Source organism: Streptomyces sp. E-08 (assembly GCF_049913095.1).
Taxonomy (GTDB): Bacteria; Actinomycetota; Actinomycetes; order Streptomycetales; family Streptomycetaceae; genus Streptomyces.
In genome coordinates this window covers 3677605-3734173 of the sequence record NZ_CP183971.1, presented here as the reverse complement: position 1 = coordinate 3734173, position 56569 = coordinate 3677605, and the positions used below count along the sequence as shown (strand labels likewise).

General features: G+C 72.2%; 52 protein-coding genes, 1 tRNA gene and 1 pseudogene (2 of these 54 running past the window's edge). 24 read left to right on the top strand and 30 right to left on the bottom strand.

Annotated features, from left to right (window positions below):
• Positions 1-141, bottom strand: the 5' end (the start) of a protein-coding gene (locus ACN9MM_RS16975; RefSeq protein WP_426364416.1) for an FAD-dependent monooxygenase. Its footprint begins 1119 nt before the window's first position; 141 of the gene's 1260 nt are visible here — the first part of the coding sequence; the start codon lies at positions 139-141; its stop codon lies off the left edge, out of view.
• Between the two features lie 144 nt (positions 142-285).
• Positions 286-1449 (bottom strand): thiolase C-terminal domain-containing protein, encoded by a 1164-nt coding sequence (locus ACN9MM_RS16970; RefSeq protein WP_382863934.1) that lies wholly within the window; start codon positions 1447-1449, stop codon positions 286-288.
• Positions 1450-1555: 106 nt separating this feature from the next.
• Here ACN9MM_RS16970 and ACN9MM_RS16965 point away from each other — a divergent pair, with 106 nt between their 5' ends.
• Positions 1556-2809: an acyl-CoA dehydrogenase family protein gene (locus tag ACN9MM_RS16965; RefSeq protein ID WP_426364415.1), complete on the top strand. Its 1254-nt coding sequence runs from the start codon at positions 1556-1558 to the stop codon at positions 2807-2809.
• Entirely contained in the window at positions 2810-3280 is a 471-nt protein-coding gene (locus ACN9MM_RS16960; protein ID WP_426364414.1) for a nitroreductase family deazaflavin-dependent oxidoreductase, read from the top strand.
• A gap of 94 nt (positions 3281-3374) precedes the next feature.
• Here the strand turns inward: ACN9MM_RS16960 and ACN9MM_RS16955 are convergent, their stop codons facing one another.
• Complete coding sequence (locus tag ACN9MM_RS16955; protein WP_041129739.1) at positions 3375-4022, bottom strand: TetR family transcriptional regulator; 648 nt, start codon at positions 4020-4022, stop codon at positions 3375-3377.
• Positions 4023-4330: 308 nt separating this feature from the next.
• Here ACN9MM_RS16955 and ACN9MM_RS16950 point away from each other — a divergent pair, with 308 nt between their 5' ends.
• Both ACN9MM_RS16950 and ACN9MM_RS16945 read left to right on the top strand, forming a co-directional pair.
• On the top strand, positions 4331-5122 hold the full coding sequence (locus tag ACN9MM_RS16950; RefSeq protein ID WP_426364413.1) for a VOC family protein: 792 nt from the start codon (positions 4331-4333) through the stop codon (positions 5120-5122).
• A gap of 163 nt (positions 5123-5285) precedes the next feature.
• Positions 5286-7721: a PQQ-binding-like beta-propeller repeat protein gene (locus ACN9MM_RS16945; RefSeq protein ID WP_426364412.1), complete on the top strand. Its 2436-nt coding sequence runs from the start codon at positions 5286-5288 to the stop codon at positions 7719-7721.
• A gap of 82 nt (positions 7722-7803) precedes the next feature.
• On the opposite strand, the gene ACN9MM_RS16940 is transcribed toward ACN9MM_RS16945, so the two are convergent.
• A complete protein-coding gene (locus tag ACN9MM_RS16940; RefSeq protein ID WP_426364411.1) occupies positions 7804-8445 on the bottom strand; it encodes a hypothetical protein in 642 nt (213 codons plus the stop codon).
• Positions 8446-8535: 90 nt separating this feature from the next.
• On the opposite strand from ACN9MM_RS16940, the gene ACN9MM_RS16935 reads away from it, so the two are divergent.
• Complete coding sequence (locus ACN9MM_RS16935) at positions 8536-9090, top strand: hypothetical protein (RefSeq protein ID WP_426364410.1); 555 nt, start codon at positions 8536-8538, stop codon at positions 9088-9090.
• Between the two features lie 182 nt (positions 9091-9272).
• On the opposite strand, the gene ACN9MM_RS16930 is transcribed toward ACN9MM_RS16935, so the two are convergent.
• Genes ACN9MM_RS16930 through ACN9MM_RS16920 form a run of 3 tightly spaced genes read right to left on the bottom strand, consistent with a single transcriptional unit; the run spans position 9273 to position 11627 of the window.
• The gene (locus tag ACN9MM_RS16930) at positions 9273-10049 is read right to left on the bottom strand and encodes an enoyl-CoA hydratase/isomerase family protein (RefSeq protein WP_426364409.1); all 777 of its coding nucleotides are present in this window, start codon (positions 10047-10049) and stop codon (positions 9273-9275) included.
• Positions 10046-10471, bottom strand: coding sequence for a Zn-ribbon domain-containing OB-fold protein (locus ACN9MM_RS16925; RefSeq protein WP_383796673.1), 426 nt, complete (start codon positions 10469-10471; stop codon positions 10046-10048). Before ACN9MM_RS16925 ends, ACN9MM_RS16930 begins: the two co-directional genes overlap by 4 nt.
• 13 nt (positions 10472-10484) lie before the next feature.
• On the bottom strand, positions 10485-11627 hold the full coding sequence (locus ACN9MM_RS16920; protein WP_426364408.1) for a lipid-transfer protein: 1143 nt from the start codon (positions 11625-11627) through the stop codon (positions 10485-10487).
• A 90-nt stretch (positions 11628-11717) separates the two neighbouring features.
• Between ACN9MM_RS16920 and ACN9MM_RS16915 the strand changes: the two genes are divergently transcribed.
• Positions 11718-13274: a FadD3 family acyl-CoA ligase gene (locus ACN9MM_RS16915; RefSeq protein ID WP_426368761.1), complete on the top strand. Its 1557-nt coding sequence runs from the start codon at positions 11718-11720 to the stop codon at positions 13272-13274.
• 160 nt (positions 13275-13434) lie between these two features.
• Here ACN9MM_RS16915 and ACN9MM_RS16910 read toward each other — a convergent pair whose 3' ends face one another.
• The 3 genes from ACN9MM_RS16910 to ACN9MM_RS16900 all read right to left on the bottom strand — a co-directional run bounded on the left by ACN9MM_RS16910 (position 13435) and on the right by ACN9MM_RS16900 (position 17407).
• Positions 13435-13563 (bottom strand): hypothetical protein, encoded by a 129-nt coding sequence (locus ACN9MM_RS16910; protein ID WP_426364407.1) that lies wholly within the window; start codon positions 13561-13563, stop codon positions 13435-13437.
• 316 nt (positions 13564-13879) lie between these two features.
• On the bottom strand, positions 13880-14116 hold the full coding sequence (locus ACN9MM_RS16905) for a hypothetical protein (protein ID WP_426364406.1): 237 nt from the start codon (positions 14114-14116) through the stop codon (positions 13880-13882).
• Positions 14117-14338: 222 nt separating this feature from the next.
• Complete coding sequence (locus ACN9MM_RS16900) at positions 14339-17407, bottom strand: AfsR/SARP family transcriptional regulator (protein ID WP_426364405.1); 3069 nt, start codon at positions 17405-17407, stop codon at positions 14339-14341.
• 156 nt (positions 17408-17563) lie between these two features.
• Here ACN9MM_RS16900 and ACN9MM_RS16895 point away from each other — a divergent pair, with 156 nt between their 5' ends.
• The gene (locus ACN9MM_RS16895; protein ID WP_426364404.1) at positions 17564-18781 is read left to right on the top strand and encodes an amidohydrolase family protein; all 1218 of its coding nucleotides are present in this window, start codon (positions 17564-17566) and stop codon (positions 18779-18781) included.
• A gap of 53 nt (positions 18782-18834) precedes the next feature.
• Here the strand turns inward: ACN9MM_RS16895 and ACN9MM_RS16890 are convergent, their stop codons facing one another.
• Positions 18835-19245: a PIN domain-containing protein gene (locus tag ACN9MM_RS16890; protein ID WP_426364403.1), complete on the bottom strand. Its 411-nt coding sequence runs from the start codon at positions 19243-19245 to the stop codon at positions 18835-18837.
• Positions 19242-19463 (bottom strand): type II toxin-antitoxin system VapB family antitoxin, encoded by a 222-nt coding sequence (locus tag ACN9MM_RS16885; protein ID WP_426364402.1) that lies wholly within the window; start codon positions 19461-19463, stop codon positions 19242-19244. The genes ACN9MM_RS16890 and ACN9MM_RS16885 overlap by 4 nt, the downstream gene beginning before the upstream one ends.
• Positions 19464-19634: 171 nt before the next feature.
• On the opposite strand from ACN9MM_RS16885, the gene ACN9MM_RS16880 reads away from it, so the two are divergent.
• From ACN9MM_RS16880 to ACN9MM_RS16855, 6 genes are all read left to right on the top strand, one after another.
• Positions 19635-20552: an LLM class F420-dependent oxidoreductase gene (locus tag ACN9MM_RS16880; RefSeq protein WP_426368760.1), complete on the top strand. Its 918-nt coding sequence runs from the start codon at positions 19635-19637 to the stop codon at positions 20550-20552.
• 19 nt (positions 20553-20571) lie between these two features.
• On the top strand, positions 20572-21333 hold the full coding sequence (locus ACN9MM_RS16875) for an SDR family NAD(P)-dependent oxidoreductase (RefSeq protein WP_426364401.1): 762 nt from the start codon (positions 20572-20574) through the stop codon (positions 21331-21333).
• A gap of 99 nt (positions 21334-21432) precedes the next feature.
• Positions 21433-22557, top strand: a complete 1125-nt coding sequence (locus ACN9MM_RS16870) for an LLM class flavin-dependent oxidoreductase (protein ID WP_426364400.1) — start codon at positions 21433-21435, stop codon at positions 22555-22557.
• 235 nt (positions 22558-22792) lie between these two features.
• On the top strand, positions 22793-24523 hold the full coding sequence (locus tag ACN9MM_RS16865) for an N-acyl-D-amino-acid deacylase family protein (protein ID WP_426364399.1): 1731 nt from the start codon (positions 22793-22795) through the stop codon (positions 24521-24523).
• On the top strand, positions 24520-25974 hold the full coding sequence (locus ACN9MM_RS16860) for an aldehyde dehydrogenase family protein (protein WP_426364398.1): 1455 nt from the start codon (positions 24520-24522) through the stop codon (positions 25972-25974). The genes ACN9MM_RS16865 and ACN9MM_RS16860 overlap by 4 nt, the downstream gene beginning before the upstream one ends.
• Positions 25975-26212: 238 nt before the next feature.
• Entirely contained in the window at positions 26213-27778 is a 1566-nt protein-coding gene (locus ACN9MM_RS16855) for an APC family permease (protein WP_426364397.1), read from the top strand.
• A 76-nt stretch (positions 27779-27854) separates the two neighbouring features.
• Here the strand turns inward: ACN9MM_RS16855 and ACN9MM_RS16850 are convergent, their stop codons facing one another.
• Both ACN9MM_RS16850 and ACN9MM_RS16845 read right to left on the bottom strand, forming a co-directional pair.
• On the bottom strand, positions 27855-28073 hold the full coding sequence (locus ACN9MM_RS16850; RefSeq protein ID WP_037676247.1) for a hypothetical protein: 219 nt from the start codon (positions 28071-28073) through the stop codon (positions 27855-27857).
• A 37-nt stretch (positions 28074-28110) separates the two neighbouring features.
• Positions 28111-28569 (bottom strand): carboxymuconolactone decarboxylase family protein, encoded by a 459-nt coding sequence (locus ACN9MM_RS16845; RefSeq protein ID WP_426364396.1) that lies wholly within the window; start codon positions 28567-28569, stop codon positions 28111-28113.
• Positions 28570-28592: 23 nt separating this feature from the next.
• Here ACN9MM_RS16845 and ACN9MM_RS16840 point away from each other — a divergent pair, with 23 nt between their 5' ends.
• Positions 28593-29066 (top strand): GNAT family N-acetyltransferase, encoded by a 474-nt coding sequence (locus tag ACN9MM_RS16840; RefSeq protein WP_426364395.1) that lies wholly within the window; start codon positions 28593-28595, stop codon positions 29064-29066.
• On the opposite strand, the gene ACN9MM_RS16835 is transcribed toward ACN9MM_RS16840, so the two are convergent.
• Both ACN9MM_RS16835 and ACN9MM_RS16830 read right to left on the bottom strand, forming a co-directional pair.
• Positions 29032-29499, bottom strand: a complete 468-nt coding sequence (locus tag ACN9MM_RS16835) for a carboxymuconolactone decarboxylase family protein (RefSeq protein ID WP_382863868.1) — start codon at positions 29497-29499, stop codon at positions 29032-29034. The genes ACN9MM_RS16840 and ACN9MM_RS16835 overlap by 35 nt on opposite strands.
• A gap of 102 nt (positions 29500-29601) precedes the next feature.
• Positions 29602-30342, bottom strand: a complete 741-nt coding sequence (locus tag ACN9MM_RS16830; protein WP_426364394.1) for a GNAT family N-acetyltransferase — start codon at positions 30340-30342, stop codon at positions 29602-29604.
• A gap of 110 nt (positions 30343-30452) precedes the next feature.
• On the opposite strand from ACN9MM_RS16830, the gene ACN9MM_RS16825 reads away from it, so the two are divergent.
• The 3 genes from ACN9MM_RS16825 (at position 30453) to ACN9MM_RS16815 (ending at position 35235) form a co-directional block, all read left to right on the top strand.
• Positions 30453-31283 carry an LLM class F420-dependent oxidoreductase gene (locus tag ACN9MM_RS16825; protein ID WP_426364393.1) on the top strand — a complete coding sequence of 277 codons (831 nt, stop codon included), beginning with the start codon at positions 30453-30455 and terminating at the stop codon, positions 31281-31283.
• Positions 31284-31353: 70 nt separating this feature from the next.
• A complete protein-coding gene (locus ACN9MM_RS16820) occupies positions 31354-33939 on the top strand; it encodes a bifunctional FO biosynthesis protein CofGH (protein WP_426364392.1) in 2586 nt (861 codons plus the stop codon).
• 177 nt (positions 33940-34116) lie between these two features.
• Complete coding sequence (locus ACN9MM_RS16815; RefSeq protein WP_426364391.1) at positions 34117-35235, top strand: ADP-ribosylglycohydrolase family protein; 1119 nt, start codon at positions 34117-34119, stop codon at positions 35233-35235.
• 95 nt (positions 35236-35330) lie between these two features.
• Here the strand turns inward: ACN9MM_RS16815 and ACN9MM_RS16810 are convergent, their stop codons facing one another.
• Together ACN9MM_RS16810 and ACN9MM_RS16805 are read right to left on the bottom strand one after the other, a co-directional pair.
• Entirely contained in the window at positions 35331-36860 is a 1530-nt protein-coding gene (locus tag ACN9MM_RS16810) for a sodium:solute symporter family protein (protein WP_426364390.1), read from the bottom strand.
• Between the two features lie 163 nt (positions 36861-37023).
• A complete protein-coding gene (locus ACN9MM_RS16805; RefSeq protein WP_426364389.1) occupies positions 37024-37806 on the bottom strand; it encodes an SDR family oxidoreductase in 783 nt (260 codons plus the stop codon).
• 82 nt (positions 37807-37888) lie between these two features.
• On the opposite strand from ACN9MM_RS16805, the gene ACN9MM_RS16800 reads away from it, so the two are divergent.
• The gene (locus ACN9MM_RS16800) at positions 37889-38722 is read left to right on the top strand and encodes a hypothetical protein (RefSeq protein ID WP_426364388.1); all 834 of its coding nucleotides are present in this window, start codon (positions 37889-37891) and stop codon (positions 38720-38722) included.
• A gap of 119 nt (positions 38723-38841) precedes the next feature.
• Here ACN9MM_RS16800 and ACN9MM_RS16795 read toward each other — a convergent pair whose 3' ends face one another.
• The 3 genes from ACN9MM_RS16795 to ACN9MM_RS16785 all read right to left on the bottom strand — a co-directional run bounded on the left by ACN9MM_RS16795 (position 38842) and on the right by ACN9MM_RS16785 (position 40983).
• Entirely contained in the window at positions 38842-39042 is a 201-nt protein-coding gene (locus ACN9MM_RS16795; protein ID WP_030693525.1) for a DUF397 domain-containing protein, read from the bottom strand.
• Positions 39043-39220: 178 nt separating this feature from the next.
• Positions 39221-40081 carry a helix-turn-helix domain-containing protein gene (locus tag ACN9MM_RS16790; RefSeq protein ID WP_426364387.1) on the bottom strand — a complete coding sequence of 287 codons (861 nt, stop codon included), beginning with the start codon at positions 40079-40081 and terminating at the stop codon, positions 39221-39223.
• A gap of 203 nt (positions 40082-40284) precedes the next feature.
• Positions 40285-40983, bottom strand: coding sequence for a GOLPH3/VPS74 family protein (locus tag ACN9MM_RS16785; RefSeq protein ID WP_116160457.1), 699 nt, complete (start codon positions 40981-40983; stop codon positions 40285-40287).
• A 183-nt stretch (positions 40984-41166) separates the two neighbouring features.
• Here ACN9MM_RS16785 and ACN9MM_RS16780 point away from each other — a divergent pair, with 183 nt between their 5' ends.
• Positions 41167-43494: a D-alanyl-D-alanine carboxypeptidase family protein gene (locus ACN9MM_RS16780; RefSeq protein ID WP_426364386.1), complete on the top strand. Its 2328-nt coding sequence runs from the start codon at positions 41167-41169 to the stop codon at positions 43492-43494.
• A gap of 149 nt (positions 43495-43643) precedes the next feature.
• Entirely contained in the window at positions 43644-45584 is a 1941-nt protein-coding gene (locus ACN9MM_RS16775) for an MFS transporter (RefSeq protein WP_426364385.1), read from the top strand.
• A 180-nt stretch (positions 45585-45764) separates the two neighbouring features.
• Here ACN9MM_RS16775 and ACN9MM_RS16770 read toward each other — a convergent pair whose 3' ends face one another.
• From ACN9MM_RS16770 to ACN9MM_RS16740, 7 genes and pseudogenes are all read right to left on the bottom strand, one after another.
• Positions 45765-46130 (bottom strand): hypothetical protein, encoded by a 366-nt coding sequence (locus ACN9MM_RS16770; RefSeq protein ID WP_426364384.1) that lies wholly within the window; start codon positions 46128-46130, stop codon positions 45765-45767.
• A 74-nt stretch (positions 46131-46204) separates the two neighbouring features.
• The gene (locus ACN9MM_RS16765; protein ID WP_426364383.1) at positions 46205-47137 is read right to left on the bottom strand and encodes a M56 family metallopeptidase; all 933 of its coding nucleotides are present in this window, start codon (positions 47135-47137) and stop codon (positions 46205-46207) included.
• Between the two features lie 4 nt (positions 47138-47141).
• On the bottom strand, positions 47142-47546 hold the full coding sequence (locus tag ACN9MM_RS16760; protein WP_426364382.1) for a BlaI/MecI/CopY family transcriptional regulator: 405 nt from the start codon (positions 47544-47546) through the stop codon (positions 47142-47144).
• A 178-nt stretch (positions 47547-47724) separates the two neighbouring features.
• Positions 47725-49371 carry a M64 family metallopeptidase gene (locus ACN9MM_RS16755; RefSeq protein ID WP_426364381.1) on the bottom strand — a complete coding sequence of 549 codons (1647 nt, stop codon included), beginning with the start codon at positions 49369-49371 and terminating at the stop codon, positions 47725-47727.
• 9 nt (positions 49372-49380) lie between these two features.
• Positions 49381-49809 carry a hypothetical protein gene (locus ACN9MM_RS16750; protein WP_426364380.1) on the bottom strand — a complete coding sequence of 143 codons (429 nt, stop codon included), beginning with the start codon at positions 49807-49809 and terminating at the stop codon, positions 49381-49383.
• 314 nt (positions 49810-50123) lie between these two features.
• On the bottom strand, positions 50124-50288 hold the full coding sequence (locus tag ACN9MM_RS16745; protein WP_426364379.1) for a hypothetical protein: 165 nt from the start codon (positions 50286-50288) through the stop codon (positions 50124-50126).
• A gap of 321 nt (positions 50289-50609) precedes the next feature.
• A pseudogene (locus ACN9MM_RS16740) lies at positions 50610-50732 on the bottom strand (cold shock domain-containing protein); the annotation flags it as partial.
• 143 nt (positions 50733-50875) lie between these two features.
• On the opposite strand from ACN9MM_RS16740, the gene ACN9MM_RS16735 reads away from it, so the two are divergent.
• Complete coding sequence (locus ACN9MM_RS16735; RefSeq protein WP_426364378.1) at positions 50876-51727, top strand: MBL fold metallo-hydrolase; 852 nt, start codon at positions 50876-50878, stop codon at positions 51725-51727.
• A gap of 324 nt (positions 51728-52051) precedes the next feature.
• Here the strand turns inward: ACN9MM_RS16735 and ACN9MM_RS16730 are convergent.
• Positions 52052-52124 (bottom strand) — tRNA-Arg (locus ACN9MM_RS16730).
• A 186-nt stretch (positions 52125-52310) separates the two neighbouring features.
• On the opposite strand from ACN9MM_RS16730, the gene ACN9MM_RS16725 reads away from it, so the two are divergent.
• Positions 52311-52811, top strand: a complete 501-nt coding sequence (locus ACN9MM_RS16725) for an AMIN-like domain-containing (lipo)protein (RefSeq protein WP_383691870.1) — start codon at positions 52311-52313, stop codon at positions 52809-52811.
• 89 nt (positions 52812-52900) lie between these two features.
• Positions 52901-54517: a class I adenylate-forming enzyme family protein gene (locus ACN9MM_RS16720; RefSeq protein ID WP_426364377.1), complete on the top strand. Its 1617-nt coding sequence runs from the start codon at positions 52901-52903 to the stop codon at positions 54515-54517.
• 82 nt (positions 54518-54599) lie between these two features.
• Here ACN9MM_RS16720 and ACN9MM_RS16715 read toward each other — a convergent pair whose 3' ends face one another.
• The gene (locus ACN9MM_RS16715) at positions 54600-55871 is read right to left on the bottom strand and encodes a M6 family metalloprotease domain-containing protein (RefSeq protein ID WP_426364376.1); all 1272 of its coding nucleotides are present in this window, start codon (positions 55869-55871) and stop codon (positions 54600-54602) included.
• A 308-nt stretch (positions 55872-56179) separates the two neighbouring features.
• On the opposite strand from ACN9MM_RS16715, the gene ACN9MM_RS16710 reads away from it, so the two are divergent.
• Positions 56180-56569, top strand: the 5' portion of a protein-coding gene (locus ACN9MM_RS16710; protein ID WP_426364375.1) for a TetR/AcrR family transcriptional regulator. The gene runs 276 nt beyond the window's last position; the window shows 390 of its 666 coding nt (coding positions 1-390); it begins with the start codon at positions 56180-56182; its stop codon lies beyond the right edge, outside the window.

The window sequence follows — 56569 nt, the reverse complement described above, 5'->3', positions numbered from 1 at the left end:
TTCGGGGGCACGCTCGACGACGGTGGGGACGAAGCCGTAGCGGTGCAGCCAGAGGGCGAGGGCGGGGCCCGCGATCGAGGCGCCGGAGATCAGGACGGTCTTGGCGGTCTTCGGGGTGCCGGTCGTGGCGTTGAGCGTCATGGCAGGACTCCTTGTCGGGTGTCTGCGGGCCGTTCCCCTGCCCGCGGACATGACTATACGGATGTCCTACACGCTTGTCTATGACGCTTGTATAGATTCCTCGGTCGAGAGTCGGACGGGGGCGGGGGCAGGGGCGGGGCAGGGTCACGACCGCCCCAGCACCACCGTCCCCGAGGAGCAGAACCAGCCCCCCGTCCCCGAGGCCACCGCCAGTTCCGGCAGCGAGCCGTCCGGCCGGCGCACCTGGAGCCCCGGCGCCTCCCCGCGCAGCTGCCGCACCGCCTCCACCAGCAGGAACAGGCCCCGCATCCCCGGATGGCAGGCCGACAGGCCCCCGCCGTCCGTGTTCACCGGCAGCCCGTCCTTCTCCTGGACGAACGCCCCGCCCTCGCCCTTCGCGCAGAAACCCAGGTCCTCCAGGGTCACCAGCGTCATGTAGGTGAAGGCGTCGTAGATCTCGGCCACGTCGATGTCGGCGGGCCGGACCCCCGCCCGCTCGAAGGCCAGCCGGCCGCTGACGGCCGCCGGGGAGACCGTGAAGTCCTCCCACTCGGACATCGTGGTGTGCGAGACGTGCTCACCCGTGCCGAGCACCCACACCGGGGCCGTACGGCAGTCCTGGACGTACTCCTCGGCCACCAGCAGCACCGCGCAGCCGCCGTCGCTGCGGATGCAGCAGTGCAGCTTGGTGAACGGGTCCGCGATCATCGGCCCGTCCAGGACGTCGTCGACCGTGATCGGCTCGCGGAACATCGCCTCCGGGTTGAGCGCCGCGTTCGCCCGCGCCCGGACGGCCACCTCCGCGAGCTGCTCCAGGGTCGTGCCGTACTCGTGCATGTGGCGGCGGGCGGCCATCGCGTACTTGGCGATCAGGGTGTGCCCGTACGGGACCTCGAACTGGAGCGGGCCGCGCGAGCCGAACGAGAGGTTCGCGGTGCGGCGCCGGGCCCGGATGTCGGCGCGGGCGGTGGAGCCGTACACGAGCAGGACCGCGTTCGCGTGCCCCGCGGCGATCGCGTCGGCGGCGTGCGCGGCCATGACCTCCCAGGTGGCGCCGCCGACGGCGGTCGAGTCCACCCAGCGCGGGCGAAGGCCCAGGTACTCGGCGACCTCGACCGGGGCGAGCGTGCCGAGGCCCGCCGAGGCCAGGCCGTCGATCAGCGAGCGGTCGAGGCCGCTGTCCGCGAGGGCGCGCCGGGCGGCCTGGGCGTGCAGGGCGTACGGGGTGGCCTCGTCGACCCGGCCGCAGTCGGAGAGGGAGACGCCGACGACGGCGACGCGGCGGGAGCTGCGTGTGGTGGTGGGCATGAATCTGACGGTACATCAGATTCCCTGAATCGGGACCGGCGCTTCTCTGGGCAACCGACCCCGCACCGCCCTAGCATGACGCACCGTCAGATACGGAGGGAGCTCCATGGACGCCGCCGACAACGCCGCGCTCACCGGGGGGCGGCGGGGCGCGCTCGCCGCCCCGCCAGCGGAACCGCCCGACGAACCGCCCGCCACCCCGCTCACCGAGGAGCAGCGGGAGATCCGCAGCACCCTGCGGGCCCTGCTCACCGAACGGGCCGGACCGCACGCCAACCGCGCGGCCACCGCCACCCCCGAGGGCTACGACACCGCACTCTGGGCCCGCATGGCCGACCCCCTCGGCCTCGCCGGACTCACCCTCCCCGCGGAGTACGGGGGCGCCGGCCGCGCCCCCACCGCCCTCGCCCTCGCCTGCGAGGAGACCGGCCGCGCCCTCGCCCCCTCCCCGCTCCTCGCCACCACCGTCCTCGCCGCCCCTCTCCTCGCCGCCCTCGGCACCCCCGCCCAGCGCGCCGGCCTCCTCCCGCGCGTCGCCGACGGCAGCCTCACCTGCGCCCTCGCCGCCCCCGCCGGCATCGCCCACGCCCTCGGCCTCACCGGCGACAACACCGCCGGGCACTGGTCCGGCGGAGGCCGCGCCGGCGGCATCCAGGCCGCGCGCGCGGAGGACGGCGGCTGGCGCCTCTACGGCGAGGCCGCCCGGGTCATCGACGGACACAGCGCCGGACTGCTCCTCGTCGCCGCCCACGCCGGCGGCTTCGCCCGCAGCCGGACGCTCCTCTTCCTCGTCCCCGCGGACGCCCCCGGGCTCGTACGGACCCGGGAACCCGCCCTCGACCTCACCCGGACCCAGGCCACCGTCCAGTTCCGGGACACCGCGGCCGAACTCCTCGGCGAGGAACCCGCCGACGTCCTCGGCGCACTCGCCGCCACCGGCCGCGCCGCCGCCGTGATGCTGGCCGCCGAGGCGGTCGGCGCCGCCGCGGCCGCCCTCGACCGGGCGGCCGGGCAACTCGGCGGGCGCGAACCGTCCGCCCCGTCCGCCGCCGGCCCCCTCCATGCCGCCCGCCACCGCATCGCCGAGCTGTTCGTCCAGGTCGAGGCGGCCCGCTCGCTCACCTACTGCGCGGCCCGCGAACCCGGCCCCGGCCCCGACGGCGGACCGCTCGCCCTCGCCCATGCCCTGGAGGCCCTGCGCGCCACCGCCGAGGAGGTCCTCCGGCTCCACGGCACCGACACGTGGGACGACCTCTCCTTCAAGCGGGCCGCCTCCGACGAGCTGCTCTTCGGCCCCGCCCGGCGGCTGCGCGCCCGGGCGGCGGAGCGGACCGGACTCTTCCGAGAGGAGGCGGCGTAGATGCCCGCCGGACGCAAGCTCGTGCAGAAGGTGTCGTCGACCCGGACCTTCGCCAGGGTCGCCCCGCACGTCATCCCCGCCATGGACCGGGCCGTGCACCGGCTGACCGGGGGAAAGGTGCTGCTCAGCGCGCGGATGCTGCCCGGGGTGATCCTCACCGCCAAAGGGGCGAGGAGCGGGCGGCCGCGGGTCACGCCGCTCGCCTGCATGCCGGAGGGGGAGGGTCGCTGGCTCCTCGTCGGCTCCAATTTCGGCCGGCCGGGGCACCCGGCCTGGACGGCGAACCTGCTCGCCCATCCGGACGTCGAGGTCAACTGGCGGGGCGAGGACGTACCCGTACGGGCGGAACTGCTCGCGGGGGAGCAGCGGGCGGAGGCCTGGCGGGCGGCGCTGGAGTTCTGGCCGCCGTACGCCACGTACCAGGCGCGGATCGAGCGCGAGATCCGGCTCTTCCGGCTCACCCGGAGGTGAGGGCCCGGTCCCGGACACGGCGGCGCCGACGGCGGTCCGTGGGGGCGGGCCGCCGCCGGCGTCGGCGACAGGACGGGTGAAGGGGTGGGTGGGGCTATCTGGTCGGCTTCTTGCCGGTGATGCCCAGATGCACCAACAGGGCGAGGTTCGGCTTGAGTTCGGCCTGCTTGACGCCCCAGGTCTGGAAGCCCTTCTGGTGGCCGGCGACCGAGGCCAGCATCGCCACCAGGGAGCCGGCCATCGCGGCGGGGCTGACGTCCTTGTCGACCTTGCCCTTGGCCTGGAGCTCCTTCACCGCGTCCGTGAGGGAGTTGGTGACCGAGTTCAGGATCTTCATCCGGATCTTGTAGAACCGCTTGTCGCCCTCGGCGGCGCCGAGGTCAACGACCCGCAGGATCGCATCATGCTTCCGCCAGAAGTCCAGGAAGCCCTCGACGAGTTCCTCCGAGGTCTGCCAGCCGGCCTTGCCGACCCAGGAGCGGCCGGAGACCAGCTCGGTCAACGCGGCGCCCTCCTTGGCCATTTCCTCCGCGATCTCGAGAACCGCTCCCTCGACGTCCGGGAAGTACTGATAGAACGTCGCGGGTGAAGTACCCGCCTTCCGGGCCACATCGATGACCTTGACGTCCCGGTAGGGCGAGGAGCTGAGCATCTCACCGAGGCAGTCGAGCAGCTTCTGCCGCGTCGCCTGGCCGCGTCGTCCGGCCACGCGGCCGTCGACGGTGCGTACTTGTCCTGTCATGCCGTCAGCTTACCGAGGGGGGATCGGCGCGCGATTCGGCCGACTGCAAATGGGGTGCACCCCCGTTCTGCGAGGTCGGCGCGGGTGCACGGCGGGGAGGCGAGGGGCGGTATCGAGCCAGTGTCGCGAGCGGGCGGCCGGTCGCCGGAGCCGGCCGGGGGAGGCCCGTACCCGAATAGGCTTATGAACAGCCTGTGGACAACTTCGGTGGACAACTCAAGCGCCGCAAGGGTTCCGCCCCGATAAATCGCCACTTTGTTCGTATGTCGGGGCGTGCGGGGCCGCCCCCGCCGCCCTAGCGTGTGGACATGGCCGTACGCACTGAGGGCACCCCCTGCTGGGTGGACGCACAGCTCCCCGACCTGGAAGCGGGCAAGCGCTTCTACGGCGAGCTCTTCGGCTGGACCTTCGACCCCGACCGCGACGAGGCCCTCCTCGGCGGCCGCCGGGCCGCCGGACTCGTCCCCAAGCGCGACGGGCGCATGCCCACCACCTGGACCCTCTACCTCGCCACCGCGAACGCGGGCACCCTCGCCGCCCGGATCAAGGCCGCCGGCGGGCAGATGGTCATGGAGCCCTACCCCGTCGGCCCCTTCGGCGTCTACGCGCTCGCCGCCGACCCCGGTGGCGCCGTCTTCGGCCTCCGCCAGGAGGGCGACGACGACGGCTTCGAGGTCACGAACAAGCCCGGCGCCTTCTGCTGGATGGAGGTCTACACGCGCCGTCCGGACGCCGTCGACACCTTCTACGCCACGGTCTTCGGCTACCTCGGCCGCCAGGCCGACGCCGAGGAGGAGGGCAGGGACGCGGACTTCGACTACCGCGTCTGGTCGCCCCCCGGCTCCCGGCCCGGCGACGACAGCGCCTTCGGCGGGCGGGCCGTCATCACCGACGACTTCCCCGCCGAGATGCCCGGCCACGTCCTCGTCTACTTCGCCGTCGCCGACTGCGACGAGGCCTGCGAGACCACGGTCCGGCTCGGCGGCCGGATCGCCACCCCGGCCTTCGACACCCCGCACGGCCGCATCGCCGTCCTCCACGACAACCAGGGCGCCCGCTTCGCCGTCCTGGCGGAGCCGAAAGCGTCACCTTCGGACTGATCCGTCCCCCGCTGTACCGGCCGGTACCCCCCGTACCGCAGCACCCCTTTATGAGGTGTGACACCCCGATCCGCCCCCGGGTTCGCAACCGGGCCCTCGGACAGGAAGAATCAGGGGCCACGGGGCCGTACCCTCATGGCCCGTACGGGGAGGTGGCAGGCAAGTGGAACAGCTGACGCAGCACGACCCGAGACGTATCGGGCCCTTCGAGGTGCTGGGCCGGCTCGGCGCGGGCGGAATGGGCCTGGTCTATCTCGCGCGCTCGGCCTCGGGCCGGCGCGTGGCGATCAAGACCGTGCGCACGGAGCTCGCGGAGGACCAGCTGTTCCGGGTCCGCTTCACCCGGGAGGTGGAGGCCGCCCGGGCGGTCTCCGGCTTCTACACGGCCGCCGTCGTCGACGCCGACCCGCGTGCCGCGGTGCCCTGGCTGGCCACGGCCTACGTGCCGGCGCCCTCCCTCGAGGAAATAGTGAACGAGTGCGGGCCGCTCCCGGCCCAGGCCGTCCGCTGGCTCGCCGCGGGCGTCGCCGAGGCCCTGCAGTCCATCCACGGCGCGGGCCTGGTCCATCGCGACCTCAAGCCCTCCAACGTCCTCGTCGTCGAGGACGGCCCCCGGGTGATCGACTTCGGCATCGCGTCGGGCGTCTCCAACACGCGCCTGACCATGACCAACGTCGCCGTCGGCACCCCCGCCTACATGTCGCCCGAGCAGGCCCGCGACTCGCGCAGCGTCACCGGCGCCAGTGACGTCTTCTCGCTGGGCTCGATGCTGGTCTTCGCCGCCACCGGCCACGCGCCGTACCACGGCGCCAACCCGGTCGAGACCGTCTTCATGCTGCTGCGGGAGGGCCCGGACCTGGAGGGCCTCCCGGAGGAGCTGCGGCCCCTCATCGAGTCCTGCATGCAGATGGACGTCACCCGCCGGCCCACCCCGGCCGACCTCCAGGCGCAGCTCGCCCCGCACCTCTTCGGGCCCGGCAGCGACGACAGCGGCACGGCCTCCGCCTGGCTGCCGCTGAGCGCCACCGCCATGATCGAGCGGCGCCGCGGCGGCGGCCGCCGGCTGCCCGCGCCGGTCGCGCCTCCGCGGCCCCCGGCGGACCCGCCAGGCCCCCGCCAGGACCCCCGCTTCCCGGATCACACGCCGGAGCGGCCGGAGCGCGCTCCGGACCACGCGCCGGTCGGCGGCCGGCACGCCGGGCCCGCCGAGAGCGCGGGCGGTCCCGTACGCCTCGGCGGCGCGACCGTGCCGATCGGCCCCGGTCCCCGGGTCGCCGACACCCGCGCCGCGCTGGCCGTCGGCCGGGGCGCCGACGCGGGCCCCGCGACCGGCTGGATCCGCCCGCCCGGCGGCGGCCCGCACGGCGCCGAGCAGGCCCCGCCGCACGGCTCGCGGCCGGTGGCGGTGCCCCCGCAGGGCGCCGACCAGGCGGCGCAGCCCCCGCCGGAGCCCGGCCACTGGAGGCCCTGGCGCTTCCGCATGTCGAACGACGTCTGGGGCACCCCGGTCGTCGACGGCGACCTGCTGTACGTGACCTCCTTCGAGGTGCACGCCCTGGACACGGGGAGCGGCCGGCGCCAGTTCAAGACCCGGGACGTGGCCTGGTCGATGGCCGTCGCCTCCGGCCGTATCCACGCCTCCGACGGGCCCACGCTGTACGCCCTCGACGCCACCGACGGCAGCGAGCGATGGCGGCTGCACACGGACGCCTGGGTGTACTCCCTCCAGGTCGACCGGGGCACGGTCGTCACCGGTACGCGCGGCGGCGGGGTGCAGGGCTGGGAGGCCTCCAACGGCGCCAAGCTGTGGGAGATCACCGGCGCCCAGACCGACTTCGAGACCCCGGAGGCGGGGCCACACGTGCACGGCGACACCGTGTACGTGTGGCGGGACGCCCGGCTCCAGGCCCTCGACGCCCGCACGGGCGTGGAGCGCTGGTCCTACCCGATCGGGGACGCCGCCTCGTGCGCGAACGTGCCCGTCCGGGTGGCGCCGGCCGAGGACGGCTGCGTGTACGTCTCCGCCGGGACCAGGGTCCTGTCGATCGACATCGCCGGCGGGCACGTCCGCTGGCACTTCGAGGCGCCGGCCGTGTTCCTGTCGCCGCCCGCGTTCGCGCCGGGACCGGCGGTCACAGGCGGCGGGGTGTACCTGTCGGACCACCTCGGCACGGTGTACGCGCTCGACGCCACCACCGGGCAGGACCGCTGGCGGATCGCGACCGAGCCGCGCCAGTCCGCCGAGCCGGTGCTCGTCGCCGACGGCAACGTCCACGTCGGCAGCGGCAGCGCGCTCTACACGCTCGACGCGGTCACCGGCACCCCCCGGTGGCGGTTCGCGGCGGGCGGCGAGCTGGTCGGCTCCCCGGTCGTCGCGGACGGCCGGGTGCACTTCGGCTCGGCCGACCACGTCCTCTACACCCTGGACGCGACCGGCGGGCAGCTCCGCTGGAAGCTCGCGACCGGCGGCGAGATCACCGGCTCGCCGGTGGCGAAGGGCGGGGTCGTGTACGCGTGCAGCAAGGACCGCTGCGTGTACGCGCTGGACGCGGTCAAGGGCACCGCGACGGGCAACAGGGGCGCGGCGGCCCGACCGTAGCCCGACGCACCCGAACCCGCCGTTCCCGGGCTAGCCCGCGGGCGGCGGGTTCTTCCGTTCCGGGTCGGATGCCGGCGGCGGGCTAGCCCGCGGGCGGCGGGTTCTTCCGTTCCGGGTCGGATGCCGGCGGGCCGTCCGGTACGTCGAGGGTCCGGGTCTCGGCGTACGGGGCATCCGGGCGCGGGGCTTCCGCGTACGGAGCCGGGGTCTCCCGGCTGGTGTCCGGTGCCGGACGGGCGGGCCCGTGCGGCGGCAGGTCCACCCGGTGGGGGCGGTGGCTGCGGCCCGACATCACGAGCGCGCCGAGGAGCAGCAGGACCCCGCCGCCCAGGGCGTTCGCGACCCCGTCGCCGAGCCCCGCGCCGTCCGGGCCGACCGCGAGGCTGCCCTCGGCCTGGCCGACCCGCACCATCCACAGGATGGTGAAGCCGAGGACGACGAGCCCGGCGAGGGCGACGAGCAGGCGGGAGCGGAGCACGACGCCGACGAGGGTGACGAGCGCCGCGAAGGCGAAGGGCAGCAGGATCGAGCCCAGGACGTCGGCCTTCGCGTCGGTGATGCCGGTGAACAGGTCCCCGACGGCGTAGTCACGCCCGTGACGGCCGTCGTACCAGGCACGGAAGGGGCTCCAGACGGCGGCCGTCGCTCCGGCGAGAGCCAGGACCGAGCCGGCGATGTTGCGGATCATCGATGCGGCCTCCTCGGCGGTCCGGCTCTCGTTCACGACGCTACGCCGGGTGAGGGGGGCCCGCCAGGTGACGCGGGGGCGGCGCTAGTGTGGCGCGGACACGACAGACAGGACGAGGGTGCGGCGATGATACGGACACGTCTGAAGCTCGCGGCGACGCTCACGGTGGTCGTCCTCGCGCTGACCGGCTTCCACACGGGCAAGGGCGGTCACGGCAGCAGCGGCGGCAGCGGGAAGAGCAAGAGCGGCAAGAGCAAGAGCCACTCGGGCTCCCACGACGACGACGATTCGGGCGGCGGCTGCTCCAGCGACGAGAAGAGCAACGACGACTACAGCGGTTCGGGCGGGTCCACGGTCTCCGCCAGTCCCTCCCCCACGTCGGCGAAGGTCGAGGTCGTGGTCGTGGACTGCGTGAAGCCCGCCCAGAAGAAGCGCAAGGGCAGGCCCGCCCGCAGGGCCGACACCACGTCGACCCTGAGGATCACCTCGCACGACGCGCTGGAGGGCACGTACGAGGTGACCCTGGAGTTCAAGGGCGGCACGGGTTCGGCGGTCGACTCGACGACGGCCCTCGTCACCGTCGGGGCCTACGAGGAGAAGACCTTCGAGGTCGCGATGAAGAACCCGAAGGCCGTCTCGTCGGTCAAGAACTGCTGGGTGTACGACGTACGGAAGAAGTAGCGGCGCCGGGGGTCGGTGCCAGCGGATCAGCGTCGTCCGGACCTCGTGCTGCGGGTCCGGGACCGGGGGGTCCACGCCGGTGATCTTCTTGGGCGCGCCGCCGGAGAGGTCCCCGCGGAAGAGTCCCCTGCGGCCGTCCTCGCCCCTGGAGAGGAACGCGAAGCTCTTGCCGTCCGCATCCGCTACCGGAGCCGGTGCCCGCCTCCCCTCCGGGTGAACAGCTCCGCCTGCCGGTCCGCCGGGATGTTCCCGAGCGTCACCAGGTGCGGGGCGTGGGCGAAGGCCTGGGCGCGGGCGGCCCCGTCGACCGACCACAGCGCCCGTACCGTCCCCTGGACGGCCTCGGTCGGGTGGGAGGCGATGACGGCGGCGGCCGTCCGCGCGGCGTCGAGCGCGCCGCCCGACGGGGTCAGCTCGGAGACCAGCCCCGTCTCGTACGCGCGCCGGGCGGAGATCCGCTCGGCGGCGCCCATGAGGGCCATCCGGGCGACTTCTCCGTACGGCATCTTCCGCATCATGTGGACGGTCTCGAAGGCGCTGACCATCCCGTAGGTGGTGTGCGGGTCGAAGAACGTGGCCTCGTCGCCCGCGACGACGAACTCCGCCTCGCCGATCAGGTAGAACGCCCCGCCGCAGGCCATGCCCTCGACGGCGGCGATCACCGGTTTCCACAGGTCGTTGGCCTTGGGGCCGATGGCGAGGAGGGGGTCGTCGATCGTGTACGGGGACGAGGGCTGCGGGACCCTGCCGGCGTCCTCGCGGTCGATCCCGGTACAGAAGGCCCGCCCGCCGGCCCCGGTGACGACGATCGCCCGGACGTCGTCCTCGTACCGGAACCCCTTCCAGACGGCGCCGAGTTCGCGCGCCATCTCGAGGGTGATCGCGTTGTGCTTCGCCGCCCGGTCCAGGGTGACGACCGCGACGCCGGTCTCCTTGTCGCGCTCGACGCGGATGCTCACGCGCGCTCCAGGAGCCAGCGGGGGACGGAGACGCCGTCGATCTCGGTGAAGGCGACCCGGACGGGGGCGCCGATGCGGAGCCGGGCCGGGTCGACCGAGTTCAGGGGGGCGTCCGGGTCGGCCACGACGTTGCCGGCGAGGCGGATCCGGGGGGCGTCGGCGAGTTCGACGAGCACCGCGTTGTACGGGGCCTGGGCGGCGTAGTCGGGCAGGAGCGGCGGGTGGGGCAGGACGTACGACCAGATCCGGCCGCGCCCCGACATGAGCCGCCACTCGCTGTCGAAGGACCGGCAGTGCGGGCAGCAGGGGCGGGGCGGGAAGCGGAGCTCGCCGCAGGCGGCGCAGGCCTGGATCCGGAGTTCGCCGCGGGCGGTGAACTCCCAGAAGGGGGCGCCGTCTTCGTCGATGACGGGGTTCAGCACGGTGATCAGCTCCTCAGGTGCGCAGCAGAATGGCCGATGTGGGGACGCCCTCGCCCGCCGTGACCAGGCAGGTGGCCGCGTCGGGGACCTGGGCGGTGGAGGTGCCGCGGAGCTGCTTCACGCCCTCGTTGATGAGGTTGAAGCCGTGCACGTACGCCTCGGAGAGCCCGCCGCCGCCGGTGTTGAGCGGCAGCCGGCCGCCGATCTCCAGGGCGCCGCCCTCGGTGAAGGCGCCGCCCTCGCCGCGTCCGCAGAAGCCGTAGCCCTCCAGGGAGAGCGGGACGAGCGGGGTGAAGGCGTCGTAGATCTGGGCGACGTCGACGTCGGCGGGGCCGAAGTCGGCCTGCTTCCAGAGGTGGCGGGCCGCGGTCCAGGCGGGGCCGGAGAGCGGGTCGTCGTTCCAGTAGTTGACCATGCCGTGGTGCTGGGCGGGCAGGCCCTGGGCGGCGGCGTGCACGTAGACGGGCTTCTGCCGGCAGTCGCGGGCGCGCTCGGCGCTGACGATCACGCAGGCGAGGGCGCCGTCGGTCTCCAGGCAGTTGTCGAAGAGGCAGAGGGGTTCGCTGATCCAGCGGGCCGTCATGTACATCTCGCGGGTCAGCGGCCGCTCGTACATGATCGCGGCGGGGTTCTGGTTGGCGCGGTTGCGGCAGGCCAGGGCGACGTTGAAGAGGTGGTCGCGGGTGGCGCCGTACTCGTGCATGTAGCGGCGGGTGAGCATGCCGATCTCGTCGGCGGGGCGGAGCAGCCCGAAGGGGCGGGTCCACTGGCCGGGGGTGGGCAGCTGGACGGCGGTGTTCTTCCAGGGGCGGGGGCCGGAGCCCCGTTTCCTGGACCGCCAGGCGACGCCGACGCTCGCCTGTCCGGTGGCGACGGCGGCGGCGAGGTGGCCGACGGTGGCGCAGGATCCGCCGCCGCCGTACCCCACCTTGGAGAAGAAGGTGACGTCGCCGGCCCCGATGGCCTTCGCGACCTCGACCTCGTCGGTCTCCTCCATCGTGTACGAGGCGAAGGCGTCGACCTCGGAGGGGTCGATGCCGGCGTCGTCGAGAGCGGCGAGGATCGCCCGGCAGGCGAGGGTCTTCTCGGTCTCGTGGAGCTGTTTCGCGAAGGCGGTCTGTCCTATGCCGACGATGGCCGTGGCGTCCTTGAGCACCGAACCTCCTCATGGGGCAGCACTGCTGACAGCGCGTCAGGCTACAACTAATCTGACGGATAGTCAGCTACAGGGAGGTTGGGTATGGACCTGCGCGGCGACCTGGAGTGGGGCACGATCCCCGGGCTCGTACGGGCGGCGGCCGAGCGGTACGGGCCGCGGGAGGCCGTCGTCGACGGCCGCGTCCGCATCAGCTACGCCGAACTCGGCGAACGCGTCGAACGGGCGGCCGCAGCCTGCCTCGCCACCGGGATACGGACCGGGGACCGGGTCGCGATCTGGGCCCCCAACACCCTCGACTGGATCGTCTCGGCCCTCGGCGCGGTCACCGCCGGAGCCGTCCTCGTCCCCCTCAACACCCGCTTCAAGGGCACCGAGGCCGCCGACGTCCTCCGGCGCTCCCGCGCCCGGCTGCTCTTCGTCACCGGCACCTTCCTCGGCACCTCGTACGTGGCCTCCCTGCGCCGCTCCGGCGTAGGGCTCCCGCACCTGGAGAAGGCCGTGGTCCTCGGGGACAGCGCGCCCGACGAGCCCGAGTGGACCACCTGGAAGGCCTTCCTCGCGTCGGGCGACGGCGTCCCGGCCGCCCGCGTCTGCGCCCGGGCCGACGGGATCGACCCCGCGGCCCCCTCCGACATCATCTACACCTCGGGCACCACCGGCCGCCCCAAGGGCGCCGTCATCAGCCACGCCCAGTCCCTGCGCTGCTACGCGACCTGGTCCGAGCTCGCCGGTCTGGCGGAGGGCGACCGCTACCTCGTGGTCAACCCCTTCTTCCACACCTTCGGCTACAAGGCCGGCATCCTCGCCTGTCTCATGCGGGGCGCGGTGATCGTCCCGCAGTCCGTCTTCACCGTGGACACCGTCCTCGCCAACATCGCCGCCGAACGCATCACCGTCCTCCCCGGCCCGCCCACCCTCCACCAGTCCCTCCTGGACCACCCGTCCCGCCCCGCCCACGGGCTCTCCACCCTCCGCCTCGTCGTGACGGGCGCGGCCGTGGTCCCCCTGCGGCTCGTCGAGCGCCTCCGCGACGAGCTGGGCGTGGGCACGGTCCTCACCGCGTACGGCCTCTCCGAGGCGAGCGGCGTCGTCACCATGTGCCGCCGCGACGACCCCGACGAGACCGTCGCCACGACCTCGGGCCGCCCGATCCCCGGCACCGAGGTCCGGCTCTCCGGCTCCGGCGAGGTCCTGGTCCGCGGCCACCACGTCATGAGCGGCTACTTCGAGGACGAGGCGGCGACGGCGGCGGCGATCGACGCGGACGGCTGGCTGCACACGGGCGACATCGGCGTCCTGGACGAGGCCGGCAACCTCCGGATCACCGACCGCCTGAAGGACATGTTCATCGTGGGCGGCTTCAACGCCTACCCGGCCGAGATCGAGCAGCTCCTCGGCCTGCACCCCGACATCGCGGACGTCGCCGTCATCGGCATCCCGGACCCGCGCCTGGGCGAGGTCGGCAAGGCCTACGCGGTACGGCGGGCGGGGGCGCGGGTCACGGCGGACGACCTGATCGCCTGGTCGCGGCGGGAGATGGCGAACTACAAGGTCCCGAGGGAGGTCGAGTTCGTGACGGAGCTGCCGAGGAACGCGAGCGGGAAGGTGGTGAAGGGGGAACTGAGGGAGCGGGCGGGGGCGTGACGGCCGAGCCCCGGCCGCCGCGGTCCCTCCGCCTGCCGACGGGTCAGGATCCCGACCCTCCGCCTGCCGACGGGTCCGGGCAGGCCGTTTCGCCGGTCCGTCCGGCGGGACGGGCCCGGTGCCGGCCGCGTCGGCGTGAGCGTCCGGACCATGGCGGCGGTCAGGTCGCGTCGATGCCGGAGGCCGAGCCGCTCGTGATGTGCACGTTGGCCACGGCCGGAGACGTGGTGCCGACCGCGACGACGGCGGCGAGGAACAGGCCGGCCAGGAATCGCTTGCTGCGGGTCATGTTCAACTTCCGTCAGGGAGAGGGAGATCCGAAGGTGACGATCTTCCTCGCGCGTGCGGTGCGGGGGCGAACCGGAAGGCGGTACTTCGCCAGGTCGGCGCCGCTGCCGAACCGGGAGGAGGGGCCGGGCGGATGCCCGGCCCCTCCTTGTGCGGTGGTCCGATCGCGTTGCGCACGGGCCCTGCCCGGACGGATCCCCCCTGGTTCCGCCGGGTGTCCCCCGAGCCCGTGTGCTCCCCCGTCGACCGGACCTTCCACGGCCGGCCCGGCAGCTCCCCCGAAGTCGCCGCCGCGGCCGTTCCCCGTCGGAATTGGCTCAGTTGGCCGGCTCGGACGTGATGTGGATGTTGTCCGTCGTGGCCGTGCCGGTGCCGGTGGGGGCGATGGGCTGCTCGCCGCCACCCGTGATGTGAATGTTCTTGATGCCGATCTTCTCCGCTATCGCGGCGGCGTCCTCACCCTCGGTGATGTGAATGTTCTTCGTGGTCACATCAGTGGTCTCGCCACCGGTGATGTGGATGTTGGTGGGGTTGACGGTTCGCTCGTCGCTCACTGTCTGCAACCTCTCGCGGTAATGGGTGAGTTGGTTCTGCCGGACCCGCCCGGCCGTTCCCCGTTCACGGCCGGACGGGCCTCTTCTGCAGGGCCGCTCACCCTAATGCCCCCGAGTGACGGCCTTTTCGGCGACCCGCTTGTCCCCCGACACGGCGGATCGACTGGTTCAGAGCATGTCGGACGGCGATAAACGAACGATGAACGCCCAGTCCAGGACGGTTCAGGCGGCAGCGGCCGGATCGAGCAGCGCCCGGACCGTGTCGGCCTCGGGAGAGCCGAGGGAGTCGAAGACCCCGAGTGCGTCGCGCCAGCAGGCCTCGGCGCGTCCTGTCTGACCGATGCCGCTGAGGGCGCGGCCCAGGACGGTGAGGACGTTGCCCCGCCGCCACTCGCCACCGATCCCCCGCAGGACGGTGAGGGCCATCTCGGCGTTGGAAGCGGCCTGGGCATGACGGCTCTCCGACACGTCGGATTCGGCGAGCCGGTAGAGCGTCATCCCCTCCCAGAGCCGCTGGCGGCTGTCACGGAAGACGGCCAGGGCCTCCTTGAGGCGTTCGGCCGCGGCCGCGGACTGGCCGCTCTGGGCGAGTGCCATGCCCAGCGCGTAGCGCCCGTTCGCCCCCTTCAGGGAGTGCCCGAGGCTGTCGTACATGTCCGTGCCCTGCTGGGCGAGGCGCACCGCGCCGGCCGTGCGGCCGGTGATCAGGTGGATGCGGGACAGGTTGCAGAGCGCGCTCGCCTCGCCGGCGAGGTCCTCGCAGCTGCGGAAGTGCTCGATGGCACGGGTGAAGTGCTGTTCGGCCTCGGCCTGGTTCTGCTGGTAGAACGCCATGACTCCGAGGATGTTGGATGCCCAGCACAGGGGCAGCGGGTCGCCCACGGAGGTGGCCATCCGCATGGCCGCGCGTGCCTCCTCGTCGGCCTGGGAGAACCGTCCGGAGACGTGGTGGCCGTACGCGAGGGTGATCAGGGCTCGGCACTCGGCGCGGGAGTCGCCCTGGCCGGCCGCCGCCTCCCGCAGCACCGTCGCCACCGCCTCGTACTCGCGGGAGTTCGCGCCCGATTCCGCCAGGTCCAGGGACGCCCACAGCAGGTCCACCCCGCGGCGGAGGGTTCCCGGCGCCGAGGCCGAATGGCGGACCGTGGACAGGAGGCAGTTCGCCTCCGCGTACAGCCAGTCCTGGGCCTCGTGGCGGTCGGTGAAGGCCAGGCCTTCGTAGGAGGTCGGCTCCAGGTGGTCGACCAGCCGGTCGCCGGGCCTCTCGATCGCGTACACCCGGGCCGCCGTCGACAGGTAGAAGTCCAGGAGGCGCGACAGCGCCGCCTCCTTCTCCGACGGGGGCTGTTCGTCGCGCTCCGCGCACGCACGCGCGTAGAGCCGGACCAGGTCGTGGTACCGGTAGCGGCCGGGCGCCGCCGACTCCAGGAGCGACGTGTCGACCAGGGCCTCAAGGAGGTCCTCCGTGTCCCGGAGGGGCAGGTCCAGGACCGCCGCCGCTGCCGCGAGCGAGATGTCCGGGCCGTCCGCGAGGCCCAGGAGGCGGAAGGCGCGGGCCTGGGCCGGTTCCAGCTGGCCGTAGCCGAGTTCGAAGGTGGCCTTGACCGCCAGGTCGCCCGCCTGGAGCTCGTCGAGCCGGCGGCGCTCGTCCGCGAGTTTCGCCGCGAGGACCGAGACCGTCCACGTCCGCCGGGCCGCCAGGCGGGAGGCCGCGATGCGGATCGCCAGCGGGAGGAAACCGCAGGCCGCTACCACGTCCAGGGCGGCCTCGCGCTCCGACTGGACCCGCTCCTCGCCGACGATCCTCGTGAACAGCTGGAGCGCCTCCTCGGGGGACATCACGTCCAGGTCCACCAGGTGCGCGCCCGCCAGGTCGACCATGCGGATGCGGCTCGTCACGAGGGCCGCGCAGCCGGCCGTACCGGGCAGGAGCGGGCGGATCTGGGCCGCGTCGCGGGCGTTGTCCAGGAGTACGAGGACACGGCGGCCGTCCAGCGTCGAGCGGTACAGCGCGGCCCGGTCGTCGAGCGAGTCCGGGATGGCCGCGTCCGCGGTGCCGAGGGCCCGCAGGAACGAGCCGAGGACCGTCTCCGGTGCGGCGGCGCTGTTGCCCGCGCCCTGGAGGTCCACGTACAGCTGGCCGTCCGGGAAGTGCGGCCGGGCCTCGTGCGCGACGTGCACGGCGAGCGTGGTCTTGCCGACGCCGCCGATGCCCGCGAGCGCCGAGACCGCCATGACGTGGCCCTCGGCTGTGGCGAGCCGGGCGCCGAGCTCCCGTACGAAGGCGGCGCGGCCCGTGAAGTCCGGGACCGTCGCCGGGAGCTGGGCGGGACGGGCGACGGGCGCCGCCGCCGGAGCCGGTTCCTCCACCGGGCGGGCGAGTTCGGCGTCGGCCTGGAGGATGCGCTGCTGGAGGCGGGAGAGTTCCGGGTTCGGGTCGACGCCCAGCTCGTCCGCGAGGAGCCGGCGCGTGTCCGCGTACACGGCGAGCGCCTCCGCCTGCCGGCCGCTGCGGTAGAGCGCCAGCATGAGGAGTTCGCGCAGGCGCTCCCGCAGGGGGTGCGCGGCGGTGAGCGCGGTCAGTTCGGAGACGGCCTCGGCGTGCGCGCCGACCTCCAGGTCGATGTCCAGGCGGGTTTCGAGGAGGGTAAGGCGCCACTCCTCCAGGCGGGTCCGCTGCGTCTCGGCGTACGGGCCCGGCACGGACGCCAGCACCTCGCCGTCCCACAGGTCGAGCGCCTCGGCGAGCCGCTCCCGGGCGGCCGCGCGGTCGCCGGCCGCGCGGAGCCTGTCCGCCTCTGCGGCCAGTTCCTGGGCGGCGGTCACGTCGAGCGCGGTCGTCCGGAGCGCGTAGCCGCCGGACTCGCTGACCAGGACCTTCGGGTCGAGGGCCTTGCGGAGCCGGGAGGCGTAGGTGCGGACCGCGGCGAGCGCCTGGGACGGGGGTTCCTCGCCCCAGAGCGCGTCGATCAGCTCGTGCGCGGTGGCGGTGCGGCCGCCGCGCAGGAGCAGCGCGGCGAGCAGGGCGCGCTGCTGGGGCGAGCCGGTGGGGACGGGTTCGCCGTCGCGCCAGGCGCGGACGGGTCCGAGCACGCCGAAGCGCAGCCCGCCGCGGGCGGGCTGCCCGGTGGAGGCCGTGGTCACGGTGTCGGTGGTGTCCGCCGGCCGTTCACCGTCACCGCCGGCGGCCGTCGTCCGGCCGTTCCGCTGTGCGGGCACGCCGGGTTCGGCCTTGGCGTCGTTCCCGCCCGGGAACCGCGCCGGAACTCGCGGCCCGTTCTCACGGTCCATCGCTCCCCCTGCCCCTGCCGCTGGTTTCGCCCTGGACAGTCTGCCTTGTCCGGAGGGAGTCCGTCAGCATCGGGTCGGCCGTTGTGAGGCCGTTACCCGGGTCGTTCTGGGGCACACCAGCTGACGGACCGTCAGATCAGCGCTACCGTGAAAGCCATGGAGACCTTCCCGAAGATCATCTCGGTGGACGACCACACCGTGGAGCCCCCGCACGTCTGGCGGGACCGGCTCCCGTCCCGGTACCACGACACCGGACCCCGGATCGTCCGCGCCCCGCTCAAGGAAATGACCTTCCTCGGAGGCAGGTTCGCCCCGGTCATGGGCGCCAAGGGGGACGAGGGCCCGATCGGCGACTGGTGGGTGTACGAGGACCTGCACCGGCCCCTCACCCGGCTCGACACCGCCGTCGGCTACGACCGGGACGAGATACGCCTCGAAGTCATCACCTACGAGCAGATGCGGCCCGGCTCCCACTCCGTCCCGGACCGCCTCGCCGACATGGACGTCAACCACGTCCAGTCCGCGCTCTGCTTCCCCACCTTCCCCCGCTTCTGCGGCCAGACCTTCACCGAGGCGAGTGACCGCGAGCTCGGGCTGCTCTGCGTCCGCGCCTACAACGACTGGATGGTCGAGGAGTGGTGCGGGCCCGAGGCGCACGGGCGGCTGATCCCGCTCACCCTCATCCCGCTCTGGGACCCCGAGCTCGCCGCCGACGAGGTCCGCCGCAACGCCGCGCGCGGGGTCCGGGCCGTCGCCTTCTCGGAGATCCCGCCGCACCTCGGGCTCCCCTCGGTCCACACGGACCACTGGGACCCCTTCTTCCGGGCCTGCGACGAGACCGGCACGGTCATCGCCATGCACATCGGCTCCTCCAGCCGGATGCCGTCCACCTCCGCCGACGCCCCGCCGGCCGTCGGCTCCACCATCACCTTCGCGAACTGCTGCTTCTCGATGGTCGACTGGCTGATGAGCGGCAAGTTCGAGCGCTTCCCGAACCTGAGGATCATGTACGCGGAGGGGCAGATCGGCTGGATCCCGTACATCCTGGAGCGCGCGAACGTGGTCTGGGAGGAGAACCGGGCCTGGGGCGGCGTCGCCGACAAGGTCACCCGCCCGCCGTCCGAGCTCTTCGCGGAGCACGTCTTCGGCTGCTTCTTCGACGACGCGTTCGGGCTGCGCAACCTCGACGCGATCGGGGCGGGGAACGTCCTGTACGAGACCGACTACCCGCACTCGGACTCGACCTGGCCCAAGTCGAAGGAGGTCGGCCAGGCCCAGATGGGCCACCTGCCGCCGGATGTGGTCGACCGGATCGTACGGGGCAACGCCATCTCCCTCCTGGGGCTGACTCCGGAGGGGCTCTGGCGGCCGTGAGCGGCGCCCGGGTGCGCGTGGACCGGTGAGGCGCGCCGCGGTTCGGCGCGGGACTACCGGACGTCGCGAACGCAGTGCTCACTCAGGTCGGGCGCATGCCGGGCGAGCGTGCGGTAGTCGGCGTCGTCATGGAGGACGGTCAGTCCGTGATGGGCCGCCGTGGCCGCGATGATCAGGTCGACGGCCGAGGCGCTCCTGTGCTCCCCGGCCTTCGCCATCCGGTGCTGCACGGAGCCGATCCAGCGTCCCGCGTTCTTGGGCACCGCCACGTCCGGGTAGAGGTCGTCGAACATCTCGGCGATCTCGTCGTACTCGCGACCGTCGCGTGCGCTGTAGAGGAATTCGGCGCGCTGCGGGTAGCAGGACGCGATCGCCCCGGCGTCGATCGCGTCGTACCAGGCTGACTGGAGGACGGGGTCGCCGAGCAGTCGTACCAGGCCGGACGTGTCGAGGAGATAGATCACCGACTGTCCTTCTCGGCCCGGTGCCGGCGCTCGGCGTCCTCGACCGCTCCCCACTGGCGTGCGCGCTCGAAGTGGCGGCTGATGCGTGCGGCGCGCTCCTGCCGCTCGGCGTAGAACCGGAGGGCGAGGTTGACGGCCTCCTTCTTGGTCCGGGCCGTGGACAGGGCCATCACCCGTTGCAGCGCGTCATCGTCTATGTCGATCTGAGTCACGGCCATGGGGGCCTCCGCCCGCGATGTTGGTCATGTACAAAAGATCGTACGACACCAACATCGCCTCGGCGACCCCTGGTGATCCACCGTGTGCACCACCCCCTTGCCTGATGGTCCGTCAGGTACCAGCATGGGTCCCGCCTGAAAGTGACGGTTCGTCAGATCAAGGGGATCCTCATGGTGGTCTACGGCATGCAGCTGCCGGTCCAGTCGCAGAGCACCCTCTACGCCGAGGCCTGGGAGGCGGCCGCCGGTCCGGCGGACCTGCTCGCCGTGGCCAGGGCCGCCGAGGCCCACGGCTTCGACTACCTTGCGAGCTGCGACCACGTCGCCATCCCGCGCCGGCTCGCCGGACCGATGAGCACCGTCTGGTACGACCCGGTCGCCACGCTCTCCTTCCTCGCCGCCGCCACCGAGCGGGTCCGGCTGCTCTCGCACGTCGCCGTCGTCGGCCTGCGCCATCCGCTCGTCACGGCCAAGGCGTACGCCACGCTCGACCACCTCTCCGGCGGCCGGCTGGTCCTCGGGGTCGGCGCCGGGCACGTCCAGGAGGAGTTCGAGGCGCTCGGGGTGGACTTCGCCCGCCGGGGCGCCGTGCTCGACGAGACGGTCGACGCGCTGCGGGCGGCCCTCGGGCCCGAGGAGTACCCCGAGCACCTGGGGGAGCGGTTCGCCTTCAAGGACCTCGGGCAGCTGCCCCGGCCCGCCCAGGAGCGGGTCCCGCTCTGGGTGGGCGGCTCCTCGCCGGCCGCCGTGCGCCGGGCCGCGCTCAGGGGCGACGGCTGGCTGCCGCAGGGCGACCCGCGCCCCCGGCTCGCCGAGCAGATCCAGAAGCTGCTGCGGCTCCGTACGGAGGCCGGGATCGCAGAGCCGATCACCGTCGGCGCGATCACCGAGGCGCTGTACGTCGGCGCGCCCGGCTGGGAGGTCGGCCGCCGCACCCTGAGCGGCCGTCCCGAGGAGCTCGCCGATTCGCTGCGCGCGTACGGGGAGATGGGCGTGCACCAGATCCAGGTCCGGTTCCGGTCCCGGAGCCGTTCCGAACTCACCGACCAGATGGCGGCCTTCGGCGCGGAGGTCGCCCCCCACCTGTAGACCTCTAGGGAGTACGGACATGGGCAAGCTCGAAGGGCGTGTCGTCCTCGTCACCGGCGCGGCGCGCGGGCAGGGCGAGCAGGAGGCGCGGCTGTTCGCCGCCGAGGGGGCGAAGGTGGTCCTCGGGGACGTCCTGGACGACGCCGGGGAGGCGCTCGCCAAGGAGCTGGGGGAGGACCGGGCGGCGTACGTCCACCTGGACGTGACGAGCGAGGGCGACTGGGCGGCGGCCGTGGCGGCGGCGAAGGAGCGGTTCGGGAAGATCGACGGGCTCGTCAACAACGCGGGCATCCTCCGCTTCAACGAGCTGGTCTCCACGCCGCTGGAGGAGTTCCAGGCGATCGTGTCCGTGAACCAGACCGGCTGCTTCCTGGGCATCCGTACGGTCGCGCCCGAGATCGCGGCGGCCGGCGGCGGGACGATCGTCAACACCGCCTCGTACACGGGGATCACCGGCATGGCCGGGGTCGGGGCCTACGCCGCGACGAAGCACGCGGTCCTCGGGCTGACCAAGGTCGCGGCGCTGGAGCTGGCGGGGAAGGGCATCCGGGTGAACGCGGTCTGCCCGGGCGCCATCGACACCCCCATGAGCAATCCGGAGGGCGTCGACCCGGAGGCCACGGCCGAGCTGTACCGCAAGCTCGTGCCGCTCGGGCGGATCGGCCGGCCGGAGGAGGTGGCGGCGCTCGCGCTCTTCCTGACCGGGGAGGACTCGGCGTACATCACGGGCCAGCCGTTCGTGATCGACGGTGGCTGGCTGGCGGGCGTGAGCCTCTTCTGACGCAGTGTCAGGTATTGACGCACCTGTGCGGTGGTGCGAGAGTCGGGCACATCAAGGAATCTGACGCATCGTCAGATACGACGAGGACGGTGAACCCCCTTGGAATTCGGGATCTTCGTACAGGGATACGTCGGCAAGCGCGCCGAGACCGATCCCGAAGCCGAGCACAAGGCCCTCATGGAGGAGACCGAGTACGTCATCCAGGCCGACAGGTCCGGCTTCAAGTACGCCTGGGCCTCCGAGCACCACTTCCTGGAGGAGTACTCGCACCTCTCCGCCAACGACGTCTACCTGGGCTACCTCGCCCACGCCACCGAGCGCATCCACCTCGGCTCCGGCATCTTCAACCCCCTCGCCCCCGTCAACCACCCGGTGAAGGTCGCCGAGAAGGTCGCCATGCTCGACCACCTCTCCGGCGGACGCTTCGAGTTCGGCTCCGGGCGCGGGGCGGGCTCCCACGAGATCCTCGGGTTCATGCCGGGCATCACCGACATGAACCACACGAAGGAGATCTGGGAGGAGACCATCGCCGAGTTCCCCAAGATGTGGCTCCAGGACGAGTACGTCGGCTTCCAGGGCAAGCACTGGTCGCTGCCGCCCCGCAAGGTCCTCCCCAAGCCGTACGGGAAGTCCCACCCGGCCATGTGGTACGCGGCCGGCTCCCCCTCCTCGTACGCCATGGCCGGGAAGATGGGCCTCGGCGTCCTCGGCTTCAGCGTCCAGAAGGTCTCCGACATGGAGTGGGTCGTCGAGTCCTACAAGAACGCGATCAAGGAGGCCAAGGCGGTCGGCGACTTCGTCAACGACAACGTCATGGTGACCTCGACCGCGATCTGCGCCGAGACGCACGAGAAGGCCGTCGAGATCGCGGTCGGCGGCGGGCTGAACTACCTCCAGTCCCTCCTCTTCCGCTACCACGACACCTTCCCGCGGCCCGAGGGCATCCCCGAGTGGCCCGAGCTCCTCCCCGAGTACTCGGCGGAGATCATCGAACTCCTCATCCAGGAGGAACTGATGATCTGCGGCGACCCGTCGGAGGTCCTCGCGCAGTGCAAGCGGTGGGAGCAGGCGGGGGCCGACCAGCTGTCCTTCGGGCTGCCGATCGGGATCTCGTACGAGGACACGATGAACTCGATCAAGCTGATCGGCGAGCACGTGATCCCGAGGATCGACACGGACCCGGTCCACCGCACGACCCGCATGCGCCAGTCCGCCGGCTCCTGACGCGCGGCGCCCACGCCCTTCGTCGCGGGCCGTCGTTCCGCCGGCGCGGAACCGGTGGGCACGACGGACGGGACGCAGGCCCACGACGGACGGGGCCCGGCAGGAGAGCGCGGGGTGGTGTCTTCCCGGATCACCGCCCCGTACCGGCCCCGGCCGGAGGCCGTTCCGCGGCGGCCCCCGGTCCGGGGCACACCCGCGTTCATGGACAGGCAGGCACGGACAGAGAGGGACCGTCATGCTCGACCACCTGATCACGGGCGCCACCGTCGTGGACGGCACCGGCGCCCCCGCCCGCATCGCCGACGTCGGCATCCGCAACGGGCGGATCGTCTTCCCCGTCCCCGGCGGGGCCACCGCCCGTACCACCGAGGACGCCACCGGCCTCGTCCTCGCCCCCGGCTTCGTCGACCCGCACACCCACTACGACGCCCAGCTGTTCTGGGACCCGTACGCCACCCCGTCCATGAACCACGGCGTCACCACCGTTGCCGGCGGCAACTGCGGCTTCACCCTCGCGCCCCTCCACCCGGACCGTCCCGAGGACGCCGACTACACGCGCCGCATGATGTCGAAGGTCGAGGGCATGGCCCTCAAGGCCCTGGAGGAGGGCGTCGACTGGGGCTGGTCGTCCTTCGCCGAGTACCTGGACGCCCTGGACGGCCGGATCGCCGTCAACGCCGGGTTCATGGTCGGCCACTGCGCCCTGCGCCGGTACGTGATGGGCGCGGACGCGGTCGGCGGACAGCCGACGGACGAGCAGCTGGAGCAGATGGTGGCCCTCCTCAAGGAGGCCATGGAGGCCGGCGCCTGGGGGCTCTCCACCACCCAGTCCGCCACCCACTCCGACGGCGACGGCGCCCCTGTCGCCTCCCGGCACGCCGCCCCCGCCGAGCTCATCGCCCTGTCCAAGGCCGTCGGCGAGCACGAGGGGACGCAGATCGAGGCGATCCTCGCCGGGTGCCTGGACCAGTTCTCCGACGACGAGATCGAGCTGTTCGTCGAGATGACCGCCGCCGCCGGGCGGCCCCTCAACTGGAACGTCCTCACCATCGACGCCGCCGTCCCCGAGCGCGTCCCGCGCCAGCTGACCGCCTCCGAGCGGGCCCGCAAGTCCGGCGGCCGGATCGTCGCCCTCACGATGCCGATCCTCACCCCTATGAACATGTCCCTCGGCACCTTCTGCGCCCTCAACCTCATCCCGGGGTGGGGCGAGGTCCTGGCCCTCCCCGTGCCCGAGCGGATCGCGAAGCTGCGGGACCCGGACGTGCGGGCCGGGATGCTGCGGCGCGCGGACTCCAAGGAGGCAGGCGTCTTCCGGCGCCTCGCGCACTTCGGCCGGTACGTCATAGGGGACACGTACAGCCGCGAGAACGAGGGCCTCACCGGACGGGTCGTCGGCGACATCGCGGCCGAGCGCGGCCAGGACCCCTTCCAGGCCCTCGTCGAGATCTGCGCCAACGACGACCTGCGGACCGTCCTGTGGCCGATGCCCAGTGACAACGACCCGGCCTCCTGGGCGCTGCGCCGGGAGGCCTGGGACCACGAGGACGTGCTGCTCGGCGGCTCGGACGCGGGCGCGCACCTGGACCGGATGTGCGGAGCCCCGTACACCACCCGCTTCCTCGGGGACTGTCTGCGCGGCCGGAAGCTGGTCCCGCTGGAGCGGGCCGTGAGGATGCTGAGCGACGAACCGGCCCGGCTCTTCGGGCTCCGGGAGCGCGGCCGGATCGCGGAGGGCTTCCACGCCGACCTGGTCCTCTTCGACCCGGAGCGGATCGACGCGGGCCCGGCGACCCTCGTGCACGACCTGCCGGGGGACAGCCCGCGCCTGGACTCGCGGGCGGTCGGGATCGTGTCGGTGCGGGTCAACGGCGTGGAGACGGTACGGGACGACGAGGTGACCGGCGCCATCCCGGGGAGGGTGCTGCGCTCGGGCCGCGACACGAGGACGGTGAGCACGAGGTGAGGACCGAGAAGCTCTTCATCGGCGGGGAGTGGGTCGAGCCCGACGGCGGCCACTACGAGGTGATCGACCCGGCCTCGGAGGAGGTCGTCGGCCTCGCGCCCGAGGCCTCGCGGGCCCAGGTGTACGAGGCGGCGGCCGCCGCCCGCGAAGCCTTCGCGACCTGGTCCCGAACGAGACCGGAGGAGCGGGCGGCGATCCTCGACCGGGCCGCCGACCTGATGGCCCGGGACGCCGAGGCGAACACGCTCCTCGCCCGGGCCGAGACCGGCGCCACCACCGGCACCGCGCGCGGGATGCAGGTCGCGGTCGGCTCCTCCCGCTTCCGCCGGTACGCGCGCGGGGCCATGGAGCCGGTCGAGCAGGCGCTGCCCCCGCAGATCAACGAGGACGGTCCGATGGGGAGGGCCGGGGTGTTCGGCGCGGTGGCGGTGCGGCGCCCGGTCGGCGTCGTCACCTGCATCACCTCGTACAACAACCCCTGGGCCAACCCGGCGGGCAAGATCGCCCCGGCGCTCGCGATGGGCAACACGGTCGTGGTGAAGCCGGCCCCGCAGGACCCGCTCTCCGTGTACGCGATGACCCGGGCCCTGGAGGAGGCCGGCGTCCCGGCGGGGGTGGTGAACGTCGTCACCGGCTCGGCGCAGGCGGTCGGCGAGGCGGCCGTCGACTCCCCGGACGTCGACATGGTCTCCTTCACCGGTTCCACGGCCGTCGGGCAGGCGATCGGCGAGGTCTGCGGCCGCTCGCTCAAGCGGCAGCTGATGGAGCTGGGCGGGAAGGGGGCGGCGCTGGTCTTCGACGACGCCGACCTGGACTCGGCGGTGATGGGGATCGGGACGACCTTCGCCTTCTACAGCGGGCAGATCTGCACCGCCCCGACCCGGGTGCTCGCCCAGCGCGGTGTGTACGAGCGGCTGATCGAGAAGCTGACCGGCTACCTCGCCTTCATGAAGGTGGGGGACCCGGCGGAGAAGGGGACGGTCGTCGGCCCGGTGATCTCGGCGGCCCACCGCGACCGGGTGGAGTCGTACGTCGAGCTGGGGAGGAAGGAAGGGGCGCGGGTCGTCGCGGGCGGCGAGCGCCCGGACTTCGCCCGGGGCTTCTACGTGGCCCCGACGCTGCTCGCCGACTGCACCAACGAGATGCGGGTGGTGCGGGAGGAGATCTTCGGCCCGGTCGTGGTGGTCGTCCCCTTCGACGACGAGGAGGAGGGGATCGCGCTCGCCAACGACAGCGACTACGGCCTGATCGACTACGTGTGGTCCGGTGACGTGGCCCGCGCCTTCCGGGCCGCGGCCCGGCTGAGGGCCGGCGGGGTGGGCGTGAACACGATCGGCCGGAACATGGAGGCGCCGTTCGGCGGCTTCAAGAAGAGCGGTGTCGGGCGGGACGTCGGCTCGTACGCGCTGCACGCGTACAGCGAGCTGCAGGCGGTCGTCTGGCCGGGGTGAGAGCCCTGCGGAAAATTCCTCGGGAAAATTTCGAAACGGACATTCAGGACACTGCTGCGGTTCCCGCATATCGGACACTCGCCACCGGACCTACCGGTTGGTCGGCTCGCCTCGTTTGTCGATCTTTCAATCATTGGCGAGTGTCCGATTCGACCCGCGCAATGCAAGGCGATGATCGATCAAGTGAGCGGACTTCGATCCTCCGGATGTGGAAACCGCAGCATTTAACGTCCTGTTCATGACTCAGGTGGACGTGCGGCCGCAGGCCGGAGACACGGTAAGGGGCGTCGACGCTCAGGGCGACACCTCCGGCGTGCGCACCAAGGGCCTCGGCGGCAACTCCGTAGGCCTCCTCGGCAGCGCCGTCATCGGCATCTCGACCGTCGCCCCCGTCTACTGCCTGACCTCCACGCTCGGCTCCACCGCCGGCGAGGTCGGACTGCAGATGCCCGCGATCTTCCTCGCGGGCTTCCTCCCGATGCTCCTCGTCGCCTTCGCGTACCGGGAGCTCAACAAGGTCATGCCCGACTGCGGCACCTCGTTCACCTGGACCGTGAAGGCCTTCGGGCCCAAGATCGGCTGGATGTGCGGCTGGGGCCTCGTCATCGCGACGATCATCGTGCTGTCCAACCTGGCCGGCGTCGCGACCTCCTACTTCTGGCTCCTCGCGGGCGAGATCAGCGGCAGCGACTCCATCGCCGCCCTGGACGACAACAAGGCCGTCCACATCCTCACCTGCCTGACGCTCATCGCCGTCGCCACCGCGATCAGCTACCGCGGCATGACCGCCACCAAGGGCATCCAGTACACCCTCGTCGGCCTCCAGCTCGCCGTCCTCGCCGTCTTCGTGGCGATGGCCGTCTCGAAGGCCGGCTCCTTCGAGACCTCGGTCGACTTCTCCTGGTCCTGGATGAACCCCTTCGCGGTGCAGTCCTTCGCCGCCTTCACGGCCGGACTCTCGCTCTCGATCTTCATGTACTGGGGCTGGGACGCCTGCATGGCGACCAACGAGGAGACCACCGGCAGCGCCAAGACGCCCGGCCGCGCCGCCCTCATCGCGATGGTCGTCCTGGTCGGCTCGTACCTGGCCACCGGCGTCGCCGCCCAGATGGTCGTCGGCTCCGGCGAGAAGGGCCTCGGCCTCGCCAACCCGGAGACCTCCGACAACGTCTTCGCCGCCCTCGCCGGCCCCGTCATGGGCCCCACGCTCGGCATCCTGCTCTTCGTCGCGGTCCTCGCCTCCGCGGCCGCGAGCCTCCAGACCACGTTCATCCCGGTCGCCCGCACGGTGCTCGCGATGTCCACGTACGAGGCGCTGCCGAAGTCCTTCACCAAGGTCCACCCGGTCTTCAAGACCCCCGGCAAGGCCACCGTCGTGGCCGGCGTCGCCACCGGCGTCTTCTACACCGTGATGACCCTGGTCAGCGAGCACGTCCTGGTCGACACCATCTACGCGCTCGGCCTGATGATCTGCTTCTACTACGCGCTGACGGCCTTCGCCTGCGTCTGGTACTTCCGCGGCGAGCTCTTCCGCTCCGTCCGCTCCTTCGCCTTCAAGGGTCTCCTGCCGGCCCTCGGCGGCCTCATGCTGACCGCCGTCTTCGGCAAGACGCTCTACGACATGTGGGACCCGGCGTACGGCTCCGGCTCCGCGGTCTTCGGCGTCGGCTCGGTCTTCGTCATCGGCGTCGGGCTGCTGCTCCTCGGCGTGGTGATCATGCTGGTGATGCAGCGGAGGAGCCCCGCGTTCTTCCGCGGCGAGATCCTGACGAAGGAGACCCCGTCGATGGTGATCGCGGACTGACGCCCTCCTGAGGCGTCCGAGAAACGCGAAGGCGGCGGGCCCGTGGGGGGTCCCGTCGCCTTCGTCTCCGTACCGGTCAGTGGTGGCCGGGGAGCAGGCGTTCCACCGCCGCGTTCGCGGGCGGGAGGTCGGGGGTGCCGGCCGGCTTGGCCTTGGGGGTCAGGACGCCGCTGAGCGGCACGACCGAGGGCAGGTTCATGCCGCCGGTGTCGGCGGCGGCGGTCCCGGCGGCCGCGCCGGCGGCACCGGCGGCGGCGAAGACGGTCAGGGCTGCTGCGGTGAGGATCCTCTTCATGCCCGCTCCAACGCGGACCACGCCGGTCCGGTTACGACTACCAGGTCCCGCCGGCCGGCTGCCGGGTCGTCGCGTTGAGCCGGTTGAAGAGGTTGCTGACCCCGATCCACAGCACGATCTGGGCCAGCTGCTTCTCGTCGTAGTGCCGGGCCGCCTCGTCCCACACCGCGTCCGGCACGGCGTCCGGGCGGTCCGCGAGCCGGGTCGCGTACTCGGCGAGGGCGAGCGCGGCCCGCTCCTCCTCCGTGAAGTACGGCGCCTCCCGCCAGGCGGCGACGGCGTGCAGCCGCTCGTCCGTCTCGCCCTCCTTCTGCGACTTCAGGGCCCCGCCGACCACGCAGTACCCGCAGCCGTTGATCTGGCTCACCCGGAGGTGGACCAGGTCCAGGGTGGTGCCCGGGACGGCGCCACCCGACTGGACCGCCTTGATCAGCTGGAAGATCGCGGGACCCGCCTCGGGCAGGACGGCGGCGGGGTTGGGCATGCGTGCGGACACGGAGATCTCCTTAGGATGCGTGCATGTACGGTGAAACGAACTGGGTGCTGCGCCCGGGCCGCGCGGAGGACGTCGAGCCGATGGCCGACCTGCGGGCCGAGGTCATGCGGCCGGACCTGGAGCGTCTCGGCCGCTACGACGCGCACCGGGTGCGCCAGCGGCTGCGGGACGGCTTCTCGCCGGCGCACACCTCGGTGATCGAGATCGACGGCGCGCTCGCCGGATGCGTGACGGTGCGCCCGTACGAGGACGGCGAGGGGCTCTACCTCGAACACTTCTACCTCGCCCCCGAGACCCGGGGCCGGGGCCTCGGGACGGCGGTCCTGCGCGAGCTGCTCGACCGGGCCGACGCGGCGGGGGTGCCCGTCCGGCTCGTGGTCCTGCAGGGCAGCGCGGCCCGCCGGCTCTACGAGCGGGAGGGGTTCACGTTCGAGTCCGAGGACCCGGTGGACGTGACGCTGGTCAGAACCCCGCGCCCGCGGGCTGCCGGACGGTGACGTTGAGCCGGTTGAACAGGTTGGTGACGGCGACCATCAGCACGATCGCGGCGAGCTGCTTCTCGTCGAAGTGGTCGGCGGCGGCGTCCCACACCTCGTCCGGCACCGCGTCCGAGACGTCGGCGAGCCGGGTCGCCGCCTCGGCGAGGGCGAGCGCGGCCCGCTCCTCGTCCGTGAAGTACGGCGCCTCGCGCCAGGCCGCCACGGCGAACAGCTTCTCGTCGGCGACCCCGTTCTTCCTGGCGCTCTTGGCGCCGTAGTCGACGCAGAAGCCGCAGTTGTTGATCTGGCTGGCCCGCAGGTGCACGAGCTCCAGGATCGACTCGTCGACGCCGCCCTGGCGGGTGGCCTTGACCAGGTTCTGGATCGCCGGACCTGCGTCGGCCAGGACGTAGGCGGGGTTGGTCATCCGGGCCTGGGGCGTGTGCGCCATGGTGATCGCTCCTCGGTGTCGGTCGTTCGCTGCCTTCACCGCAATGACGGACCGCGCGCCGGGGATGTGACACGGCGGGAGAACTTTTTCCGGGATTCTCTTTCAGGCCTCCGCGATGAGGGCGGTCGCGACCGTACGGAAGCCGAGCCGGCCGTAGAGACGGGCCACGTCCGCGTCCGAGGCCGTCAGGAACACGAGCTCCGCCCCGCGGGCGCGGGCGTCCGCGACCAGGGCGGCCGTGACCGCGAGCCCGAGGCCCCGGCGCCGCGCCGTCGGGACGGTGCCGACGCCGACGACCTCCGAGACGGCCCCGACGGGCTGGTGCTGGCCGGCCGCGAGGGCGCCGCCGTCGGCGTCCAGGGCCGCCGCGAGCCGGGTCAGACCGGACGCGAGGCGTGCGGAGACCTGGGCGGTGCTGCCGGGCTGCGGCTCCGCCCCGAAGGCGGCGTACGGGGCGGCGACGGCGCTCTCCAGGGCGGAGTCGTCCGCGCCCACCATCCGTACGGTGACGCCCTCGGGCTCCGGTACGGCGAGCGGCGCGCCCTCCAGGACCATCAGCGGGTGCTCGTGCACGGTCAGCCCGGTCGCCTCCACGGCGGCCCGCAGTCCCGGTGTCGTCTCCGCGACCCACTCGAAGGCCTCGGGCACCCCCAGCTCCCGCTGCCGGGCCCGCACCGTCTCCACGGCCGCCACGGGGACCTCGCCCGTGTGGCCGAGCGCGGGGCGGGCGTAGTAGGGCCAGCCCGTGCCCTCCCGTACGAACAGGGTCAGGGCGCCGAACTCCTCGGCGCGCGCGGCGGAACGGGGGACGGCGTCGTAGTACGTCTCGATTACCTTCAGCACCGGGCCATCCAAGCAGCCGGGCCGCGATGGCGCCGAGGCAATTTCCGGGGGAGTACGAGAAGCCCGCCGCACCTCTCGGAAATCCGCACCGCACGCCCTACCGTGCCGCTATGCGGATCTCGACCACGATCTTCCTGACCGACGAGACCATCAGCCCGGTGCGGCTCGCGCGCGAACTGGAACAGCGCGGCTTCGCGGGGCTCTACCTCCCCGAGCACACCCACATCCCCGTCTCCCGCGAGACGCCCTACCCGGCGGGCGGGGAGCTGCCCCGCGAGTACGCCCGGACGCTCGACCCGCTCGTGGCCCTCGGACAGGCCGCGGCGGTCACCGAGCACCTGGGCCTGGGCACCGGCATCACCCTGATCACCCAGCACGACCCGATCGTCCTCGCGAAGCAGATCGCCACGCTCGACCACCTCTCCGGGGGCCGGTTCACCCTGGGCCTCGGCTTCGGCTGGAACCGGGAGGAGGCCGCCGACCACGGCGTCGACTGGTCCACCCGCCGGGAGCTCGGCCGCGACCGGCTCGACCTGATGCGGGCCCTGTGGGCGCCCGGACCGACGGCGTACGAAGGGGAGTACGGCGAGTCCGTCCGCGCGTCGGAGGTCTGGCCCAAGCCGGCCGGCGGCGCCCCGCGCGTCCTCCTGGGCGGCGCGGCGGGCCCGAGGCTCTTCGCGCAGATCGCGGCGCAGACCGACGGCTGGATGCCGATCGGCGGCCGGGGCCTGACGGAGTCCCTCCCGGTCCTCCGCGAGGCCTGGGAGAAGGCCGGCCGCGCCCCGGACACCCTCCAGCTCGTCCCGTACGCGGTCCTCCCCAGCCCCGGAAAGCTCGCGCACTACGAGGAACTGGGCTGCGAGGAGGTCGTCCTCCAACTCCCGCCGGGCGACGAGAGGGAGGTCCTGGAGGTGCTCGACGGGTACGCGCGGTACCTCTGAACAGGAGCCGGGGCCGGGTTCCTGCGGGGACCCGAACCTGCGGTGTGCGGGGCGCTCGTATGCTCGGTCCATGACGGATCACCAGGCAGGACGACCCACCGAGAACGCCATGCGCCGAGCCCTCAAGCGGGCCAGGGACGGGGTCGCGCTCGATGTCGCCGAGGCCGCCGTGCTGTTGCGGGCGCGGGGGACCGATCTGGAGGACCTCGTCGCCTCCGCCGGGCGCGTCCGCGACGCCGGCCTGGAGGCGGCCGGGCGGCCCGGGGTCGTCACGTACTCGAAGAGCGTGTTCATACCGCTCACCCGGCTCTGCCGGGACAAGTGCCACTACTGCACCTTCGTCACCGTCCCCGGCAAGCTGCGCCGGGACGGGCACGGGATGTTCATGTCGCCGGACGAGGTCCTCGACATCGCCCGGCGCGGCGCCGAGATGGGCTGCAAGGAGGCGCTCATCACCCTCGGGGACAAGCCCGAGGACCGCTGGCCCGAGGCCCGCGAGTGGCTCGACGCGCACGGCTACGACGACACCATCGCGTACGTCCGGGCCATGGCCATCCGCATCCTGGAGGAGACCGGGCTCCTGCCCCACCTCAACCCCGGCGTGCTGTCCTGGACCGACTTCCAGCGCCTCAAGCCCGTCGCGCCCTCCATGGGCATGATGCTGGAGACGACCGCGACCCGGCTCTGGTCCGAGCCCGGCGGCCCCCACTACGGGTCCCCCGACAAGGAACCGGCGGTGCGGCTGCGGGTGCTGGAGGACGCCGGACGGTCCTCCGTCCCCTTCACCTCCGGGCTGCTGCTCGGCATCGGGGAGACCCTGGAGGAGCGCGCCGAGTCCCTCTTCGCGCTGCGCCGGATCGCGCGGGCCTACCACTCGATCCAGGAACTGATCATCCAGAACTTCCGCGCCAAGCCCGACACGGCCATGCGCGGGATGCCGGACGCCGAGCTCGACGACCTCGTCGCCACCGTCGCCGTCGCCCGGATCATCATGGGCCCCTCGGCCTGCCTCCAGGCCCCGCCGAACCTCGTCGACTCCGCGTACGAGCGGCTGATCGCCGCCGGCATCGACGACTGGGGCGGCGTCTCCCCGCTCACCATCGACCACGTCAACCCCGAGCGTCCCTGGCCGCAGATCGAGGAGCTCGCGGCCCGGTCGCGGGCAGCCGGCTTCGAGCTGCGCGAACGGCTCTGCGTCTACCCCGAGTTCGTCACCCGGGGTGAACCCTGGCTGGACCCCCGGCTCCTCCCGCACGTCCGCGCCCTCGCCGACCCCGAGACCGGCCTCGCGAACCCCGAGGCCCCCGTCCGCGGCCTGCCCTGGCAGGAGCCCGACGAGGCCTTCACCGCCACCGGCCGTACGGATCTGCACACGGCCATCGACACCGAGGGCCGCACCGGTGACCGGCGCGAGGACTTCGACGAGGTGTACGGCGACTGGGAGGCCCTGCGCGAGGCCGCCGCGCCCGGCATGGTGCCCGAGCGCGTCGACGCCGACGTCCGCGAGGCGCTCTCCGTCGCCGCCGACGACCCGACGCGGCTCACCGACGCCCAGGCGCTCGCCCTGCTGCACGCCGACGGACCCGCCCTCGACGCCCTGACCCGCATCGCGGACGACGTCCGCGCCTCCGTGGTCGGCGACGACGTCACGTACATCGTCACGCGCAACATCAACTTCACCAACGTCTGCTACACCGGCTGCCGTTTCTGCGCCTTCGCCCAGCGCCGCACCGACGCCGACGCGTACACCCTCTCCCTGGACCAGGTCGCGGACCGCGCCGAGCAGGCCTGGGACGTCGGCGCCGTCGAGGTCTGCATGCAGGGCGGCATCCACCCCGACCTGCCCGGCACCGCCTACTTCGACATCGCCCGCGCGGTGAAGAAGCGGGTGCCCGGCATGCACGTGCACGCCTTCTCTCCGATGGAGGTCGTCAACGGCGCCACCCGCACCGGCCTCTCGATACGCGAGTGGCTGACCGCGGCGAAGGAGGCGGGCCTCGACTCGATCCCCGGCACCGCCGCCGAGATCCTCGACGACGAGGTCCGCTGGGTGCTGACGAAGGGCAAGCTGCCGACGGCGACGTGGATCGAGGTGATCAGGACGGCGCACGAACTGGGCATCCGCTCCTCGTCCACCATGATGTACGGACACGTGGACCAGCCCCGGCACTGGCTCGGCCACTTCCGGACCCTCTCCCGCATCCAGCAGGAGACCGGTGGCTTCACGGAGTTCGTGACCCTCCCCTTCATCCACACCAACGCGCCCGTCTACCTCGCGGGCATCGCCCGCCCCGGCCCGACCGCCCGGGACAACCGCGCCGTCATCGCCATGGCCCGGCTCCTCCTCCACCCGCACATCCCCAACATCCAGACCAGCTGGGTGAAGCTCGGCACCGAGGGCGCGGCGGAGATGCTCCGCTCGGGCGCGAACGACCTGGGCGGGACGCTGATGGAGGAGACCATCTCGCGCATGGCGGGCTCCAGTTACGGCTCGTACCGCTCGATCCGCGACCTGGAGGCGATCGCGGAGACGGCGGGACGGCCGGCGAAGCCGCGGACGACGCTGTACGGGGAGGTGCCGCGGGAACGGCAGTCCACGGCCCGAGCGTCGGACGGCCACCTCCCGACCCTCCTCCCGGTCCTGCCCCAGGACTGACCCCGGCCCCCGTGCGGGCCCGTCACCGCCCCGGCGGAACTAGGGCCCGCAACGGGGCGCGGAACACGGTCAAATGTGGCCCCGAGGGCGTCAGGTCACATAACGTTCCGCACCCCGAACCGCCACACCCGGTCGATTACAGTGCTGCGCAGACCGCCAACGGGGGGAGTGCACGTCGTGGCCACGACAGCCGCAGCCGTGTGGGGCCGCGCCGAGCAGCAGGACTTCCGGGCCCGGGTACGGGGCTGTCTCCTCGGCGGGGCCCTCGGCGACGCCCTGGGCGCCGGCGGCGACGGACTCACGCTCAAGGAGCTGCGCGAGGCCCACGGACCTGACGGACTCACCGACCCCGTGCCCGCGTTCGGCCGCCGCGGCGCCGTCACCGCCGCGACCCAGATGGCCCTGTTCACGGTCGACGGCCTCATCCGCGCACAGGTCCGCCGCGACACCGGCGCCTGGCACCCGCCCACCGACGTCCACCGCGCGCATCTGCGCTGGGCCGCGACCCAGCGCGACTGGGGCCCCAACGAGCGCCGCAAGGACAACGGCTGGCTCGCCCGCGAGGAGTGGCTCTACGCCCGCCGCACCCCGCCCCGCGCCTGCCTCACCGGCCTCGGCGACGAGGTCCTCGGGACGCTCGACAAGCCCAAGAACCCCGAGGCCGCCGACTCCGGGGCGCTCGTCCGCTCGGCTCCTTTCGGGCTGCTCGTGGGCTGGGAGCCGCAGCTCGTCTGCCAGCTCGCCGTGGAGTGCGCCGCGCAGACCCACGGCGCCCCGGCCGCCGGCCTCGCCGCGGGCGCCTTCGCGGTCACCGTCCACGGCCTCGCGCGCGGCGGCTCCGTGGAGGCGGCGGTGGCCCGCGCCCTGGAGCAGCTCGCGGTGCGCCCCGGCCACGAGCCGGTCACCGAGGCGCTCGGCCGCGCCCTGGGAGCCGTACGGGAGGGGGCGCCGGACGCGGACCGGGTGACGGCCCTGGGGGCCGGTGAGGACCGGGCCGAGGGGCAGCTGGCGGCGGCCGTCTACTGCGCCCTGGTCGGCGAGGACGTACGGCACGGGCTGCGGCTCGCGGTGAACCACGACGGCCCCTCGGCGGTGACGGGCGCGCTCACGGGCGCACTGCTCGGTGCCCTGCACGGCGAGACGGCCCTCCCGCCGGCCTGGCTGGCCGAACTGGAGGGCCGCGCGACGGTCCTGGAGCTCGCGGACGACTTCTCGATGGAGATGACCCAGGGCGCCGCCCTGCACGGCCCCACGGAGTCCTCGCCGGGCTGGCTGGCGCGCTATCCGAGGGGCTGAGCGGCCGGGTCCCGCCTCGCGCTATTCGAGGGTCTGAGCGGCTGGGTCCCGCTCCGCGCTATCCGAGGGTCTGAGCGGCCGGGTCCCGCCCCGCGCTATCCGAGGGGCTGATCCGTGCGCGCCCCCGCCTGTGCGGGGACCGGCCCCCCGTCCGTGCCGAGCCGCTCCAGGAGCGCGTCCCGTTCCGGGGTGTCCTCGGGCTTCACGTACCCGATGAGGACGTACAGGACGAGCGAGGTCGCGAGCGGCGAGACGATCTGGATCTGGAGTTCGACGCCGTCGAGGCCGTAGTTGGTGAGCCAGAAGACGAGGAGTCCGGCCGCCCAGGAGGAGAGGGCCGCGGTGGGGCCCGACTTCCGGAAGGTGCGGAGCAGGCCGAGCATGAAGGGGATCGCGACGGGGCCCATGAGTCCGGCGACCCATTTGATGACGATGGTGATGATGTCCTTGAAGGTGGGGGAGTCGACCTGGGTGGCGACGGCCATCGACAGGGCGAGGAACGCGATCGTCGACCAGCGCGCGGCGACCAGCCCGGCCCGCTGGGTCCAGCTCCGGGCGGTCCGGCTGAGGACGGGCGCGATGTCGCGGGTGAAGACGGCCGCGATGGCGTTGGCGTCGGAGGAGCACATGGCCATGGTGTGCGAGAAGAAGCCGACGACGACGAGCCCGAGGAGCCCGTGCGGCAGCAGTTGTTCGGTCATCAGGGCGTACGCGTCGGAGCCGTCGGGCTTCTTCGGGTGGACGAGCAGCGGGGCGCACCACATGGGGAAGAAGAGGACCAGCGGCCAGACGAGCCAGAGGGCTGCGGAGAGCCGCCCGGAGCGCGTGGCCTCGCGGGCGGACGGGGTGGCCATGTAGCGCTGGGCCTGGTTCCACATGCCGCCGCTGTACTCGAAGGTCTTGATGAAGAGGTAGGCGAGGAGGAAGGTCAGGGTGTACGGGCCGGCCGTCGGCGCGGTGTGGCCCTGGAGCTCGGGCCGGTCCCACACGGTCCACAGGGCCTCGAACCCGCCCAGTCTGCCGAGGACCGCGACGAGCATCGCGACGCCGGCGAGGAGCTGGATGACGAACTGGCCCAGTTCGGTGAGGGCGTCGGCCCAGAGCCCGCCGACCGTGCAGTAGATCCCGGTGACGACGCCGGTGACGAGGATGCCCTGGTTGAGGGAGATGCCGGTGAAGACGGAGAGGAGGGTCGCGATGGCGGCCCACTTGGCGCCGACGTCGACGATCTTCAGGAGGACGCCGGACCAGGCGAGGGCCTGCTGGGTGGGGAGGTCGTAGCGGTCCTTGAGGTATTCGAGCGGGGAGGCGACCCGGAGGCGGGAGCGCAGGCGGTTGAGGCGGGGCGCGAAGAGGTGGGCGCCGATGGCGATGCCGATCGCGATGGGGAAGGACCAGGTGACGTAGGAGGTGACGCCGTAGGTGTAGGCGATGCCCGCGTATCCGGTGAACATCACGGCGCTGTAGCCCGACATGTGGTGCGAGATGCCGGAGAGCCACCAGGGCATGCGGCCGCCCGCGGTGAAGAAGTCGGAGACGGTGTCCACGCGCTGGTGGGACCAGACGCCGATCGCGACCATGACGCCGAAGTAGCCGATGAGCACGGCCCAGTCGAGACTGTTCATGCGTCCCCTCCATGAGGTCCGGTCCGTCTTGTGAACGCGGTTCATGGTGTGGGGAGTTGCGAGACCCGGACAATGCAAGGGAGGGTCAAGGGGTAGTAAAATCGTTCGGCTTACTGACCCTTGTTCACGCATATGAACTTGCGAGGGTGGGCCGGAGCGGGCGTCAGCGCATCAGCTCCCCCGCGTTGACCAGCAGTGACTGCCCCGTGATCGCCCGCGCCCGGTCCGAGGCGAGGAAGGCCGCCGCCTCCGCCACGTCCCCGTCCGTCGCGAGCTCCGGCAGTGCCATCCGCTCGGTGAGCCGGGCGAGCACCTCGGCCTCCGGAACCCCCTCGGTGTGCGCGGTGAACTGGACGTACGCCTGCACCGGCGGCCCCCACATCCAGCCGGGCAGCACCGTGTTGACGCGGATCCGGTGCGGCCCCAGCTCGTGCGCGAGCGAGTACATGGCCGAGGTCAGCGCCCCCTTCGAGGCCGCGTACGCCGCCTGCCGCACCTGCGAGGGCGCCGCCACCGCCGACTGCGTCCCGATCAGGACCACCGAGCCCCCGCGCTCCTTCAGTGCCGGCAGGCAGGCCCGGGTCATCCGCAGCGTGCCGAGCAGGTTCACGTCCAGCACACCCTGCCAGGTCGCGAAGTCCGCGTCCTCCAGGCCCCCGAAGTAGGAGTCCCAGGCGGCGACGTGGACCACCGCGTCGATCCCGCCGAAGCGCTCGACGGCGAGCGCGGCGAGCGCCTCGCACTGCTCCTCGTCGGTGATGTCCGTGGCCCGGTACGCGGTGCGGCGGCCCTCCGGGTCGATCTCCGCCGCCGACTTGGCGAGGTTGGCCTCGGTGCGGGCGCCGAGGACCGCGTGACCCCCGTCCCGTACGACCGTCTCCGCGATCCGGTGCCCGAGCCCGGCACCGACCCCCGACACGACGACCGTCTTTCCCTGGAGCAGCATCCGGACCCCTCTCGACCCTGGCCATTCATCTGACGGCCCGTCAGAGTAGGACCCTGTCACCGACATGGGAAGGGGTACGAGAGTGAGCGAGGAGACCCGCAGCGAGACGTATGCGGAACTGGCGGCCGTCGGGCCGTACGGCGTCCGCCCCGGCCACGCGCTGATCACCATGGTCGAACCGCACCCGGGCCAGGAGTACGCCTACAACCGCTGGTACGAGGACGACCACTACTACGCCGGCGCCATGGCCATGCCCTGGATGTACGCCGGCCGCCGCTGGGTCGCCACCCGCGAGCTCCAGGAACTCCGCGTCCCCGAGAAGTCCGCCGTCGCCCGGCCCGTCACCGCCGGCTGCTACCTCTCCACGTACTGGATCACCGAGGGCCGCTACGACGACCACATGAAGTGGACCGTCGGCATCAACAAGCGGCTCAACCGGGACGCGCGGGTCCACCAGGCCCGCACCCACGTCTTCACCGCGTTCCAGGACCACGAGGCGACCGTCTACCGCGACGGCGCGGCCGGCCCCCGCGACTTCCACGCCCTCGATCACCCCTACGCCGGGCTGATCCTCCAGGTCGTCGACGCCCCGGGCCCCGGCGAACGGGCGGAACTCCTCGAACACCTCAGGACCCGCGAGCTGCCCCGCCGGCTCGTCGGCTCACCGGCGGCGATGGTGACGGTCTTCCGCCCGACCCCGCTGCCCGGCGACCGCATGACGTACGTGAAGCAGGTCGAGGGGGTCGACACCCGGCTGACCCTGCTCTGGTTCCTGGAGGAGGACCCGCGCACGTGCTGGACGGAGCACTTCGCGGACCTGGAGAGCCTGGGAGGAACCGAGGCGACGGTGGAACTGGTGGCACCCTTCGTCCCGACGGTCCCGGGAACGGACCGCTACGTGGACGAGCTGCGCTGACACCGTTCTGCGGCGGGAAGGGAAGCCGCCGAGGAAAAGAGCCGAGCCCCCTCGGCCAGGACGGCGGACCGGTCGAGAGGGCTCTCACGTACTGCTGGTGACGGCGTGCGCACCGGGGCTCAGAGGGCCCCGTTGCTCACCTCGCCGACGAACGCGTTCCACGATCCCGGTCCGAAAGAGAGCGACGGGCCCTCGGGAGCCTTGGAGTCCCGCACCGCGATCGCGGCCGTCACGGGGGACTTCACCTCGACGCAGGCGCCGTTGCCGCCCGAGTACGAGGACTTCGTCCAGGTGTCCGTACCACCCTGAATAATCGCCATGCTGCTCACTCCGGTTCTGCCGAGTCGTGTCTCTCGCCAACGTTCTTGATGGCGTGATCGACGCTACTCGCCGGTCCCGGCCGGCGGGGCCGGCGTTCACACGTCCGAGTGGCATATTCCAACTGGGCTTCCGTGGGAGCGATCACTCGGTGTACGGTGCCTGCCCCGCCGCCGGTGATCAGCCCTGGGCGTGCTTCTTCGCCATCTTCGAGATGAACTCCCGCGTCTGGTCGACGTTCAGCGCCTGCGCCCTGAGGTGCTCGTACATCACCGAGTACTTTCCGACGTCCTGCGCCTTCTCCAGGTACAGATCGCTCGTCACGCCCTCGATGTAGACGACGCTGGAGTCCGAGGTGTCCGGGAACTCCAGGATCGAGTACTGGCCGCTGATCCCCGGATGCGCGCCCATCTCGAACGGCAGCACCTGCACGGTGACGTGCGGCAGGTGCGACTGCTCGATCAGGTGCTCCAACTGCTCGACCATCAGCTGCCGGTTGCCGACGATCCGGTGCAGCGCCCCCTCGTCGATGACCGCCCACAGGCGCAGCGGACGCTCCTCGTCCCGGATCCGCTCCTGACGGCGGGTGCGGACCTGGACCCGCTTCTCGATGTCCGCGGGCGTCGACTCCGGCAGCGCGCCCGAGATCACGGCCTCCGCGTAGGAGTGCGTCTGGAGCAGCCCCGGGATGATCTGCGGCTCGTACATCCGCAGACTCTCCGCGTCCGTCTCCAGACCGATGTACACGCTGTACGGGATGTCGCCGAAGGCGTGCCACCAGCCCTGCTGGCGCGAGTCCTTGGCCATCTGCATGAGGGAGTCGACCATGCGCTCGTCCTCGACCTCGTACACGCCGCACAGGTCCCGGACGTCACGCTGGCTGATGGAGCGACGGCCGTTCTCCAGCCGGCTGATCTTGGACTGCGAGACGAGAAGGCGCTCGGCGACCTGCTCGGCCGTCATGTTCTTCGCCTCGCGGAGCTTGCGCAGCTCCTGGCCCAATCGGCGTCGCCTGACGGTGGGGTTGACGTTGGACGCCACGGAAACTGCACCTCCGGCTGTCTGCTGCGTAGCTGTGGGTATCTACCGCTTGGCAGACTGCCACCAATGGCCGGGTGCGCGCTGGGAAAACAGGACAACGCACATGTGCGGGACGGCCGTCCAGACCGTCCCGCACACCTGTGCGGCTCCCGGGATGGTTCTTCGGGATGGTTCCTGGTTCCTGGTGCCTGACGCGCGACGGATCAGTGCGCGGCCGCGCGGGCCATGCTGCCGCGAGGCTGCGCCGGGACGCCCGCGGCGCTCCGGCGCGGCTGTGCCGCCGCGCCGTTCTGGACGTCCATCACGGCGTGCGCCACGAGTCCGCCCATCGGGTCGTGCCGGATCAGGTCGCGCAGCCTGGACCGCGACGACCGTCCTTCGTTGCCGGGGTAGAGGTGCTTCCCGAGACCGACCGCATGGGCCAGCGCGGCAAGCGCCGCGGTCCGCGGGTCCGGCGGTACGCCGGTGCGGATCGCACTGTCCAGTCGGGCACGGATCTCCCGACTGATCGCCGTGTCCGTCGCCTGGTAGCGAGTCGTCGGCAACACCCCGCACATCTGGCCCTCCACGGCATGCACCATGCCGCATCGCTCCAGATGCGAGAGATACGTCTGACGGAGCCCCAGCCGGGGCCCGCCGATCCAGTGGACGGCCCGAACCGGGCTGCCGCGCCTGCGCAACAGCTCGAGTGCGGAGTCCAGTGTCGGATCTCCGGTCGGCCGTGGCATCACCACGGCGATACGATCCCCGTCAGGGGCTATCCGGCCTGCCAGAGCCAGCTCCACTAGCTGTGCTCCGGCCAGACCGAGGTCGAGCGACTGCGGCTGCGCTGTGGTACCCGTGGTCGGGTCCAGAGCGAGCAGCAGAAGCTCTTCCGGAATGGTTCTGCGGCTCCTGCCCATCCATGCCTCCCCGCGTGGATGAATGACAGGGTGACCCCTCTCACATTCATCTGTCGAGAGTGCCTGGGTGCTTCATCCGGGAACCAGTAGGTATGTCGTTCTCGTCTAGCACGGGAGCCAAGGGGTTCACACAGGACACTGGTAGACGGTTCGGACGTACGTATGACGCATGGAGGAGGCACGGTGGCGGGCGAGTCCCCCGACAAGGCGGAGCAGCAGGGGTCGTCTCAGGAGACGGCGGCCTCGGGCGGCGGCGGCCGGGATCCTCGGCTTTCCGTGCTCCGCGAGTCAGAGTCCCCGTCGTCCTCGGCGGTTCAGGTGGACCAGCCGACGGCCGTGTTCAAGACTCTGGCGCCGCGCACGCCGGAGGACGACGAGCCGAAGGCGACGGGGGAGAAGGCGACGGAGACGGGGACGGAGGCGGGGACGGAGACGGGGACGGAGGAGCCGGCTTCCGAGCCGGCTTCCGAGTCGAAGCCCGAGCCGGAGAGCGATCGCCTGAAGGCTGCCGTGGCGGCCTGGGTCGCGACGGCGGAGGAGCCGGAGGCCGAGGAGTCCGGGGCCGAGGAGAGCGCCGAGGCGTCCGCCGACGAGCCCGAGTCCGAGGACGAGCCGGAGCCCGAGGACGACGGCGTGGCCGAGCCCGAGGACGAGGCCGACGATTCCGAGGCCGACGACGAGCCGCAGGACGGCGAGCCGGACGACGAGCCCGGGGACGAGTCGGACGACGACGAGTCCGAGGCCGACGACGACTCCGACAGCGAGCCCGTCGAGGACAAGGCTCCGTCCGCGCCCTGGTTCGCCAAGCGGAAGCCGTCCGGCGACGAGGAGCCCGCGGAGCCCTCCGACGACGCGTCCGAGGACTCCTCCGAGGACGAGCCGCAGGACGACGAGCCGGTCGACCAGCCGACGACCATGTTCAAGATGGTCCGTCCGCCCGTGGTGGACCAGCCGACGACCGCCCTGAAGCTGCCGTCCGCTCTCGCCGCGGACTCCGACAGCGAGCGCACCAGCGTCTTCCGGGCGCTGCGCCCCGACATCCCCGCCGAGCAGAAGGCCGAGAAGGCCGCCAAGGCGGTTCAGGAGGCCGCCAAGGCCCCCGCCGCCCCCGCGGCCGGTCCCCAGAGCGTCGGGGCCAAGGACGCCGCGCCCAAGGCCCCCGCCCCCGCACCGGCGCCCGCCGCGCTCGCCGAGGCGGAGCGGACCCGGCAGCAGCCGCTGCCCCCGCTGCCGCCGCTCGACCTGCTCGCCGAGCTGACCAACACGCCGCCCCCGCCGCCGACCCCCATGCGGACGACCCTGCGCCGGCTGCGGATCTGGACCCCGCTGGTGCTGCTCCTCCTGATCGCCTTTGCGATCGCGCAGATGGTCCGCCCGCTGCCCGCGCCCGCGCTGACCCTGTCGGCCGAGCCGACGTTCACCTTCGGGGGCGGCAAGCTCGACATGCCGTGGCCCGGCGAGGGCCAGGGTGCCGTCGAGGTCGAGGGCGTCGGTTCGATGGGCCTGTACGGAGCGCAGAAGCCCGCTCCGATCGCGTCCGTGACCAAGACGATGACGGCGTACGTGATCCTCCGAGACCACCCGATCAAGGGGAAGCAGCAGGGTCCCGAGATCACGATCGACAAGAAGGCCGCCGAGCAGGCCCATGCGACGCACGAGTCGACGGCCGCGGTCCAGGAGGGTCAGACCTACACGGAGAAGGAGCTCCTGGAGCTCCTCATGATCCCCTCCGCGAACAACGTGGCCCGGCTGCTCGCCCGCTGGGACGCCGGTTCGGAGGCCGCGTTCGTCGAGAAGATGAACGTCGCCGCGAAGGAGCTGGGCATGACCCAGTCCACGTACACGGACCCGTCGGGTCTGCTCGACAGCACCGTGTCGACCCCGCAGGACCAGCTGAAGCTGGCGAAGGCGGTCATGCAGTACGACGTGTTCCGCGAGATCGTGAACATGCCGAACCTGACGGTCGACGGCATCCCCGGCCGCATCGAGAACAACAACAAGATCCTGCTCGAACCGGGTGTGAGCGGCATCAAGACCGGCTCCTCGACCCCTGCCGGCGGCAACCTGCTCTGGGCGGCGAACACCATCGTCGACGGCCAGAATCGCCGCGTCCTCGGCATCGTCATGGGGGCCAAGAACGCCAAGATCCTCGACGACAAGCTGACCCTCGCCATCGACTACAGCCTCAAGCTGATCCAGCAGGCCCAGAAGGACGTCACCTCGGCCGCCGTGGTCAAGAAGGGCCAGGTCCTCGGCTACGTCGACGACGGCCTCGGCGGCCGGACCCCGGTCGTGGCGACCAAGGAGCTCAAGGCGGTCGGCTGGCCGGGCCTCCAGGTGAAGCTGGAGCTCACGGACGGCGGCAAGGCCGTCCCGCACTCCGGCAAGGCGGGCGACATCGTCGGTCAGGTGTCGATCGGCACCGGCGCCGGCAAGGTCAGCTCCCCGGTCGCCCTCTCGGCCGACCTGGTGGAGCCGGGCTTCGACAAGAAGCTCACCCGCGTGGGCTGACGGCCGGCCCCCAGAGACGCCACCCGCTCGGCCGGGTGCCCCGGAACCCCGGGGCACCCGGCTGTTAGCGTCTCCGGGGGACGAGAAGCACGCGTGACCTCGCGACGAGCGAGACGGGCAGCAGACGGGCAGTACGGGAAAGGGCCGCAGTGACCACCGCCGAGCCGACACGCGCCGACCGCGCGGACTCCGACCCCGACGTCTACCGTGATGCCCATGACGCTCGTGACACCCCGGACAGCGACGGCGCGTCGCCCACGGATACCGGCCCTGCTTCGCTCTCGCGAATAGTGCTGCCGACCCAGCGGCCCGCGCCCGCCCCCGCGCCGTCCCCGGCTCCCCCCGCTCAGGCCACCGCCCCCGTCCCCGCTCGCGCCCCGCGGCGCAAGCGCCGGTACACGGTCATGGTGGCCACCGGGCTCGCCGCCCTCACCCACGTCCTGTGGTTCTTCTTCTTCGCGAACAGCGGCGGGGACCTGGCCGCCCAGGACGCGTGGGCCGAGTTCGTCGGACGGCACCCGGACTCCGCGTACAACCTGGCCTGGTACGGCGGGATGCACCCGGTCTCGTACAGCGTGGTCTCGCCGTACCTGATGTCCTTGCTCGGCGTCCGCAGCACCATGATGGTCGCCGGGACGCTGTCGGCCGCCCTGACCGCGCTGATCCTGGTGCGGGTGCGGGCGGTCCGGAACCCGATGGTCTGCTCGGTCGCGGCCGTCTTCGCGTTCCTCTGCAACGCCCTCTCCGGCCGGGTGACCTTCGGCCTTGGCATGATGTTCGCGCTCGGCGCGGTCGCCGCCGTCTTCTGCTGGCCGCACCGCTGGCGCTACAAGCGCTGGGCGAAGGCGGCCGTCGCCGCCCCGCTGGCCGGCCTGGCGACTGCGTGCAGCCCGGTCGCCGGACTGTTCCTCGGGGTCGCGGCGGCGGCGCTCTTCCTCAACAAGCGGCGCCCCGGCGCGTACGCCCTCGGTCTCGCCCCGGTGGCGGTGGTCGCGCTCTCCTCCTGGCTCTTCCCCTTCTCCGGCACGCAGCCGATGGCCTTCGGCTCGACGGCGCTCCCGCTGCTCTTCGGGATCCTGACCTTCGTCCTCGTCCCCGGGGACTGGCGTACGGTCCGCACGGCCGCCGCCGTCTACACCATCGGCACGCTCCTGACCTGGCTGATCGACTCCCAGATCGGCTCGAACATCTCCCGGCTGCCGATGCTTTTCGCGGGCGTCGTGCTGCTCGCCGCGCTGCCGTACACCGCGCCGCGCTCACGCCGCTGGTACGCGCTGCTGCTCGCCGTCGCCGGCCTGAACTTCTGGATCGGCTTCAAGGGCGTCGACGACGTCATCCGTACCGCCCCGGACGCGTCCTGGGCGCGTGAGCTCGCGCCGCTCGTCAACCAGCTCCAGGTACGGGACGCGGGCAAGGCGCGGGTCGAGGTCGTGCCGGCGTCCAGCCACCGCGAGTCCTCCGCGCTCAGCCCGTACATCAACCTGGCGCGCGGCTGGAACCGGCAGGCCGACATGGAGCGCAACCCGCTCTTCTACGACGACACCCTCAACGCGGTGAACTACCAGGAGTGGCTCGACCGCTGGGCCGTCCACTACGTCGTCCTGCCCACCGGAGCCCCCGACTCGGGCGCCGAGCAGGAGGCGGAGCTGGTCCGCGAGGGACTGCCGTACCTCGACCAGATCTGGTCGGACGAGAACTGGCGGCTGTACGAGGTCGAGAACCCGACCCCGCTGGCGGACCCGCCCGCCCAGGTCCAGAGCGCGGAGGAGAACGAGGTGGTGATCCGGGTCGACAGCCCCGGCCGGGTCCTCATCCGCGTCCCGTACTCGCCGTGGCTCGCCCTCATGGACGAGGACGGCGGCAAGATCGAACCGCCGCAGGAGACCGAGGCGTCGAAGGCGGCCCGCGAGGAGTCGGAGACCGAGCTCCCGAAGGTCTTCGCCAACGAGGAGGGCTGCCTCTTCAAGGCGGAGGCGGACGCCGAGGGCGACGAATGGACGGAACTCGTCGCCCCGAAGGCGGGCGTCTACCGGCTGGCCGCGCCCTACAAGCTGTCGCGGGGCACGGCCTGCCCGGAGGAACTGCGCTGAGGCGAGCCGCGGCGGGCGTTCCCCACGGCGGGGGCGTGAGGCGTTCAGCATCGCTTCTTCGACGCGGTCGGCGGCTGGCGTCCTTCACCGGGCACGGCCGTCGGAGAGCGCTCGGCCCCGGAGTCGACGACGACCGTGTGCTCGTCCACGAAGGGCAGCGTGCCCGTGGTGCGCCCCGGCTCAGGCCAGGTCGGTCAGGTCGTCCGCGTACACCTGGGAGAGCGGCTGCGGGCCCACGTACTGCTGGCAGTTGCACTCACCGGCCTCGTAGCGGACCGGCTTCCTGTTCTCGTCCCAGGCCGTCGGCACCTCGACCCGCTCGTGGCAGCGGCCCTTCTTGTCGTGCTTCGCGAGATGGTGCGTGCACCCGCACACCGGCTCCGGCGTCTTGTGCACGGCCTCAAGGGCGAGACGTTCCTGCTTGGCCGCATCCAGGACTTCCATCTTCCGCTCGTGCCGATGGCGCAGCGCGGTGCGGACGTTGTCGGCGGCCCAGCCCAGGCCGCCGGTCCAGAAGAGGATGAGAACCCACCAGAACCAGTCCATGGCCTACCCCGTTTCCCCGTCGCCCCCGTTTCCCCCGGGGGGTGAAGGCCAGGATAGGACGGGCGGGCCGTGTGTCAGAGGGGGGTCGCGGCCTTCAGGATCACGAACAGCGTCACGGCCGAGTTCGCCGAGGAGAGTGCGGAGACGGTGGTGCCGGCCGCCGCTCCCCAGGCGGCGAGGCCCGCGGTGGTGAACACGGACGGCCAGCGGCGGGTGGCGGGAGCGGGGGCGAGCAGCGCGGCCACCCGGCGCGGTACGGGTCCGGCCACCGCGGCGAAGCCGGCGAGCGCCGGGGAGGGCGCGCCCCGCGAGACGAGCGCGGCCTTGCCGACCGCGCGGGCCACGGTGCGGCGGCTTCCGACGCGGGTGGCGGCGTCCTCGTCGGCCCACCGCTCGGTGGTGTAGGCGACGGCCGTGCGGAGGGGCCGCAGGAACGGGTTGGCGCGGGCGGCGAGCTGCACGGTCAGCAGGAACCTGTGGTGCCGGGCGTTCAGGTGGGCGCGTTCGTGGGCGAAGAGCGCGCGGCGCTCGGGCCCGGTGAGGGTGGCGAGGAGGGAGGTGGTGACGACGACGCGGTCCCTCCGCCCGGGAAGGGCGTACGCGTAGGGCTTCGGGTCGGGCAGGACGACGACGGAGGTGGCGGGCAGCCCGGCGAGGGCCCGGCCGGCGCGGCGGCGGACCCGGTGGTGGTGCCAGGCCGTGCGGGCGCAGGAGACGACCACGACGACGAGGGCGGGGATGGCGAAGCGGCCGGCGACCTCGTCGTACGGGACGGCCTCGCGCACCTCGGGGTCGGACCAGCCGTCCGGGAGCGGGTTGCCGGGGAGCTGGGCTGTGCCGACGACCATGAGCAGGCCGAGGCAGAGGGTGCTGCACACGGCGAGCACGCCCGAGAGGACGGTCAGCAGCCAGGTGGCCATCCTCGGGTGGAGGTGGTGGGCGGCGAGCCGGGCCACCGGCCACGCCGTGAGGGGCAGGACCAGCGGCAGGAAGACGAAGCCCCCCATGCCGTCAGCCTTCCGCCTCGCCGGGCTCCTGGGCCAGCAGGTCCCGCAGCAGGCGCTCGTCATGGGGGGAGAGTCCGGTCACGAAGCTGGTGAGCACCGCGTCCCGGTCGGCCTCGCCGTCCAGGACCTTCCGCATCCGCAGGGCCGCGAGTCCGGCCTCGTCGGCGACGGCGGTCCACTCGAAGGACCGGCCGGCCCGCTCGCGGCTCACGGCGCCCTTGGCGTGGAGGCGGGTGAGGATGGTGATGACGGTGGTGTACGCGAGCCCGCCGCCGAGGCGCTCCTGAACCCAGCCCGCGGTCCGGGCCCCGGGCGCCTGCCGGAGGGCGGCGAGCACCTGCGCCTCCAGCTCCCCCTGTCCGCGCCGCCGGGGGGAGACGCCCCGGCCCTCCCGCTCACTGTTCGTCATCCCGCAGCCCTCCCGCCGATGATGGACGCCGAAGGGCACCTGGTGACCTCACCAGGTGCCCTTGAGGAGTTCGATCGAGCGACCCCGGCAGGGCCGACCCGTGGCTCGACAATACCGCGAGGGGGCGCGGACGACCGCTGTCGTCCACCGTCGTCGGTATCGGCCGCGGCGGGCCGTGTCAGATGTCGCCGGCCACGATGGAGTGCGCGGCGTCACCGACCTTGCTCCAGGAGATTCCGGAGCCGGTGTAGCGGTAGACGGCGTCGGAGGCCGGGGCCAGTCGGTAGACGCTGTCGGTGGCGACGGCGAAGGAGGCCCCGGCGATGCCGATGACCTTCCAGGTGTCGGGAGTGCCGAGGTAGCTCCTCAGGTCGCCGGAGCCGGGTTGCGTGGCGACGAGTCCTCGTCCCCAGTCCCCGGCGTAGAGCTGCCCCGCGGGGCCGCCGACCTTCGTCCAGGAGTTCCCCGAGCCGTCGTAGCGGTATACGGCGTCCTTGCCCGGAGTGAGTCCGTAGACGGTGTCGTCGTTGACCGCGAAGGTGGCGCCGGCGCTTCCGATGTACTGCCAGCTGTCGGGGGTGCCGAGGTAGCGGTAGAGGTCGCCGGAGCTGGGGTTGGTGGCGACGAGTCCCCAGCCGCCGGCGTAGAGCTGCCCCGCGGGTCCGCCGATCCTGGTCCAGGAGCTCCCCGAGCCGTTGTACCGGTATACGGCGTCCTTGCTCGGGGTGAGTCCGTAGACGGTGTCGTCGGCGACGGCGAAGGTGGCGCCGGCGCTTCCGATGTACTGCCAGCTGTCGGGGGTGCCGAGGTAGCGGTAGAGGTCGCCGGAGCTGGGGTTGGTGGCGACGAGTCCCCAGCCGCCGGCGTAGAGCCGGCCCGCGGGTCCGCCGATCCTGGTCCAGGAGGTTCCCGAGCCGTCGTACCGGTACACGGCGTCCCTGCCCGGAGTCAGTGCGCAGATGTTCTTGGTCACCTTCGTCCGGGCCTGGATCACCTGACGGCACACCTGGCAGAACGGGGTGCCCAACTCCCGCATCTTGCAGTTGTGTTCGGGTCGGAAGGACCGGCAGTGGTAGTAGTGCGCGCCTTCGAAGCAGCCGGGCGTCCCGGCGGGAACCGTGCTCGGCCGTGAATCCACCGTCGCGCAGTTCGGGTTGGACATCGTGGGCAGGGCGGTGGTCGGAGCGACGGCCCAGCCCCACTTCAACGAGGAGCGGTCGGTCTTCAGCGTGACGTTCGGCTCGGCGGGTTCGCCGGCCGGGTGGGTGTCGTGCCCGGTCTCGTTGCCGCCGGCGTAGTACGCGTACTCGTCGGCCAGTCCGTACGCCGAGTGGCCGAGCTCGTGGATGGCGATCTCGGTCGCCCCGCCCGCGAGGGAGTACGTGCCGACGGAGCCGCCACTTCCCCCGTAGACCGTGGAGTTGACCACGACGAGCGCGACGGTGAACTCCGGGACCTGGGCGGCGGCTGTCTGGAGCGCCGTCGAGTTGTTGCAGACCAGCAGCCGCCTGATGCCGTTTCCGCCGAACGTGGAGTCGAAGTACGTGCGGGCCGTCGCGCCGGTGCCGCCCGCGGCGACGGGATCGTCGGCGCCCGTGTCGGTGGACGCGACGTTGACCCGCCAGATGTTGATGGATCGCCCGATCCTGTCGTACGGCGCGGTGGTGGTGAGCGCGGTGACGAAGTCGGTGCAGGCGGTGTCGAACGCGGTCTGCTGTGCGGCGGTGAACCCGTCGCCGAGCAGCACGACGGTGAACGCCCGGTTGCGCGGTGCTGTTCCGTGGATCTGGGTGCGGCCCTGGACGGTGCCGTCGGAAGTGGTCATCGCGGTCTGCTATCGCTCGAGCCGAAAGGTGGCGAGGTCGACGTCCTCCGTCAGCACCTCGCGTTCCGGGGGCAGTGCCTCGCGTTCCGAGGGCACGACTCGGACCACGGCGACCTGGGTGGCCTCGGCCGGTGCGGGAACGATCACGGTGAACGCACCGCGTGCCTCCACGTCCACCCGGGTGATCGGCTCCGCGTGGTCCTCCGGGAAGACCTCGGCGCTCTCCAGGAAGGCTCCGCGCGCGGGCACACGGTCGAGGCGCTGTCCGTCGTCGTCCCGCGTCTCCACGAACTCGCCGGAACCCGTGGGGGTGCCGGTGTCGAAGCCGCTGAGGTCCGTGTCGACCGGCTGCTGGAGGACGAGGCTCACCTCGTCGCCCTCGTACTCGAAGATGAGGCGAAGGGCCGGGGGAGGGGGCGATGGCTGCGGGTTGGTCATGGCGAGGCCTCTTCGGGCGGTGGGATGGGTCCCGCAAGGCCGGCGTGCGCGGCGGCAGGGTGTGGGCCACGAGCCGTACTGGCCCCGTCGGGGACCGGAAGAGAACCGCCGGCCCCGGAGGTGTACCTGCTGATCGGGGCTCACGCCCATCGTATCCCTGGCCGGATTCCAGCGCCCGTCGGCACGGCGACCGGGCGAGGCGAGAACGGGCCGTCGCCCGTGCACGGGCGACGGCCCGTTCTCGCCCCGAACGGCTTGCCGCATCAGTCGAGTTGGCCCGACGGGGCTCACCCCTGCTACCGGTTGATGCAGGATCACGTCGGGGAGCGCGGACCCTCCTCCAGCTCCGCACGCTCCAGGGCTGCGATCGTCCTGCGTCGCCACCGGACGACCACGAGCGATCCGCCCACCGTCGCCGGCACTGCGGCGATCGCGCCACCCCAGACCAAGGCGCCCATGAGGTACCCCGCCGCCTCCATGGCTCTCCCCTCTCGCATACGGCCGCGTCACCGGCTGAGGGCTCGCACGGGGCGGCGGGACCGACGACGTCCGCCGCCTCCACGACACCCGACACGGCTCCGCGGCCATCCTCGACCCTGGACGCCACAGGGCACCGAGGAACGTTCCCAGGTGCCCTGTGCCGCTTGTGCCCCCGGCAGGATTCGAACTTGCGACACCCGCTTCAGGAGTTCGATCCGAGCCTGCTCCGGCGGCTGATGTCGACGGATGCGACGGATGCGGCGGCTGGACTGGGGTGCTGGCGTGCGCCCGTCCAGCGTTGTCGATGTCAGCTGTGGATGTCAGGCACGCCGAGGCGCAATGCTGACCGCGCGGTAGTCGTATCCGTCCTGCTTGAAGCCTGGAGCCTCCCACTTGAGGTCCACCTGTTGTCCGGGCGACAGAGTGCGGAAGCCGGGCGCCTGACCCGACTTCTGGACGCCGGCCATAGCCCGAACGAGTTCGATGCCTACAACGGTTCGACGCGAGTTTTGCGGTTGCCAACAGCCCGGCACGGGGCTGGACTGGTTTATGGACCCTGCGGCGACTCCGCCCAAGGAGAGCACCCATGGCAACCATGGATACGTTCAATCTTTTGCAGCCGTACAAGATCGCCGAGGAGACGTTCGTCATCCCGTGGGCCCTTGAGGCCCCGCCGGTCGGCCACTTTCCGATGAACTCGATGGTGATCCGAGGAGCCGAACCGATCCTCGTGGACACCGGGGCGCGCGCAGTGCGCGCCCAATGGCTGGAGGCAGCCTGGTCCGTCGTGGATCCTCTGGACGTACGGTGGATCTTCCTCACCCACGACGACCGCGACCACGCCGGCAACCTCCTGGCGGTCCTCGCCGAGTGCCCGAACGCGACCCTGCTGACAACGTGGTTCTCCATCGGCCGCATGGCCGAGGAGTGGGAGACCCCCATCAACCGGTGCCGCTTCATGACAGACGGCGACACGATCGACGCGGGCGATCGCACCTTGGTCGCCAAACGACCGCCCCTGTACGACAACCCCACAACCCGCGCTCTCTTCGACCGGAAGACCAACACCCTGTGGGCCGTCGACACCTTCGCCACGAACGTGCCCACCCCCGTGCCCGAAACGGCAGCGCTGTCGCCGGACGAATTCCGTGACGGCCAGTTCTTCGGCGGTCGGCTGGTCTCCCCCTGGGTCGCCCTGCTGGACGCCCAGAAGTTCGGGACGGTCGTCAGCTACTTCCAACACCTGAACGCCGAGGTCATCGCCGGCTGCCACTGCCCTGTCCTCCGCGGCCCCCAGATCTCCGAGGCCTACGACCTTCTCCGACAGCTCCCCGAGATCCCACCGTGGACAGAGTTCACCCAGGCCGACCTGGATCAGTGGATGGCGGTCGCCGAGAGCTCGGTTCCACCGGAGCAGCCGCGGCCGTCGGGGACGTAGGAACGACGATGACGAGCGCCGACGACCGACACGTACACGCCGTCGTCGACAGGGCGGACCTTTCCGGATGCGGCACCAGCTCGGTGGAGCGGATCTTGATGGGAACCCCTACGGGCCATGACCGTCGCCTGCGTCGACCAGGTTTCTGATCTGCGGCAAACGCTGGCCCGGCTCGTACTCGCCCCTCCTGATTTGCTCGGCCGGCTTGTCTGCCAGCCGGACGGACGGTGATCCGGCGCCTTCTGGCACCTAGGTGGCACGGCCGTGATCATGCGAAAGGGCCAGCATCGGGGGAATGTTCCCCTGAGCTGGCCCTTCTTCTTGTGCCCCCGGCAGGATTCGAACCTGCGACACCCGCTTTAGGAGAGCGGTGCTCTATCCCCTGAGCTACGAAGGCGAAGGTGGAGCGGTGTCAGTGTAGCGGGTGGTGTGGGCGGCGTCCGGGGGATATGGCTTCGGTGGGGGCGCCGCGGGGTGGGGTGTTGGTGGGCGTGGACATGACTGACTCGGGGGAATCGTCTCGCCTCCCCGCCCGGCGGGCGCCCTAGGCTGCGGAGCTTTCCGGACCAAGGAATGAGGCCTCATGCGTACGTCCGCTCTCGCCACCCTCGCCGGCTCCGCCGCGCTCGCCGCCACGCTGCTCGGCACCACGTCCGCCGTGGCCGTCGCGCCCGCCCCCGTCTGTGCCCACGTCTGCGTCCTCGGGGTGCGGACCGCCACCCACGACACGTACGACCGTGTCGTCATCGACCTCGGCGAGGGCACCGTCCCCGGGTGGACCACCGGCGAGCAGACCACCCCGCTGTACTGGGGCGAGGAGGGTTCGCAGACCCGGGTGCCGATCCAGGGCGACTCCTACCTGACGGTGACCCTCATGCCGGCCGAGGCCTTCGACGGGAACCACCAGTCCACGTACACCAGTCCCCGGTCGCAGTCCTTCGGCTACCCCAGCCTCAAGGGGCAGGCCCTCGTGTACTCCTTCGAGGACAGCAACACCTTCGGCCTCGCGCTCGGGCCGCACTCCTCCTACAAGGTCTTCAAGCTGACCGCCCCCAACCGGATCGTCATCGACGTCAACCACTGACCGTTCCGTGCCGGGTGGGGTTGACCCTGTTCCGAGGGGCGCATAGCGTCGCCCGGGCGGGCTGAGCGGCCGCTCAGGAGGATGGTGTGGTGGCTGGCGGAGTCGAGCGGCTGACGGCCGACGGGGCGCCCTTCGCCGTCGCGGACGGGGTGTTCGCCGGAGGGCCCCGGACCCTGCGGGAGTTCGCAGAGGTGACCTGGGCCTACGGCGACCGCGTGTTCCTCGTGTCCGAGGACGTCCGCATGACCTACCGGGAGTTCTTCGACGCGGCCTGCGGGCTCGCGCGGCGGTTCACCGGCGCGTACGGGCTGCGGCCGGGGGACCGGGCCGTGGTGGCCATGCGGAACCTGCCCGAGTGGCACGTCGCCTTCTGGGCCGCGCAGCTCGCCGGGCTCGTCGCCGTACCCCTCAACGCCTGGTGGACCGAGGACGAGTTCGCGTACGCGCTCGACGACTGCGCGCCCGGCGTGCTGCTCGTCGACGGGGAGCGGGTCGGGCGGGTGCGGGCGTGGGCCGCACGGAACGGCGTGCCCGGCATCGTCTTCCGGGGCGAGGCCGAGGAGGGCTTCGCCGCGTACGTCGCCGACACCGATCCGGTGCTCGGGCCGCCGCCCGTCGACGTGCTGCCCGAGCACGACGCCACCATCATCTACACCTCCGGCACCACCGGGCGCCCCAAGGGGGCCGTCGCCACGCACCTGGCGCAGGCCGGGGCCGCCATGAACCCCCGCTACTTCGCCGCCGCCGCGGCCCTCGCGCGAGGGGACGTGCCGGGGACGGGGCCCGCGATCGTCTCCCTGACGACGTTCCCGTTCTTCCACGTCGCCGCGTTCACGTCGTTCTACGCCGTGATGGCGGCCGGCGGGACCCTCGTGATGATGCGGAAGTGGGACGCCGGCCGGGCCCTCGCGCTCATCCGCGAGCACGGCGTCACCCACTACGCCGGGGTTCCCACCACCGCACTCCAGCTGCTCGACCTCGCGCGCCGTGCCGGTGACCCGCTCACCAGCCTCACCCTCCTCAGTACCGGAGGCGCCGCCGCCCCGCCCGGGATCGTCGCGGGGATCACCGAGGGGTACGGGGAGCGGATCGAGCCCCGGAACGGCTACGGGCTCACCGAGACCTGCGGGGGCGTCCTGTCCAACGTCGGCGCCGAGTACCGGGCCCATCCCGGGAGCGTCGGGCGGCCCTCGCCCGTCACCGAGGTGCGGATCGACCGGCCCGACGCGGACGGCGTGGGGGAACTGTGGCTGCGCGGTCAGTCGCTGATCCGCGGGTACTGGGGGGACGAGGCCGCCACCCGCGCAGCGTTCGCCCCGGGCGGGTGGTTCAGGACCGGCGACCTCGCCCGCGTCGACGGGGAGGGGCGGGTCAGCGTCGTCGACCGGATCACCGACATGGTGATCCGCGGCGGCGAGAACGTGTACTGCGTCGAGGTCGAGGGCGTGCTGCACGAGCACCCGGACGTCGTCGACGCCGCCGTGCTCGGGGTTCCGCACCCGCTGCTCGGCGAGGAGGTCGTGGCCGTCGTTCGGCTGCGGCCCGGGGCCGACCCGGGCGTCGAGCCGTTGCGGGCGCACGTCGGGGCGCGCCTCGCCGCCTTCAAGGTGCCGGCCAGGATCCTCGTGCGCGAGGCGGAGCTGCCCCGGAACGCGACCGGGAAGATCCTCAAGCGCCGGTTGCGGGACGCCCTCGGCTCCGGGTGATCCTGATCCGGTGCGCCTTCAGTTCTGCGTGATTCTGATCCGGTGCGCCTTCTGTTCCGCGTGATCCTGATCCGGTACGCCCTCAGCGCCGCGTGATCCTGATCCGGTACGCCCCCGTGTCGTCCTCGTCGAGGACGGTGATCCTTATGCCGTTGGCGCGGTCCGTGAAGGTCTCGCCGGGGCCGTACGGGGCGTCCGAGAGCTCCGCGTGGACGTTGGCCCGGCGGGTGCAGCCGCCGCTGGCCCGGTTGCTGTCGGCGACGGTCACCGGGCCGTGGCCGGTGTCGACGTCGGACTCCACCCGGTAGACGAGCACGCCCTGGTCGCAGACGGCCTCGTCGTTGCCGTCGCGGCTGCGGACCTCGACCGCGTATCCGGAGGTGCCGGAGAGCGGGACGAAGGCGAGCTTGGGTCCGCCGGGGACCGCGAGCGGGGTGAGGCTGTAGTCGCCGGTGCCGGGGCCGGAGGCGCAGCTGACCTGGTCGTTGTCGAGCCAGCCCAGCTTCCACTTGTGCCAGCCGAGGAGGTCGTTGTTGGCGCCCCAGTCCTCGGACATGATGTCCCAGTGCCCGACGGTGCCGCCGCCGTCCGCGGTGTAGAGGTCGGGCAGGCCGAAGACGTGGCCGTTCTCGTGCGGCAGGACGCGGTAGCCGGTCTCGCCGAAGCTGCCGGAGCCGTCGTCCTGGCGGCTGTAGACGAAGGACGTGTTGGCGAGCGGCACGCCGTCGGCGTAGGGGGCGTCGTCGTTGCCGGAGAAGGTCACGGACAGGACGGTGTCGAGGGCGGAGGGCCCGGCGTTCGGCGTGACGAGGATGTTGACCAGGTCGTAGGCGCTGAAGTCGACCCGCGCGTCGGCGGCCTTCACGATGTCCTCGACGAGGGAGCGGTAGCCCGGTTCGTACGGTGAGCCGCGCTCGATGCCGTACGCGGAGAAGGCCCGGGGCATCCGTAGCCAGTCGGGTATCGGCGCCTCCGCCTGGTAGTGCAGACGCCCGTACGAGCTGGTGCGGAACCAGTCCGCGGTCTGCGGGAAGAACTCGCGGAAGCGGCCCATGGCCGTGCCGTCCCCGGGGGCGTCCGGGAAGTCGATCATCAGGTTGAGGGCCCTGACGAGGCCCGTGGAGCGGACGTATCCGGGGGCCGTGGGCAGCCCCTCCGACATCTGCACGCCCATCGTCGTGGCGATGCGGCACGGCCCCAGCTGGGCCCCGCTCGGCGCGGCGGCCACGGGGCCCGCCGAGGCCGGGGCGGGCCCGGGCAGGGTGCTGCTCGCCGAGGCGAGCAGGGCGAGGGAGAGGGCCGTGGTCGCCGCCAGGGCGACGGGTCTGCGTATCCGTCGGCGGGGGTGCTGCATGCGTCGCCTCTCCGGTCGGGGCAGGTCGGCGCCGCGACCCGGCCTCGCGGGTCCGCGCTGTGCGATCAGCCTGTGACGCGGGGTCCCGGCGCGCGCGCCGGGTGGCCCGATCGTGGGTATCCCACGGAGCGGGAAGGCGTGTGACGCAGGTCACATAGTGGCTTGAAATAACCGGGGACTCGGTCCCCGTTTACGCCTGTGTCGAACGAAGTGGGGACTCTTTCCCCGGATGGGCCCGGATCCGACCCGGACAGGACCCGGAAGGGGACCCGAACCGGGGCCCCGGATGACTGTGAGGAGGTCGTGGCGTGACCCGTACCGCCGATACCGCGCCCGCCCGTCGCGTACCCCGCCCGCGGGCCGACGCCCTGCGCAACCGCGAGCGGATCGTGGCGACGGCGCGCGAGATGTTCGTCGAGTTCGGACCCCAGGTGCCGTACGACGAGGTCGCCCGCCGGGCCGGCGTCGGGAACGCCACGCTCTACCGGAACTTCCCCGAGCGCGACGACCTGGTCCGCGAGGTCGTCCTCTCGATCATGGCCCGCGTCACCGAGCTCGCCGAGCGGGCCACCGAGGAGGAGGACGACTCCTTCGCCGCCCTCCGCCGCTTCACGCGCGGCGCCGCCGACGAGCGCATCGGAGCCCTGTGCCCGATGCTCGACGGCGCCTTCGACAAGAACCACCCCGACCTGATGGCC

Bases quoted from the DNA above. Each gene is read 5' to 3' on its own strand.
- ACN9MM_RS16825 (WP_426364393.1), top strand. From the start codon at position 30,453: ATGCGGATCTCGACCACGATCTTCCTGACCGACGAGACCATCAGCCCG.
- ACN9MM_RS16855 (WP_426364397.1), top strand. From the start codon at position 26,213: ATGACTCAGGTGGACGTGCGGCCGCAGGCCGGAGACACGGTAAGGGGC.
- ACN9MM_RS16770 (WP_426364384.1), bottom strand. From the start codon at position 46,130: ATGGACTGGTTCTGGTGGGTTCTCATCCTCTTCTGGACCGGCGGCCTG.
- ACN9MM_RS16745 (WP_426364379.1), bottom strand. From the start codon at position 50,288: ATGGAGGCGGCGGGGTACCTCATGGGCGCCTTGGTCTGGGGTGGCGCG.
- ACN9MM_RS16885 (WP_426364402.1), bottom strand. From the start codon at position 19,463: ATGGCCGTGACTCAGATCGACATAGACGATGACGCGCTGCAACGGGTG.
- ACN9MM_RS16820 (WP_426364392.1), top strand. From the start codon at position 31,354: ATGACGGATCACCAGGCAGGACGACCCACCGAGAACGCCATGCGCCGA.
- ACN9MM_RS16970 (WP_382863934.1), bottom strand. From the start codon at position 1,449: ATGCCCACCACCACACGCAGCTCCCGCCGCGTCGCCGTCGTCGGCGTC.
- ACN9MM_RS16785 (WP_116160457.1), bottom strand. From the start codon at position 40,983: ATGGGCAGGAGCCGCAGAACCATTCCGGAAGAGCTTCTGCTGCTCGCT.
- ACN9MM_RS16835 (WP_382863868.1), bottom strand. From the start codon at position 29,499: ATGGCGCACACGCCCCAGGCCCGGATGACCAACCCCGCCTACGTCCTG.
- ACN9MM_RS16805 (WP_426364389.1), bottom strand. From the start codon at position 37,806: ATGCTGCTCCAGGGAAAGACGGTCGTCGTGTCGGGGGTCGGTGCCGGG.
- ACN9MM_RS16960 (WP_426364414.1), top strand. From the start codon at position 2,810: ATGCCCGCCGGACGCAAGCTCGTGCAGAAGGTGTCGTCGACCCGGACC.
- ACN9MM_RS16725 (WP_383691870.1), top strand. From the start codon at position 52,311: ATGCGTACGTCCGCTCTCGCCACCCTCGCCGGCTCCGCCGCGCTCGCC.
- ACN9MM_RS16865 (WP_426364399.1), top strand. From the start codon at position 22,793: ATGCTCGACCACCTGATCACGGGCGCCACCGTCGTGGACGGCACCGGC.
- ACN9MM_RS16715 (WP_426364376.1), bottom strand. From the start codon at position 55,871: ATGCAGCACCCCCGCCGACGGATACGCAGACCCGTCGCCCTGGCGGCG.
- ACN9MM_RS16965 (WP_426364415.1), top strand. From the start codon at position 1,556: ATGGACGCCGCCGACAACGCCGCGCTCACCGGGGGGCGGCGGGGCGCG.
- ACN9MM_RS16950 (WP_426364413.1), top strand. From the start codon at position 4,331: ATGGCCGTACGCACTGAGGGCACCCCCTGCTGGGTGGACGCACAGCTC.
- ACN9MM_RS16840 (WP_426364395.1), top strand. From the start codon at position 28,593: ATGTACGGTGAAACGAACTGGGTGCTGCGCCCGGGCCGCGCGGAGGAC.
- ACN9MM_RS16900 (WP_426364405.1), bottom strand. From the start codon at position 17,407: ATGGACCGTGAGAACGGGCCGCGAGTTCCGGCGCGGTTCCCGGGCGGG.
- ACN9MM_RS16850 (WP_037676247.1), bottom strand. From the start codon at position 28,073: ATGAAGAGGATCCTCACCGCAGCAGCCCTGACCGTCTTCGCCGCCGCC.
- ACN9MM_RS16795 (WP_030693525.1), bottom strand. From the start codon at position 39,042: ATGGCGATTATTCAGGGTGGTACGGACACCTGGACGAAGTCCTCGTAC.
- ACN9MM_RS16875 (WP_426364401.1), top strand. From the start codon at position 20,572: ATGGGCAAGCTCGAAGGGCGTGTCGTCCTCGTCACCGGCGCGGCGCGC.
- ACN9MM_RS16895 (WP_426364404.1), top strand. From the start codon at position 17,564: ATGGAGACCTTCCCGAAGATCATCTCGGTGGACGACCACACCGTGGAG.
- ACN9MM_RS16955 (WP_041129739.1), bottom strand. From the start codon at position 4,022: ATGACAGGACAAGTACGCACCGTCGACGGCCGCGTGGCCGGACGACGC.
- ACN9MM_RS16810 (WP_426364390.1), bottom strand. From the start codon at position 36,860: ATGAACAGTCTCGACTGGGCCGTGCTCATCGGCTACTTCGGCGTCATG.
- ACN9MM_RS16735 (WP_426364378.1), top strand. From the start codon at position 50,876: ATGGCAACCATGGATACGTTCAATCTTTTGCAGCCGTACAAGATCGCC.
- ACN9MM_RS16750 (WP_426364380.1), bottom strand. From the start codon at position 49,809: ATGACCAACCCGCAGCCATCGCCCCCTCCCCCGGCCCTTCGCCTCATC.
- ACN9MM_RS16760 (WP_426364382.1), bottom strand. From the start codon at position 47,546: ATGACGAACAGTGAGCGGGAGGGCCGGGGCGTCTCCCCCCGGCGGCGC.
- ACN9MM_RS16765 (WP_426364383.1), bottom strand. From the start codon at position 47,137: ATGGGGGGCTTCGTCTTCCTGCCGCTGGTCCTGCCCCTCACGGCGTGG.
- ACN9MM_RS16910 (WP_426364407.1), bottom strand. From the start codon at position 13,563: ATGACCCGCAGCAAGCGATTCCTGGCCGGCCTGTTCCTCGCCGCCGTC.
- ACN9MM_RS16755 (WP_426364381.1), bottom strand. From the start codon at position 49,371: ATGACCACTTCCGACGGCACCGTCCAGGGCCGCACCCAGATCCACGGA.
- ACN9MM_RS16880 (WP_426368760.1), top strand. From the start codon at position 19,635: ATGGTGGTCTACGGCATGCAGCTGCCGGTCCAGTCGCAGAGCACCCTC.
- ACN9MM_RS16935 (WP_426364410.1), top strand. From the start codon at position 8,536: ATGATACGGACACGTCTGAAGCTCGCGGCGACGCTCACGGTGGTCGTC.